This window comes from Lawsonibacter hominis (genome assembly GCF_014287895.1).
GTDB lineage: Bacteria > Bacillota > Clostridia > Oscillospirales > Oscillospiraceae > Lawsonibacter_A > Lawsonibacter_A hominis.
The window spans coordinates 286558-342578 of the sequence record NZ_JACOPP010000001.1 but is presented as its reverse complement, the minus strand read 5'-3'; the positions used below and the strand labels follow the sequence as shown (position 1 = coordinate 342578).

The window sequence follows — 56021 nt, the reverse complement described above, 5'->3', positions numbered from 1 at the left end:
CCAGACCTACGGTCAGGACGGCGACGGTCTTGTTGTCGGGGGAAAGGGCCGCGTCCATGACGAAGCGGCTGGACAGGTCAAGCCGCATGACGGGGGCATAGCTTCCGTCGTAGACCGTAACGCTGCCCTTATACCCGTGCTCCTGACTGACCAGGACCAGCCACCCGTTCGGATTGAGCGAGGCGGAGATCAGGGAGCGCTCGGTCTCCTGGGAGAGGGTAAAGGCCACCTCCCGGCCGGAGAGCACGAACAGCTCCTGTCCCCCGGCGTCGTAGACCAGGCCCCGTTTGCCGCAGGCGCTTACCACCGGGTGTTCCAGCAGTACGGTCTCGTCCACATACAGGGTGCCGCTGCCCGAATAGAGCTGAAAGCCAGTAGGGGAGCAGACCAGCAGGTCTCCGTCCAGGTTGGCGAAGGTGTCGGACGCGCTGCCGCCGTAGGAAAAGGTCTCCGCCTGTCCGCTGTCGCTGCGCTCCAGATTGCGGTAAGAGAACCAGCGCCGGATGGAATCCAGGTTGATCCTGTCGCGCCAGGCCACCAGGGCCACGGCGCCCACGACCAGAGCGGCCGTCAGCAGAAAGGCCAGCAGCCGCCGCAGCAGATTTGGTTTTTGCAGTTTGGGGGCCGGACGGCCCCCGTTGATTTCTTCCATTTTATGCTCCTGATCGGGGAATATGTGGCCGAGCCACCCTGCGTCCTGCCGGCGCCGCAATTTCGCCCCATATTATCCGCCGGTTGGCGCGGGGGGCGCAGCCGAACCGTTAGGGCACATCCTCGCCATACCACAATTGGGTCATATATAACCCGCCGGGAGGGACTGTGGGTCCGGCGGCGGTGCGGTTGCGGCCGGACAGGATGGCCGGTACGTCATCGGGGGAGAATTTGCCCTCGGCGGCGTAGACGCAGGTGCCCACCATGGCCCGCACCATGTTATAGAGAAAGCCGTCGGCACAGACCCGGCAGTCGATCTGATCGCCCCTGCGCGCAACGGTAAAGTAATGTACCGTGCGCACGGTGGAGCGCACCTCGGTGCCCACCGACTGGACGGCCTTGAAATCATGGGTACCCACGAAGTGGGCGGCTGCCCGGGCCATGACGGACTCGTCCAGATGCTTGGGATAGAACCATACCCGGTCCACCAGAAAGGCGTTGCGGATACGGGAGTTGTAGATGCGGTAAGTGTACTCCTTTTTCAGGCAGGAGCCGATGGCGTTGAACGCGCTGCTTACCTCGCCGGCCCGGACCACCACGATATCCTCGGGCAGGCGGGTATTCACCGCCAGGGGCAGCCGGTCGCAGGGGATGCGGGAGCTGGTATGGAAGTTGGCGATATAGGTTTCGGCATGGACGCCGGCGTCGGTGCGGCCTGCCCCGGTGCATTTGACCGGATGGCCCACCACCTGTGCCAGAGCTTTTTCCAGCGTCTCCTCCACAGAGACGGCGTTTTTCTGGACCTGCCAGCCGTGGTAGGCGGTGCCTACATACATCAATCGTAACGCAATATTCCTCATAGCGGTTTAAGCTCACATTAATTTTTTCTAAAATTAGAGGTCTGGGGATCGTTCGAGGCTTGGAACCGGAACCGGTTCCAAGACCGACGCCCATTCGTCCTTCCGCGGGCATTCAAACAGGCGCCCGGCGCGGCGGCGCGGGGGTGGCCGCACCGAGGAGCAAGGACTCGCCGGTTGGCGTTTGCACAAGCTCCCAAACAAGGATCTAAAGCCCGAACTGCCGCAGCACGCCTACCAGCACGCACAGAGCCGCGCTGCCGGCCAGTGCGGCCACGTCGGCGCCCCGGAAGCGGAGCACCCGCAGGCGGGTGCGTCCCTCGCCGCCGTGATAGCAGCGGCACTCCATGGCCACCGCCAGCTCGTCGGCCCGGCGGAACGCGGAGATGAACAGAGGCACCAGCAAAGGCACCAGGGCCCGGGCTTTCTGCATCAGGCTGCCCGTGTCGAAATCGGCCCCCCGGGCCTTCTGGGCGGACATGATCTTGTCGGTCTCTTCGATCAGCGTGGGGATAAAGCGCAGGGCGATGGACATCATCATGGCCAGCTCATGGACGGGGACTCGGATGGCCTTCAGGGGTCCCAGCAGCTTTTCCAGCCCGTCGGTGAGCAGGATGGGGGAAGTGGTATAGGTCAGCAGGAAGGTACAGGCGATGAGCATGGCGATGCGCAGGATCATATAAACGGCCGCCCAGATGCCCTCCGGATAGATCTTGAAGATCCAGAAGGCGGCCAGGGGCTCCCCCGCTCCGGGGGTGTAGAACAGGTTGAGCACGGCGGTGATGATGATGATGACCAGGATGGGCTTCATCCCGCGCAGGATGGTCTTCAGCCCCACCCTGGATACGGCGATGAGCGCGGCCAGAACGGCCAGCAGGACGGCGTAGCCCACGATGCCCTTGGCCAGGAACAGCGCCACGATATAGGCCACGGTGCCCAGCAGCTTGGTACGGGGGTCCAGCCGGTGCAGCAGGGTGTTTCCGGGGAAATACTGGCCCAGCGTGATATCCTTGAGCGCCATTTACACCGCCCCCTTCCGCCTGAGCGCGGCCAGCACCGCGCACTTGGCCTGCTCGATGGTGTAGACCGAAGGGTCGATGTCCACGCCGAGGGCCTTCAGCCGGTGGAACACCCGGGTCATGGCGGGCACGCCAAGCCCCATGCGCTCCAGCTCGTCCCCGTGGGCAAACACTTCCCGGGGGGAGCCGGAGAAGGGGATGCGCGCGTCGTCCACCACCACCAGACGGTCCACCGTCCGGGCCACTTCCTCCATGGAGTGGGAGACGATGAGGATGGTGGCGTTTTTGGCGGTATGGTAGTCGTGGATGTTCTGCAGGATGTTCTCCACACCCACCGGGTCCAGCCCGGCGGTGGGTTCGTCCAGAATGAGCACGGAGGGCTCCATGGCGATGACGCCCGCGATGGCCACCCGGCGCTTCTGGCCGCCGGAGAGCTCGAAGGGGGACTTCTCCAGCACCTCGTCCTTCAGGCCCACAAACTGGGCGGCCTGCCGTACCCGGCGATCGATCTCCCCCGCGTCCAGCCCCATATTCCGGGGGCCGAAGGAGATGTCCTTGTATACCGTCTCCTCAAACAGCTGGTACTCCGGGTACTGGAAGACCAGCCCCACCTGGAAGCGGGTCTGCCGGGTGCGCTCCTTGGTTTCCCAGATGTCGCGCCCTTCAAACAGGACCCGGCCGGAGGTGGGCTTCAGCAGGCCGTTGAGGTGCTGGATGAGGGTGGATTTGCCCGAGCCGGTGTGGCCGATGATGCCCAGGTACTCTCCGCGGTAGGCGGTGAAGTCCACGTCCACCAGGGCGCCCCGTTCGAACGGGGTACCGGCCGAGTAGATATGACAGAGCTTTTCCGTCTGAATGATCGGTTCCAAATGGCTTCATTCCTTTATCAATTGGTGCATCCCCCGCAGGGTAACGCCCGCGCGGGCCGTCCGGCCGGGCGGCCCGGTCCTTATTGCAGCAGCCGGTACAGCGCCTGGGCGCACTCCTCGTCGGAAAGCGCGTCCAGGGGAACGTCCACGCCCGCCTGGCGCAGCTGCCATAAAAGCTCGGTGGTCTCCGGCACCGTCAGACCAACGGACTTGAGGGCCTCCACCTGCCGGAAGACCTGACGGGGCGGGCCGTCGGAGACGATCTTGCCCTTGGCCATGACCACCAGCCGGTCGGCCATGGCGGCCTCGTCCATGTGGTGGGTAATCAGCACCACGGTGACGCCGCTGGTGCGGTTAAGTGCGCGGATGGTCTTCATGACCTCGCTGCGGCCGATGGGGTCCAGCATGGCGGTGGGCTCGTCCAGCACGATACACCGGGGGCGCATGGCGATGACGCCCGCGATGGCCACCCGCTGCTTCTGACCGCCGGAGAGCAGATGAGGGGCATGCTCCCGATATTCGTACATGCCGACCTGCCGCAGGGCTTCGTCCACCCGGCGGCGGATCTCCTCGGAGGGCACGCCCAGATTCTCCGGGGCAAAGGCCACGTCCTCCTCCACCACGTTGGCTACGATCTGGTTGTCCGGGTTCTGGAACACCATGCCCACGGTGCGGCGGATGTCCAGCAGAGCGTCCTCGTCGGCGGTATCGATGCCGCTGACGTATACCTTGCCCCCGGTAGGGAGCAGGATGGCGTTCATATGCTTGGCCAGGGTGGATTTGCCGGAGCCGTTATGCCCCAGCACGGCCACGAAGGACCCCTCCGCGATTTCCAGATCTACCCCGTCCAGCACCACCGGAGGGACGGACCCCTCGTCGGCGGCGTAGGAAAAGCGGAGCTGCTGCGTTTTGATAATGGACTGACTCATATGCATTCCCTCCGATTCAGCCGCATACCCACCGCCCCGTGGCGCCGCAGGGCAGGGAAAGGCCAGTGGCGGTAACGGGCAGGCCAAGCTCCTGGCTCTCGGTGTGGCCGCCGTACCTGCGGGACACGATGGTCTCCAGCAGATAGGTGAGCACCGAGGGGGAGAGGCCGGTGGTATAGGAGTTGATGAGAAAGAAGATGGGCGCGTCGGAGAGCACCTGGGCCGCCAGCTCCAGAAAAAGGGGCAGGTTTTCCTCCAGCTTCCAGATCTCACCGGATGGGCCGCGGCCATAAGAGGGCGGGTCCATGATGACCGCGTCATACCGGCGTCCCCGCCGGATCTCACGCTCCACGAATTTGCCGCAGTCGTCGACGATCCAGCGGATCGGCGCCTGCTCCAGGCCGGAACTTTTGGCGTTTTCCCGCGCCCAGGAGACCATGCCCTTCGCCGCGTCCACATGGCACACGCTGGCCCCCGCCGCCGCGCAGGCGATGGTGGCCGCGCCGGTGTAGGCGAACAGGTTGAGCACGCTCACCGGCCGGCCGGCGGCGCGGATGGCCTGCATGGCGAAGTCCCAGTTGGCGGCCTGTTCGGGGAACAGACCGGTATGCTTGAAATTCATGGGCTTGATGTTGAAGGTCAGCGCGCCATAATCCAGCGTCCACCGCTCCGGCAGGTCCTTCTTGACCCATGCGCCCCCGCCGGTGCTGGAGCGCTGATAGCGTCCGTCGTGCCGCTTCCAGCCGGGATGGCTGCCCTCCCGCTGCCAGATGGCCTGGGGATCAGGCCGCACCAGCAGGTATTTGCCCCAGCGCTCCAGCCGCTCGCCTGCGCCGCAGTCCAGCAGTTCATACTCGTTCCAGTGATCTGATCGCCACATACGCGCCCCTCGCCTTAATGTTGTCATAATCATCCTATTATATCATTGTGTTCCGAACCAGTCAATTGGAAGAAATGATTGTACTGTCCGGGAAATTGTGATAAAATAGACACGATTTTTGTAGAGAAAGGGTGTTCGCCATGAGCGCCGGAGAGTTGCAGTTCCGCACCGCCGCCTTTGGAGGCTTCCAGAAGCAGGACGTGTTGGACTTTATCGATAGCCGCAGCCGGGAGCAGCAGGAAAAGCTGGAGGCCCTCAAGCGGGAACTTGAGGAGGGCGCCAAAGCCCGGGCGGAGCTGGAGGAGGAACTGGCCGCCGCCAAGGACCGGGCCGAGTGCCTTGCCGCCGAGGGGGAGACGTTGTCCGCCCAGCAGAAACAGGCGCAGGAGCAGGCCGAAGCACTGCGTGCCGAGCTGGAGCAGACCCGCGCACGGGCCGAAGCGGCCGAGCGCGGCCTGGCCGACGCCCAGGCGCGGCTTGCCAAGGCGGAGCCCGCCGCCGCAGCCTATGAGAGCGTGAAGGACCGCACCGCCGGTATGGAGCTGGAGGCCCACTGCCGGGCCGAACAGGTGGAGGCTGAGGCGGCCGAGCGGGTCAAAAAGATGCGGGAGCAGGTGGAGCACTGGCTGGGCCGGGTCCAGAACGAGTACGACCGCCTGCGGACCAGCATGGACGCCACCCTGTCCCATGCGGGCGGGGAACTGGAGCAGGTACGCGGTATGCTGGACGGCCTCTCGGCGGAGCTGGAGCGGCAGGACGAGGCGCTGGAAGGCCTCGCCGAGACCTGCCGGACGGAACTGGGTCCCCGGCCGCCCCGCCCGCTGCCTCTGGACGCTCAATAAGGAGCGGCAGAGGGCTGTTGCGGGCGGCCGTCCTCCGCAACGGGAACGCAGGACAATCGGAGCGCAGGGGGACTGTTTGACAGATGGAAAAAACGGGCGGCCGCAGGCCGCCCGTTTTCTGTATGTTGCAGCGCGTAGGGTTCACAGCATCCGTTTGAGATACTGCCCCGTATAGGAGGCGGCGCATTGCGCCACCTCCTCTGGAGTTCCCGTTACCACAATGCTTCCGCCGCCGTCGCCGCCCTCGGGACCCAGGTCGATGATGTGATCGGCGGTTTTGATGACATCCAGGTTGTGTTCGATGACGACTACGGTGTTGCCTGCGTCCACCAGCTTTTGCAGCACCTCAATCAGCTTGTGGACGTCGGCGGTGTGCAGGCCGGTGGTGGGCTCGTCCAGCACGTAGATGGTGGAGCCGGTGGAGCGCTTGGAGAGCTCCGTGGCCAGCTTGACCCGCTGGGCCTCGCCGCCGGAAAGGGTGGTGGAGGGCTGGCCCAGCTTTACGTAGGAGAGCCCTACCTCATACAGCGTCTGAAGCTTGTTGTACAGTTTGGGCAGGTGCTCAAAGAAGGGGAGAGCCTCCTCCACCGTCATGTCCAGCACTTCATAGATGTTTTTGCCCTTGTAGCGGACCTCCAGAGTCTCCCGGTTGTACCGCTTGCCCTTGCACACCTCGCAGGGCACATAGATATCGGGCAGAAAGTGCATCTCGATCTTCAGCAGCCCGTCGCCCTGGCAGGCCTCGCACCGCCCGCCCCGCACGTTGAAGGAGAAGCGCCCCGGGCCGTAGCCCCGGCTCTTGGCGTCGGGAGTGGAGGCGAACAGATCCCGGATATCGTTGAACAGTCCCGTATAGGTGGCCGGGTTGGAGCGGGGCGTGCGGCCAATGGGGGATTGATCGATGGCGATGATCTTATCCAGGAATTCCTCGCCCTCGATGCGCTCGTGCTTCCCCGCCCGGCATTTGGCGTGGTTCAGGTCGCAGGCCAGCTTTTTATAGAGGATCTCGTTGACCAGGCTGGATTTGCCCGAGCCGGATACGCCGGTGACACAGGTGAAGGTGCCCAGGGGGATGGACACGTCCACCTGGTTCAGATTATTTTCCGCCGCGCCCCGGATGATCAGAGACCTGCCGCTGCCGGTCCGCCGCTGGGCGGGGACGGGGATCTTCTTCCGGCCGGACAGGTAGTCGCCGGTGAGGGAGCCGGGGGCGTTCATGATCTCCTCGGCGGTGCCGCAGGCCACCACCTCGCCGCCATGGACGCCCGCGCCGGGGCCGATATCCACGATATAGTCGGCCGCGCGCATCGTGTCCTCGTCGTGTTCCACCACCAGCAGGGTGTTGCCCAGATCCCGCAGGTGCTTCATGGTGTCCAGCAGCATGTCGTTGTCCCGCTGGTGCAGGCCGATGGAGGGCTCGTCCAGAATATAGAGCACGCCCATCAGGGAGGAACCGATCTGGGTGGCCAGACGGATGCGCTGGCTTTCGCCGCCGGAGAGGGTGGCCGCCGCCCGGCTCAGGGTGAGGTACTGCAGGCCCACCGACCGCAGAAAGCCCAGGCGGGACCTGATCTCCTTCAGGATGCGTTCCGCAATGAGCATTTTCTGGGCGGAGAGCTCCAGATGTTCTACGAAGTCCAGGGCCTCCGTGACCGGTTTCTGACAGAAATCATGGATGCTGATGCCGCCCACGGTGACCGCAAGAGCCTCTTTTTTCAGCCGTTTTCCGCCGCAGTCGGGGCAGGGACGCTGGCTCATGCACTCCTCCAGCTCCCGGCGCATACCGTCGCTCTGGGTTTCCCGGTAGCGGCGCTCCAGATTGTTCACCACGCCTTCGAACGCCTGGTACAGGGTCCCCTGCCCGTTGCCGCGCTCGTAGGTCAGCTTGAGTTTTTCCCCCTGGGTGCCGTAGAGGATCCGATCCAGGATCTCCGCGGGCAGCTCTTCCACCGGCGTGCTGAGCTTGAAGCCGTACTTTTTGGCCAGGGCGTCAAAGTACATGCGGGAGATGGAATCGCCCTTGATGTTGTTCCAGCCGGAGGCGGTGATGGCCCCCTCCAGGATGGAGAGCTTTTTGTTGGGGAGGATGAGGTCCGGGTCCACCTTCAGCTGTGCGCCCAGTCCGGTGCAGGTGGGGCAGGCGCCGTAGGGATTGTTGAAGGAAAACATGCGGGGCGTGAGTTCCTCAATGGAGATGCCGCAGTCCTCACAGGCATAATTTTGGGAAAACAGGATATCACGGTCCTCGTTCACGATGTTGAGGATGACCAGGCCGCCCGCCAGGGCGGAGGCGGTCTCCACACTGTCGGTCAGGCGGCGGGCGATGTCCTGCCGGATGACCAGCCGGTCCACGACCACTTCGATGTTGTGCTTCCTGTTCTTGTCCAGCTTGATCTCCTCGCTCAGGTCATACAGGGAAGCGTCCACCCGTACCCGGACATAGCCGGACTTGCGGGCGTCCTCAAAGAGCTTCTGGTGTTCCCCCTTCCGGGCGCGCACCACGGGGGCGAGCACCTGTACCCGGGTGGCTTCGGGCAGGGTCATCACCTGGTCGATGATCTGGTCGATGGTCTGCTGCTGAATCTCCTTGCCGCACTTGGGGCAGTGGGGCGTGCCTACCCGGGCCCACAGAAGGCGCAGATAGTCGTAGATCTCGGTGACGGTACCCACGGTGGAGCGGGGGTTTTTGGAGGTGGTCTTCTGGTCGATGGAAATGGCGGGGGACAGGCCGTCGATATAGTCCACGTCGGGCTTCTCCATCTGACCCAGGAACATGCGGGCGTAGGAGCTGAGGGACTCCACGTACCGGCGCTGGCCCTCGGCATAAATGGTCTCAAAGGCCAGGGAGGACTTGCCGCTTCCGGATACGCCGGTGAGCACCACCAGCTTGTCCCGCGGAATCTCCACGTCGATGTTTTTCAGATTGTTTTCCCGTGCGCCTTTGACGTAAATGTGGTCGAGCATAATCGTTGGGTTCTCCTTTGTGACGACAGTCGGCCCCGGCGGGCCGGGTTTCGAAGCGGGATTAAAACAGATAGTACCACAGGGCCCAAAGCAGGATGCCGGCCCCAGGCAGGCCGGCAAGGACCCGCAGCCGCCGGGGCGGCCGGGGCCGGGCGGCCACGCAGAGCAGGGCAAAAGACAGCAGGCCGGTCAGGAAGGGGCCCCAGATCGCCAACAGTATGCCCAGTTGCTCCAGGACGGGCGCAGGGCCGGCCAACCGCTCAGTAACCAAAATCCTTGGCCACCCCGCCCAGCATGTCCCGGATGGGCAGACCGTAGGGGCAGCGGCGCTCGCAGGCGCCGCACTGGACGCAGGAGCCCGCGTGGTAGCGCAGGGCCTGATAGCGCTCCCGGGCCCAGTCCGCCAGTCCGTACCGGCGCAGGTAGTTGGCCAGCAGGAAATTGGTGGGGATATCGATGCCGTTGGGACAGGGCGCGCAGTAGCCGCACCGGCGGCAGAAGGTGGAGCCCAGGGTCTTGCGGATGGCCTCGGCCTGCGCCTGCTCCGCCGCGGTAAAGGGGGCGGAGAGGTCTACGGCGGCGTTCCGGGCCACTTCCTCCGGCGCGCCCATCCCCGCCAGGATCACGTCGCATACCCCGGCGGCGGCGATGAAGCGAAGGGCCAGGGCGGCGTCCTCCAGATTGCCCCCTGCCAAGGGCTTCATGGCGATGGTGCCGATCCCCCGTTTTTGGGCCTGGGCGAGCACGTCGTGCCCCTGGGTCTCCACGATATTATAGGGAAACATGACCGTTTCAAGACGGTCGCCGTATTCCTCCACCAGGCGGCGCAGGGCGTCTGCGCTGTGGGTGGTCACGCCGATATGCCCGATCTTGCCGGCGGCCTTGGCTTCCGCCAGGGCGCGGTACGCCCCCTCGGGGCCGAATGCCCGGTCAAAGTCGCGCTCCGACAGGTTGTGGAGCTGGTAGAGCTCGATATGGCCGGTACGCAGGTCTGCAAGGCTGGCGTCGATGTCCTTCTGCATGCCGGCGTAGTCCCGGGACATGCTTTTGGTGGCCAGGATGAAATGATCCCGGCGGCCCTCCAGCGCCGCGCCCAGATAGTCCTCCGAGACGGTATAGCCCCGTGCGGTGTCGAGAAAGTTGACGCCGTGTTGTTCCAGTTGATCCACCACCGCGCGGGTGTTGGCCGCGTCGGCGCGCTGGATGGGGATGCCCCCGAAGGAGAGCCGGGAGACGTTCAGTCCGGTTTTACCTAAAATAACAGATTGCATGGCGGAACCCTCTTCTTTCTGAATGGAAGCTCACTCGCCCCGGAGCTTGACGATCTTATCGCGGAGAATGGCGGCATATTCGAATTCCAACAGTTTGGCGGCTTCCCGCATCGCCCCGCGCGGCGTCCGCCGCCCGGGGACCCCCGAATGCACCTGACGTGCTCGGGCCGAGTAAATCGGCCCTGCGCCAAGGGTTTGCCTGAGGCAAAACGCTTGTGCGGCGCAGGCGCCGCCCCGCTGTGCGGGGCCCCAAAGAGCTGCGGGAAGCTCACTCGCCCCGGAGCTTGACGATCTTATCACGGAGAATGGCGGCATATTCGAATTCCAACAGTTTGGCGGCTTCCCGCATCGCCCCGCGCGGCGTCCGCCGCCCGGGGACCCCCGAATGTACCTGACGTGCTCGGGCCGAGTAAATCGGCCCTGCGCCAAGGGTTTGCCTGAGGCAAAACGCTTGTGCGGCGCAGGCGCCGCCCCGCTGTGCGGGGCCCCAAAGAGCTGCGGGAAGCTTACTCGCCCCGGAGCTTGACGATCTTATCGCGGAGAATGGCAGCATATTCGAATTCCAACAGTTTGGCGGCTTCCCGCATCTCTTTTTCCAATTTGGCGATGGCCTCCATGCGCTGCGGTTTGGTGAGCGAAAGCGCGTCGGGGTCGTACTCCCTGGAGGAATCCTCCCCCTGAGACAGGTCGATCACGTCCCGGACGCTCTTGATGATGGTTTTGGGGACGATGCCGTGGGCCTGGTTGAAGGCATCCTGTTTGGCGCGCCTGCGCTCGGTCTCATCGATGGCCCGGCGCATGGAGGGCGTGATCTTGTCGGCATACATGACCACCATGCCCTCCGCGTTTCGGGCCGCGCGGCCGATGGTCTGGATGAGGGAGGTCTCGCTGCGGAGAAAGCCCTCCTTGTCTGCGTCCAGAATGGCCACCAGGCTCACCTCCGGCAGGTCCAGTCCCTCCCGCAGCAGGTTGATGCCCACCAGCACGTCAAATGTGCCCAGGCGCAGGTCGCGGATGATCTCCATGCGCTCGATGGTGTCGATGTCGTGGTGCATGTAGCGGACCTTGATGCCTGCGTTTTTCAGGTAATTGGTCAGGTCCTCCGCCATCTTTTTGGTGAGGGTGGTGACCAGTACCCGCTCGGCGTGCTGGGTGCGCTCGTTGATCTCCCCAATCAGGTCGTCGATCTGCCCCTCCACCGGGCGCACCTCGATCCTTGGGTCCAGCAGGCCTGTGGGCCGGATGACCTGCTCCACGATCTGCCCCGAGCGGGAGCGTTCGTACTCGCCGGGCGTGGCGGAGACGTAGACCACTTGATGGAGCCGCTTTTCAAACTCCTCAAATTTCAGAGGCCGGTTGTCGAAGGCGCAGGGCAGGCGGAAGCCGTAGTCCACCAGGGTCGTCTTGCGGGCGCGGTCGCCGTTGTACATGGCCCGCACCTGAGGCAGGGTCACGTGGGACTCGTCAATGAAAAGCACAAAATCTCTGGGGAAATAATCCAGCAGAGTGTGGGGGGGAGAGCCCACCGGGCGGCCCTCGATGACCCGGGAGTAATTCTCGATCCCGGAGCAGTAGCCCAGCTCCTGCATCATCTCCACGTCGTACATGGTGCGCTGCTTGATGCGCTGGGCCTCGATGAGCTGGTTGTTGGCCTCGAAAAAAGCCACCCGCTCCTCCAGCTCCCGGTAGATCTCCTGAACGGCGGCGTCCATTTTTTCCTTGGGCGTGACGTAGTGCGTGGCGGGCCAGACGGGGATGTTCTCCAGACGGCGGATGGGCGCGCCGGTGACCACGTTGATCTCGCTGATGCGGTCGATCTCGTCCCCGAAGAACTCCACCCGGATGGCGGAGTCCTGCCAGTAGGCGGGAAAGATCTCCACCGTGTCCCCCCGGACCCGGAACATGTTGCGCTCAAAGGCGATGTCGTTGCGTTCGTAGCGGATGGCGATGAGCTTTTTCAGCAGTTCATCCCGCTCCATTGAGGCCCCCACCCGGAGGGAGACCATCATTTTAGCAAAGTCCTCCGGCTCGCCCAGGCCATAGATACAGGAGACCGAGGACACCACGATCACGTCCCGCCGCTCCATCAGAGAAGCGGTGGCGGACAGGCGCAGCCGGTCGATCTCCTCGTTGATGGCGGAGTCCTTCTCGATAAAGGTATCCGTATGGGGAATATAGGCCTCGGGCTGGTAGTAATCGTAGTAGGACACAAAATACTCCACCGCGTTGTGGGGGAAGAATTCCTTGAATTCGGCGCACAGCTGGGCGGCCAGGGTCTTGTTGTGGGCCAGCACCAGGGTGGGACGCTGGACGGCCTCGATCACCTTGGCCATGGTGAACGTCTTGCCCGAGCCGGTGACGCCCAGAAGCGTCTGCTCGTTCAGCCCGTTTTCCAGTCCTGCGGCCAGCGCTTCGATGGCCTCCGGCTGGTCGCCCGCCGGAGTATATTCGCTGACCACTTCGAATTTCGGCATGCCGCCCCCTCCTCCCGTCCGTATTCGTACATCCATTCTAGCAAAACAAATGTTCTATTGCAAGCCTTATTTTCAGGCTTCCTCGGTTTTGTAGAAGCCGCTGTCCCGGAGGGAGACCATGTCGTCATCCACAAAGACCAGATGATCGCACAGCGTCACCCCGACCTGTCCCAGTATGCCCTGCAGGCTGTAGGTGGTGGCGATGTCGTCCTCCGAGGGAAACGCCAGCCCGGAGACGTGATTGTGGGAGAGCACCACCCGAACGGCGTTCAGGGAGAGCGCCGCCTCCACGATCAGGCGGGTGGTCACCGCCACGGCGTTCACGTTGCCTTCGCCGATCTTGCGTACCCCCAGCACCTTCTGCTTGCCGTCCATGCACAGCAGATAGACCTGCTCGTTCCGCGCCCCGAAGAAATAGGGGCGCAGGATGGGATAATAGTCCCGGCTGCCCTGGGCGACCACGTCCATACGGGTGCGCCCCGCCAGATAGCGGCCGGAGAGCTCCTTTGCCGCCTTGAAGAGCACGGCGGCGTGCGTCCCCACGCCGGGGACCTTTTGCAGCTGCTCCGGCGTTGCGTCCAGTACGCCCGCCAGGGAGCCGAATTGCTCCAACAGGGTATGGGCCAGCGGGTTAGTGTCGCTTCGGGGGTTGGCGTAGAACAGCAGCAGCTCCAGCAGCTTGTGGTCGGGAAAGGAGTCCGGGCGGGCCAGAAACTCCGTTTTCAACCGGCTGCGGTGACCGTCGTGAGCGCCCATACCGGACCTCCTCTCCATAGGATACCCCAAAATCAGCCTCTGGCGCCGTACTGCTCCAGATAGGCTTCCATGCGGGCCTTCACGGCGTCGTCAATAACAATTTTGCCGTCCACGGGGCGGTTGTGGAGGAAGGAGAGGATCTCCCGTACGGTGACGATGGGGTACACGGCGATGCCGTAGTCCTCCCGCAGCTCGTCCAGGGTGGAGCAGTCCCGGGTGCCGCGCTCCATCCGGTCCACGGAGACGATGAGGGCGCGCATCTTCACGTCGGCCACATGTTTGAACAGCTCGATGGACTCCCGCACGGCGGTACCCGCGGTGACCACGTCCTCTACGATGACGAGCTTGTCCCCGTCCTGAGGCTTGTAGCCCACCATGCAGCCGCCCTCGCCGTGGTCCTTGGCCTCCTTGCGGTTGAAGCAGTAGGGCAGATCGCGGCCGTAATTGCGGTACAGCGATGCGGCGGCGGACACCGCCAGGGGGATGCCCTTATAGGCGGGGCCGAACAGGCAGTCCGCCCCGTCGGGCAGGTTCTGCTGGATACAGGCGGCGTAGTAATCCCCCAGCTTGGCGGCCTGGGCGCCGGTCCTGTAGTTGCCAGTGTTGATAAAGTAGGGGGTCCTGCGCCCGGATTTGGTAGTGAAGTCCCCAAAGGTGAGAACGCCGGAGCGCACCATAAAGGTGATGAATTCTTCTTGATAGGTCATAGCGGCCAGCCCCTTTTCTCAAATGAAGTCGGAATATTATATCACTGGGCGCAGGCGGGGACAAGAGGAAGTTGGACGTTCGGCAAAGCGGCTTTTGCCGCCCCGCAGCGTCCCGCCGTTTCTGCAGGAGGAAGGTTGAGCGGGGTTTTTCACAAAAACTTAATGTTATCCGCGCCGGACTTATGATACAATAAGCTCTGCTGAGCAAACCGCGGTGCGGCTTATCCGCGCGGCGGCCGCGCCATAGCCTTACGGGTATGGTGCGCAAGCCGGTGCCAGCACGTCTGAGAGGTGTTCTGCGTGAATCTGCTGCAATGGCTGACGGACAGCCGGCTGGGGGAGATGGTCTTTACCCTGCTGGTCTCCATGATCCCGGTGATCGAACTGCGGGGCGGCGTCCCCTTCGGCACGGCGCTGGGCCTGCCCCCCTGGGCGGCCCTGTGCGCCGCGGTGGTGGGCAATCTGATCCCCGTGCCGTTCATCATCGTCTATATCCGCCGGATCTTTCTGTGGCTGCGCCGCCGTTTCCCCAAGCTCAACCGCCTGGTGGACAAACTGGAGCGCAAAGCCCATTTGAAGGGCCGCAAGGTGAGCAAATACAAATATCTGGGGCTGTTTGTCTTCGTGGCCATCCCCCTGCCGGGCACCGGGGCCTGGACGGGCGCGCTGGCGGCGGCCTTCCTGGACATGCCCCTGCGCCGTGCGCTGCCCTCCATCTTTTTGGGCGTGGTCACCGCCGGGCTCATCATGACGCTGGCCACGGGGATGGTGGTGGCCACCATCCACTGAGCGCCCGGCGGCTGTCATTGCCGCGCCCTCCGGCATAGAATGGCCTGGAGGTGAGGGCGTTGAATCCCATTTTGGAGGTAGTGCTGATCCTGCTGGCGGCGGCGGGGCTGCTGGGACTGGGCTGGGTCCTGTTCGGCCGGCTGGTGTGCCCTGTGGGGAGCGGCGGCGTGTACGCCGTGATCCCCGCCAGCGGCGACGGGGCCAACCTGGAGCAGGATGTGAAGGGGCTTTTGTGGCTGCGGGGCGGCGAGCTGGCGCGGTTCACCATTGTGATCGCCGACGGCGGGCTCAACGCCGCGGGCCGGGCGGCGGCCAGCGCTCTGCTGGCCCGGGATCGGGGACTGGTGGTCTGCCCCATGGAGCGTTTGTCCGAGTACATAGGGAACCGGTGAATCGCGCTGTCCGGCACGGCGCGGAGCCTGCGCTCCCGTCCGGAGCGCGCGGAACGATCTGCGGCCGCTCCGGCCTGCTGCGTTTTTTTGCCCTGCCGGCTGCAGCCGCTCCCGCCGGCCCGCGCAGGCGGGTGGGGACGGCGCTTTTCCGGGGTTCGACAAATCGGCCTTCCGGTGTTACAATCTTCTGAGTGGGGGCTGTCTTCGTTTTGCACAGTCCCTGGAAAGGAGAGGGCGGCCCATGCAGGAGGCGGAATGGAATCTCATCGAGGGGACCGTGGAAGCCGTGATCTACCAGAACCGGGAGAACGGCTACACGGTGCTCAGGCTGGACGCGGGGGAGTCCGGGGGCGTGACGGTGGTGGGCTGTCTGCCCGGCGTGGCCCCCGGCGAGCGTATCACGGTCCGGGGGACCTGGATGCGCCATGCCTCCTATGGAGAGCAGTTCAAGGCGGAGACGGTGGAGCGGCGCATGCCCGCCGGAGAGAAGGCCATTTTTGAGTATCTCGCCTCCGGCGCGGTCCGGGGGATCGGCGCGGCCACCGCCCGGCGGATGGTGGAGGAATTTGGGGCCGAGGCCCTCACCGTTCTGGAGGAGCATCCGGAGCGGCTCACCGCCATCCATGGCGTCACCCGCAAGCGGGCGTTGGCGATGGGGGAGAACTTCCGGCTTCAGATGGGCATGCGCCGCCTGCTGGAATTTCTGGGCGCGCACGACGTGCCGCTCCAGCTGGCCATGCCCCTGTACCGCCGCTATGGCGACCAGGCGCTCGAGGCGGTGCGGGCCAATCCCTACTTGCTGGTGGACGGGGAGTTGGGGGTGGCGTTCGCCACGGCCGACAGCCTGGCGCTGGACCTTGGCATGGAGGGGGACGACCCCCAGCGCATTGAGGCGGGGCTCCTGTTCGAGCTGACCCACAATCTGGACAACGGGCACACCTTTCTGCCCCGGCGCAAACTTCTGTGGGCCACCGCGCAGCTCATCGGCGTGGAGGAGGAGGCCCTGGAGGACGGCCTGGAGGCCCTTCTGGAGCGGGGCGAGGCGATCCAGGAGCCGGTGGCGGGAGAGCAGGCCGTCTACCTCCGCGACCTGTACGAGGCCGAGCAGTACGTCGCCTGGCGCATCCGCGGCCTGGCGGAGGGCGAGCTGGTCCCTCCCCCCGGGCTGGATCGGCTCATTGGGAAGATCCAGAGCGAGCAGGGCATTGTTTACGCCCCTCAGCAGCGTCAGGCCGTGGAGCTGGCGGCGCAGCGGCAGGTAATGCTGCTCACCGGCGGCCCCGGGACCGGAAAGACCACCTCCCTGCGGGGCGTGCTGGCGCTCTTTGAGGCGCTGGGCCTGGAAACGGCACTGGCCGCTCCCACCGGCCGCGCGGCCAAGCGGCTGGGAGAGCTGTGCGGCATGGAGGCGGCCACCATCCACCGCCTGCTGGAGACCCAGTATGACCCCCATTCCGGCCGTCTGGTCTTCGCCCACGACGAACAGGACCCCCTGAAAGCGGACGCGGTCATTGTGGACGAGACCTCTATGGTGGATATCACCCTGATGCGGGCGCTGCTGTGCGCCCTGCGGGACGACTGCCGGCTGATCCTGGTGGGGGACGCGGACCAGCTGCCCAGCGTGGGACCGGGCAATCTGTTTTCCGACCTCATCCGCAGCCGGGCGGTGCCCATGGTGCGCCTGACCGAGATCTTCCGTCAGGCCGCCGAGAGCGCCATCATCCGCAGCGCCCACGGGGTCAACCGGGGCGAGCTGCCCGATCTGCGGGACAATAAGGGGGACTTTTTCTTCCTGCGCCGGAAAGAGCCTCAGCGGGCGGCCGAGACCATCGTGGAGCTGGTGCGCACCCGCCTGCCCAAGAACATGGGCATCCCGCCGGAGCAGATCCAGGTGCTCTCGCCTACCCGCAGGCGCCAGGCGGGCACCGCGGCTCTCAACCGTGCCATCCAGGCGGCGGTCAACCCGCCGGGCGAAGGAAAACCGGAGCGCCGTTTCGGGGAGTCGATCTTCCGGGAGGGCGACCGGGTCATGCAGGTGCGCAACAATTACGACGTGATGTGGCGGGAGAAAAACGGCCTGAGCTCGGGCATGGGCGTGTTCAATGGGGATATCGGACGGGTGGAGGCGGTGGATAACCGCAGCGAGACCATCACCGTGGACTTTGAGGGCCGGGTGGTGGAGTATACCCCCGACATGCTGGGAGAGCTGGAGAGCGCTTACGCCATCACCGTCCACAAGGCCCAGGGCAGCGAGTATCGGGCGGTGATCCTGGCCGCCTGCGACGGCGCGCCCATGCTGCTCACCCGCGGGGTGCTCTACACCGCCATCACCCGGGCCCGGGAGCTGCTCATCATCGTGGGCGACGAGGAGGTGGTGGCGCGCATGACCGCCAACGACCGCCAGCAGCGGCGCTACTCCGGACTGCGCTGGCGTCTGGCCGGGGGGACGGCGTGAGCGGCTGGAACCATGGCCTTGCCGCTGTTCGGGACAGGCCGCGGCCTATGGCGGACAGGAAGCGTCCGCCCGGTACGGCGCTGTCTTGGAAACGAGGGAAATCTACAAATTTTGCGCCGTAAAAATGCGCTAAGAATAAACTAAAAGCTTATGCAGACGGTATGCTTTGCTTACCTGAGGATGAGGAGAGGCAGAACATATGGAAAAGACCAATCACCTGAGTATCCGCACGGACAAGGCCCTTCACGACAAGATCCAATACGTGGCGGCCTACGAGGGCCGTTCGATGAGCGGACAGATCCTCTACCTGATCCAGAGCTGTATCCGGGAATTTGAAAAGGAGCACGGGCCCATCCCGCCGGAGGATGGGAAATGAACGGCCCGGCGCGGCTGCTGCTGGACCTCCTCTTCCCGCCCCGCTGCGTGTTCTGCGGCAGGGTGCTGGCCGCGCGTGAGCGGGACCTGTGCGCCCAATGCCGGCGGACGCTGCCCTGGCTGGAGGGGGCGGATGCGGAGCAGGACGGGGAATGGTTTGCCCTGTGTGTCTCGCCCCTGCGGTATCAGGGGGCGGTGCGGGATTCCCTGCACCGGTACAAATTCAAGGGGCGGCAGGCTTACCACCGGGCTTACGGCAGGCTGCTGGCCCAGTGTGTCCGCGACCATCTGGCGGACCGGTATGACCTGATCTCCTGGGTGCCGTTGTCCCGGGAGCGCCGGCGCGAGCGGGGCTACGACCAGGCCTTCCTGCTCTGCGCCGCCGCGGCGCTGGAGCTGGGGGATGTGGCGGTGGAGACGCTGCGCAAGGGCCGGGATACCGCCGTGCAGTCCCGGCTGGAGGGGGAGGCGCGGCGCCGGGCCAATGTGCTGGGCGCCTATGCCGCGGTGGAGCCGGAGCTGGTGCGGGACAAACGGGTGCTGCTCGTGGACGACATCATCACCACCGGTTCCACCTTCTCCGAATGCGCCAGAGTGCTGCGCTCAGCGGGGGCGAAGGAGGTGCTCTGCGCGGCGCTGGCGCGGGCCCGGTAAGGTTTTTCGGGATTTTCGGTAAAATGGCGTTGAAAAACCCCGCGTACAACTGTATAATATAAGGGATTAGCTATGAGATTATGGGATAAAATAAAACAAAAGCTTTCAAGACTTCGAGGTGCAGGTATGTTCAGTAAGGATATTGGCATCGACCTGGGTACGGCGTCCATCCTGGTCTATGTGAAGGGCAGGGGCGTGGTCCTGCGGGAGCCCTCCGTGGTCGCCATCGACAAAAATACGGGCAAGCTGCTCAAGGTGGGCGCCGAGGCCCAGCAGATGCTGGGGCGTACCCCCGGCAATATCGTCGCCATCCGGCCCCTGCGGGAGGGCGTCATCTCCGATTACGACATGACCGAGCGGATGCTCAAGGAGTTTATCCGCAAGGTGACCTCCTTCCGCCTGTTCAAGCCCCGGGTGGTCATCTGCGTGCCCTCCGGCATCACCGAGGTGGAGGAGCGCGCCGTCATTGACGCGGGCATCCAGGCCGGCGCGCGGCGGGTGTACCTCATCGAGGAGCCTGTGGCGGCCGCCATCGGCGCGGGCATCGACATCGCCAAGCCCGATGGTCATATGATCGTGGACATCGGCGGCGGCACCACCGACATCGCCGTCATCTCCCTGTCCGGCATCGTGGAGTCCACCTCCATCAAGATCGCCGGCGACCAGTTTGACGAGGCCATCGTGAAGTACATACGGCGCAAGCACAATGTACTGATCGGTGAGCGCACCGCCGAGGAGCTGAAGATGCAGATCGGCTGCGTGTTCCCCCGGCCGGAGGAGCAGACCCTGGAGATCAAGGGGCGCTGCCTGATGACCGGGCTGCCCCGGGTGTTTACCGTATCCTCCAGCGAGATGATCGAGGCCTTCGAGGAGGTCTCCACCCGCATTCTGGAGGCCATCCACGGCGTGCTGGAGCGCACGCCCCCCGAGCTGGTGGCGGATATCTCCACCAACGGCATCGTCATGACCGGCGGCGGCAGCCTGGTCTGGGGCTTTGACAAGCTGATCGAGTCCCACACCGGCATCGAGACCCATGTGGCCGACGACGCGATCTCCTGCGTGGCCTACGGTACCGGAAAAAGCCTGGAAAACGTCAGCGACATGCAGGACGGCACCATCAATCTCTCCCGGCGCAAACAGATGAACTAGGCGGCCGGCGCCGCCTTCCAGAGGGGGCGCAGTCCTCCTGGTTAGGAAAAGAGGGACCAGCCCGCGGGCTGGTCCCTCCGTTTTACAGCGTTTGTTTCAGATCTCCGGGCCTGTGAGCTCTTCGCCCACGGTGTAGATGTCCCCGGCCCCCACGGTGAGGATCAGATCGCCCGGCCGGGCGAGGGCCTTCAAGTGTTCGGCCAGCTCCGGCAGCGTGGCGAAGTACCGGCTGCCCGGGATCCTGGCCGCCAGATCTTTGGAGGAGATGCCGATCTCGTTGGTCTCCCGGGCGGCAAAGATCTCCGCCAGCAGCGTCAGGTCGGGCTGCTTGAGCACCTCCACGAAGTCGTCGAACAGGGCCTTGGTGCGGGAGTAGGTGTGGGGCTGGAAGGCGCAGATGATCCGCTCATAGCCCAGACGCCCGGCGGTGTCCAGCAGGGCGCGCAGCTCTCCGGGGTGGTGGGCGTAGTCGTCATAGACCTCCGCGCCGTGGTAGGAACCCTTGTGTTCGAAGCGCCGGCCTGCGCCCCGGAAAGCGTTCAGCCCGTCGGCCACGGCCTGAGGCGGCACGGCCAGCGCGATGGCGGCGGCGGCGGCGGCCAGGGCGTTTTTTACGTTGTGCAGTCCCGGCACCCGCAGGGAGACATGGGTAAAGATCTGTTCCCGCCACATCACGTCGAAGCAGGGCAGGCCCTGGTCCCAGACCAGGTTGGCGGCATGTACGTCTCCGTGCTCCAGACCGAAGGTGCGCACGGCGCGCGTTTCTCCTTCCAGCGTGTGCATGGTGTTGGCGTCGTCGGCGTTGGCCACGATCACGCCGCCCTGGGGGACCCGGTCGGCGAAGGCGCGGAAGGAGTGCTCCACATCCTCCAGATCGCGGAAAAAGTCCAGATGGTCGGCCTCAATGTTCAGAATGACCGCCACGGTGGGGTAAAAGGAGAGGAAGGAGTTGCAGTATTCGCAGCTCTCCAGGATGATGGTGTCCCCGCGGCCCACCCGATGGCCCGCGCCCAGCAGGGGCAGGGTGCCGCCGATCATGACGGTGGGGTCCAGCCCGGCGGCCATGATGATGTGGGTGCACATGGAAGTGGTGGTGGTCTTGCCGTGGGTGCCCGAGATGCACAGCGCGTTTTTGTAGCTGCGCATGATGGAGCCCCAGGCCTGGGCGCGTTCAAAGATCGGGATACCCAGGGCGCGGGCCCCGGCGATCTCGGGATTGTCGTCATGTACGGCGGCGGTGCGGACGACCAGGTCCGCACCCTCCACGCTCTTGGCCCAATGGCCGATGGTCACGGGAATGCCCAGAGAGCGCAGATGGGCCACCGCGGCGCTCTCATGCAGGTCGGAGCCGGTAATGATCATCCCCATGCCCTTGAGCACCTCGGCCAGAGGGGACATGGATACCCCGCCGATGCCGACCAGATGGGCCCGGCGGCCGGGAACGATGAAATCATGAATGCTGGTTGCTGCCATAGGGTTTACACGCCCTCTTTTCAAGTTTATAATGGTTACGAATCATATATTATAAACCATTATAGGCGAATAGCAAGAAAAAGATACCAAAAGGCGGTGAAAAAATGAGGAGCTGGCCCATTCCGGCCGGGGTGGCCGCCCTGCTGGATACCCTGCGGGGCGCGGGCTGCGAGGCCCATCCGGTGGGGGGATGCGTGCGCGACCTGCTGTTGGGGAGGACGCCGGGGGATTACGATGTGTGCACCTCCGCCCGGCCGGAGCAGGTCATGGCGCTGTTTCCCCGTACCCTCCCCACGGGCCTGCGCCACGGAACCGTCACCGTCCTGACGGAGAGCGGGGCGGTGGAGGTGACCACCTTCCGGCGGGAGGGCGGCTACGCCGACGGGCGGCGGCCGGACGGGGTGCGCTTTGACGTTGGACTGGCGGAGGATCTCTCCCGCCGGGATTTCACCGTCAACGCCATGGCGCTCTCGCCGGAGGGGGCGGTGATCGATCCCTCCGGCGGGCAGGCGGACCTGGCCCGCCGCCAGATCCGCTGCGTCGGGGACCCCGACCGGCGCTTTGCCGAGGATGCGCTGCGGATGCTGCGGGCGGTGCGCTTTGCCGCCCAGCTGGATTTTACGATCGAGGACGCCACCCTGGCGGCCATGCGCCGGAACGCCGGCCGGACAGCCCGGGTGTCCGGGGAGCGGGTCAAGGCGGAGGTGGAAAAGATTTTGCTCTCCGGCCGCCCGGAGCGGGTGGGGCTGCTGCTGGAGCTGGGGCTGCTGGAGCACCTGTATCCGGTCCGGACGGCCCCGGACCTGTCCGGACTGGGGGCGGCGCAGGCGGCTCCCGGCCCCCGCTGGCGGGCCTTCTGCGCAGCGACCGGATTTCCCATCACCGCTCTGCCCGTATCGCGCGCCCTGCGCCGCTGCGTGCTCCACCCCGAGGCGGAACAGGTGAAACAGCTGGCGCTCTCCGGCGGAGAGCTGGAGAGGCTGGGGCTGGAGGGACCTCAGATCGGCCGCATGCAGCGGCGGCTGGCCCGGTATCTTCTGGAGCATCCGGGGGAAAATGAACGGGAACGGCTGTTGCAGGTGGTCAGGGAGTGGCGGTATGGACGAAACGGTCTATGAATTTGACGCGGTGCTGCAAAAGGTGCCGGAGATCGACGGGGCCTATGTGGAGTTTCCATACGATGTCCGGGCCGTGTTTGGGAAAGGACGGGTCAAGGTGCACGTCACCTTTGACGGGATCCCCTACGACGGGAGCCTGGTGCGCATGGGCACGCCGGCGCACATCGTGGGAGTGCGGAAGGAGATCCGGGCCAAGCTGGGCAAGAAGCCGGGCGACACGGTCCGTGTGACGCTCCGGGAGCGGGCATAGCATGGCTGCGCCCGGCGGCTGAAGCGCGATATCCCGGCCCAGCGTGTCGAACAAGCCTCGCAGCGTTTCGCGCCCGTGCCCAAGCCTGCAGAGCAGGCACGGAAATATCCTTGGGGTGCAGGCGCGAAAGAGGCATCCTTCTCGAAAAAGCGGCGCAGCCACTTTTTTGAGAGCCAGAGGGCGGGACATGGGTCCCGCCCTCGCCGTTGCCGCCGATTTGCCGGGGACAGGCAAGATGGACCGTCCGCCCGCATAGAGATTAGGGACGGGGAGGGCGATGGGATGGAACGGGGCAAGAAGCGGGAAGGGCTGCTGGAGAAGACCGCGGAGGTCTTCGACCTGCCCGGCGACGTAGTGGCGGGGCTGCCCCGCATTGAGATCACCGGAAGCCGGGAGCTGCGCATGGAGAACCACAAGGGCATCCTGGCCTATGGCGCCGACGAGATCCATGTCTCCGGCGGCAAGCTGGTGGTGAAGGTGCATGGAACGGGGCTGGAGCTGCGCTCCATGAACGCCAGCCAGCTGCTCATTACCGGCGACATCCATGGCGTGGATCTGACCTGAGGGGAGGGGACGGCTTGCTGCGCAAGATGATCAACGGCCTGCGGGGGAGCGTCCGCCTGGAGGTCTCCGGCGCGTTTCCGGAGCGGTTTTTGAATCTGTGCGCCCAGAACGGCATGGCCTTCTGGGACGTGGAGTGGCTGGAAGCCACCCGGCTGCGCCTTACCCTGACCCGCGCGGGCGGCCGCGCCGCCCCGGAGCTGGCCGGACGGGTCCTGTGTGAGCTCAGCCGGGTAAAGACCGGAGGCGTGCCTTTTTTTCTGGCGCGGTTCCGGAAGCGGTACGCCCTGCTGGTGGGGCTTTGCCTGTCCCTGACCGCAGTGCTGGTGCTCTCCCGGTTCATCCTGATCATCGATGTGGAGGGAAACGAGACGGTGCCCACCGCCCAGATCCTCTCCGAACTGCGGCGGCAGGGGCTGCGGGTGGGCGTATACGGTCCCGGGCTGGATGAGCGGGATCTGGCCCACGAGGCCCTGCTCCAGCTGCCCGACCTGTCCTGGATGGCCATTAACCTCCACGGTACCAGGGCCCAGGTGCTGGTGCGGGAGGCAGTCAAAAAACCGCCCGCGGAGGACGGGAGCGTCGTGGGGGACGTGGTGGCCGAGTCGGGGGGCATCGTCTCCCACATGGAGGTGCTCTCTGGGGAGGCGGTCTGTCAGGAAGGGGACACCGTGGCGGCGGGAGACGTGCTCATCAGCGGCAGCGTCAAGCTTCCGGGGCCGAAATACGGCGGCGGCGTGGACCTGGGCTGGAGCCAGGTGCGGGCCGCCGGGCGGATATATGCCCGCACCTGGCGCACGCTGACGGCCCAGGTCCCTCTGGAGGCCCAGGTGAAGCAGTATACCGGCTCGGAGGAGACCTGCTGGAGCCTGACATTTTTGGGCGTGCGGACGGTTTTTTCGCGAAACAGTGGAATTTCCTTCCCGGAGTATGATAAAATAAGTCGAGCGTGGACGGCGGCTCTGCCCAGCGGCCGGGAGCTGCCCCTGACGCTGAAGTGTGAGACGGTGCGGGAATATGTGACCGTCCCGGCTCCCATTGACCGCGCGGCGGCGCAGGCCCTGCTGGAGGAGCGGCTGGAACTGGCCCTCCGGGCGGCGCTGGGGGACGGCGAGGCGGTGAGCACGGCGTTTTCCGCCGCCGAACGGGACGGGATGCTGCGGGTGACCCTCCAGGCGGAATGCCGGGAGGAGATCGGGCGGTTCGTCCCGGCGCAGGGGCTGCCGGAGACGGCTGCCCAGGAGCCCCAGCCGGAAGTATAACAGGAAAATGAGGCGTACCAATGATAGAACAGACCATCAGTGTGGAGCGCATGGAGCAGGCGGTGGACCTGTTCGGGTCCTTTGACGAGAACATCAAGATCATCGAGCACGAGCTGGGCGTCAGCGTAGTCAGCCGGGATTCGGAGCTGAAGATCTCCGGAGAGGCGGAAAACGTCCTCTACGGGGTAAAGGCCATCCAGGGGCTGCTGTCCCTGGCGGCCCGGAAGGAGACCATCACCGAACAGAACGTGCGCTATATCATCAACCTGGTCCGGGCGGGAAATGAGGAGCATATCAACGACATCGCCAAGGACGTGCTCTGCGTCACCGCCAAGGGCAAGCCCATCAAGGCCAAGACCCTGGGCCAGAAACGATATGTGGACGCCATCCGAAAGAATACCGTTACCCTGGGGGTGGGGCCGGCGGGGACCGGCAAGACCTATCTGGCGGTGGCCGCCGCGGTGGCCGCCTTTCGGGAAAAGCAGGTCAACCGCATCATTCTCACCCGCCCGGCGGTGGAGGCGGGGGAGCGGCTGGGCTTTCTGCCCGGCGACCTGCAAAGCAAGGTGGACCCTTACCTGCGGCCCTTGTACGACGCGCTCTTCGACATGCTGGGGGCGGAGACCTACAACAAGTATCTGGAGCGCGGCAACATCGAGGTGGCCCCGCTGGCCTATATGCGGGGGCGCACTCTGGACGACTCCTTCATCATCCTGGACGAGGCGCAGAACACCAGCCGGGAGCAGATGAAGATGTTCCTCACCCGTCTGGGCTTCGGCTCCAAGATCGTCATCACCGGCGATATCACCCAGATCGACCTGCCGGCCGATAAGGTCTCGGGCCTCAAAGAGGCCATGCGGGTGCTCCAGAACGTGGAGGACATCGCCATCTGCCGCCTGGGCGAGGCCGACGTGGTGCGCCACGTGATCGTGCAGCGCATCATCAAGGCCTACGAGCAGGACGAGGAGCGGAGGACGAAATGAACCATCAGATCATCATCGAATCGGAGACGGAGGGCGCGGAGGAGTACGCCGCGCTGCTCCAACGGGTCATCCCCGCCGTCCTGGAGGCGGAAGGGGTGGCGTTTGACTGCGAGGTGGACGTGCTGCTTACCGACGACGCCGGCATCCATGCCATCAATTTGCAGCAGCGTGGGGTAGACCGTCCGACCGACGTGCTCTCCTTCCCCATGTTCGAGCTTGCCCCGGGGACGCCGCCCGCGTTGGAAGATGTGGAGGCCGACCCCGGCAGCGGCCTGGTCCCCCTGGGGGACATGGTCCTCTCCCTGGAGCGGGCAAAGGCCCAGGGGGAGGAGTACGGCCACGGCGCCCGGCGGGAGACGGCCTATCTGGCGGTGCACTCGGTGCTGCACCTGCTGGGATATGACCACCTGGATGAGGGGGAGCAGAAGCGCCGGATGCGCGCCCGGGAGGAGACTATCCTGGGCGCACTGGGGATCCCCCGGGAGACGGCGGAGGGGTAAGAAGGCTTGGCCAGGCAGTACAAAATTGCTCAAGAAAGCTGAGGATCACCTATGGACAAGACAAAATCCGGCATGATCGCCATTGTGGGCCGGCCCAATGTGGGCAAGTCCACCCTGACCAACGCCCTGGTGGGCGAGAAGATCGCCATCGTCACCAATAAGCCCCAGACCACCCGCAACCGGATCTGCGCGATCCTGAATCGGGGGGAGAGCCAGTTCGTGTTCCTGGATACGCCGGGGCTGCACCGGGCCCGCACCCGGCTGGGAGAGTATATGGTGGGCGTGGTGCGCCAAAGCGTGGCCGACGTGGACGCGGTGCTGCTGCTGGTGGAGCCCATCGCCAACGTCGGCGCGCCGGAGGAGGAGCTCATCCAGCGCATCAAGGCCCTGGACATGCCCGCCGTACTGGCGGTCAACAAAATTGATACCGTGAAGAAGGACGAGCTGCTGGCCGTGATCCAGACCTATGCCCAGGCGCATGCGTTTGCCGCCATCGTGCCCATTTCCGCCAAGGACGGCGAAGGGGTGGACGAGCTCCTGGAGGTGTTGGAGCGCTTCCTGCCGGAAGGGCCCCGGCTTTTTCCCGAGGATATGATCACCGACCAGCCCGAGCGGCAGGTGTGCGCCGAGATCGTGCGGGAGAAGCTGCTGCTCTGCCTGGACAAGGAGATCCCCCATGGCACCGCTGTGGAGGTGACGAAATTTTCCCAGAGAGAAGACGGCATGATCGACCTGGACGCCACCATTTACTGTGAAAAAAACAGCCACAAGGGGATCATCATCGGCAAGGGCGGCGCCATGCTGAAAAAGATCTCCACCCTGGCGCGGGAGGATATCGAGCGCTTCATGGGCGAGAAGGTCTTCCTTCAGACCTGGGTGAAGGTCAAAGAAAACTGGAGAGACCAGGTGAATTTGCTCAAGAACTTCGGCTACCGGGACGAGTGACGCGCTCCGGCGGACCCAAGCCGGTTTTCTTGCCCGCGGGAGCGGGCCGCGCCCCGGCGCGCCAAGCGTTTGCAGAGCAAACCTTGCCGCAGGGCGGATTCATTCCGCCCGAGGAAGAGAGAATCGGGGCCCCGCGGGACGGGACGTCCCGTGGGCAAACGGGAGAGACCAGGTGAATTTGCTCAAGAACTTCGGCTACCGGGACGAGTAAACGGCAGGAAACCGCCGGGGCCGACGTTCCGGTAAGCGGATGGGACGGGCGGGCCATCAAATTTTACCGCTCATAAAGCCCGCCGCCGGGGCCAACCTAACAGATGGAAAAGGGGGGCTGCGGTATGGACAGTCAAGCGTTTTGGCGGTTTTTCCTGGAGACCGGCCTGCCTGAGGCGTACAGCCTCTACTGCCGGCTGAAGGCGGAGGAGGCCGCGGCGCGGACGGTGAAAACGGCCTGATCCGGGCGGGCGTTCGGGCCCGCCTACATAGGGCCGGCCCAGACGACGGCCGGATACGCGCTTCGGCAAACGGGGGAAGGGTTATGCACATCAATACCCAGGGCCTGGTGCTCCGGGAGGTCAACTACAAGGAGGCGGACAAGATCTTGACGGTGCTTACCGCCGAGGGCGGCAAACGCACCGTCAAGGCCCGGGGCTGCCGAAGGAAGGGGAGCCGCCTGGCGGCCTGTGCCCAGCTGCTGGTGTACTCCGAAATGACCTTGTTCGAGTATCGGGACTACTATACCCTCAACGAGGCGGAATCCCTCCAACAGTTCTGGGGCGTGAAAGCCGACGTGGAAAAGCTGGCCCTGGGGTCCTACTGTGCGCAGGTGCTGGAAGCGGTGGCGGAGGAGGGGCGGAGCGATCCGGAGCTGTTGTCCCTGATCCTGAACACCCTCTACGCGCTGGACAAGCTGAACAAGCCGCAGGCGCTGGTGAAGGCCGCCTTTGAGCTCAGGCTGATGTGTCTGGCGGGATATGAACCGCTGCTGGACGCCTGCGCCGTCTGCGGCGTGCCTGCGCCGGAGCAGCCCCAGCTGAGCCTGTCCGAAGGGGTGCTCTGCTGCGGGCGCTGCCGGGCCGGGGCGGGGGACGGGCCCTTTCTGCCGCTGGAGGGCGGCACGCTGGAGGCGATGCGGCACATCGTCTACGGCGACCCAAAGCGGCTGTTTTCCGTTCCGGCGGACGGGGCGGCTCTCGCCTGTCTGGCGGAGGTGTGCGAGCGTTTTTTGACCGGCCAGCTGGACCGGGGCTTCCAGACGCTGGACTTTTATAAACAACTGAAAGCGGGGATGTAATGTGGAACTGTACATAGCCGACGCCTTTACCGCCACGCGCTTTTGCGGCAATCAGGCCGGGGTGGCCCTGCTGGGGCGGGAGCCCTTCCCGGAGGAAGGCTTCCTGCGGGCTCTGGCGGGGGAACTCAAGCACTCGGAGACCGCCTTCGTGCGGCAGACCGGGGAGCGCTCCTTCCACATCCGCTACTTTACCCCGGCGGAGGAGGTGGACCTGTGCGGCCACGCCACCATCGCGGCGTTCACCGTCCTGCGGGAAACCGGGGGCGTCCGCCCCGGCGCGTGCACGCTGACCACCCGCTCCGGCGTGCTGGAGATCGGGGTGGAGCAAAACGCCGTGTGGATGGACATGGCGCCGCCGGCGCAGGGGAGGACCTTCTCCGCGGAAGAACAGGCCGAACTGTATGCCGCGTACGGCCTGACGCTGGCCGACCGTCCGGCGCAGCTGGAGGCACAGGCGGTCAGCACCGGGCTTATGGATATCCTGCTGCCGGTGAAGGACGGGGCGGCCCTGGGGCGGGCCGTGCAGGACGAACGGACCGTCACGGCGCTGTCCCGGCGCTACGGCGTGGTGGGCGTGCACATGTTCTGCCTGGGGGACGCGCCGGGCGTGACCGCCCGCTGCCGCAACTTTGCCCCCCTTTATGCCATCCCGGAGGAGGCGGCCACCGGCACCTCCAACGGCGCGCTGACCGATTACCTGTACCGCCGGGGGCTGGTGTGTCCCGGCGGCGAGAACCGGTTCCTCCAGGGCGAGGCGATGGGCAAGCCCTCGGAGATCTTGAGCCGCCTGACGGACACGGACGGGAAGGTCCGCGTCCGTGTAGGCGGCCGGGCGGTCCTCTCCCTGCGGTGTGCGCTGTTGGGGGAGTGAGCCCGCCGATCCTGTCAGTTTGGAGAATCACCTATGACCGATTTGTTTGAAAAATCCATTCATACCCTGGAGCTGCCCCGGGTGCTGGAGCTGCTGGCGGACCAGGCGGTGACCGAGGAGGGCAAGCAGCGCTGTCTGGCGCTGCGGCCCATGACCGACGCCGGCGACGTGCGCCGCGCCCAGGCCGAGACCACGGCCGCCGTGACGATGATGACGGTGCGGGGCACCCCTTCTTTTTCCGGCGTCAAGCCGGTGCGCGCCTCCCTTCAGCGCGCCGACATGGGGGGGAGCCTGAATACCCGGGAGCTGTTGGAGATCGCGGCGGTGCTGCGCGCGGCGCGCTCCGCAAAGGACTACGGCGAGGGCGGCGAGGGTGCGAAAAGCTGTATCGACCACCTGTTCCGCTCCCTGACGGCAAACCGTTTCCTGGAGGAGAAGATCACCGGCTCCATCCTGGGGGAGGAGGAGATCGCCGACGCGGCCAGCCCGGAGCTGGCCGCCATCCGGCGGCATATCCGTTCCACCGCCTCCAAGGTGCGGGACATCCTGAACCGGCTGCTCTCCTCCAATCAGGCCAAATACCTTCAGGAGGCCATCATCACCCAGCGCAACGACCGCTTTGTGGTACCGGTGAAATCGGAGCACAAAAACGATGTGCCCGGCCTGGTCCACGACGTATCCTCCTCCGGTTCCACCTTTTTCATCGAGCCCATGGGCGTGGTGAAGGCCAATAACGAGCTGAAGGAGCTCCAGGCGCGGGAGGAAAAGGAGATCGAGCGCATCCTGGCGGAGCTCTCCGCGGAGTGCGCCGCTCACAAGGAGGATCTTGCCCAGGACTATGACCTGCTGCTGCTCCTGGACGGCATTTTTGCCCGCGCCAAACTGTCCTACCGGATGCGGGCCTGCGAGCCGAAGATCACGGAACGGGGCGTCTATCTGCACCGCGCCCGCCACCCGCTGCTGGACGCGGACAAGGCGGTGGCAAACGACCTGATGCTGGGGGAGACGTTCGACACTCTGGTGATCACCGGCCCGAATACCGGCGGCAAGACGGTGACCCTCAAGACCATCGGGCTTTTGGTCCTGATGGCCCAGTGCGGGCTGCACATCCCGGTCTCCGGCGACAGCCGGGTGCGGGTGTTTCAGCGGGTGCTGGCCGACGTGGGGGACGAGCAGTCCATCGCCCAGAGCCTGTCCACCTTCTCTTCCCATATGGTCAATATCGTGGGCATCCTGCAGCAGGCGGACGACGAGACCCTGATCCTCTTCGACGAGCTGGGAGCGGGCACCGATCCGGTCGAAGGCGCGGCGCTGGCTGCCGCCATCATCGAGAGCGCCCGGGCGCTGGGCGCCCTGGTGGCCGCCACCACCCACTATGCCGAACTGAAGGTATACGCCATGACCACGCCCGGCGTGGAAAACGCCTCCTGCGAATTCAATGTGGAGACGCTGGAGCCCACCTACCGGCTGCTGATCGGGATCCCCGGCAAATCCAACGCGTTTGCCATCTCGGAGCGGCTGGGCCTGCCGCGTGAGGTCATCCAGAAGGCCGCCCAGCGGGTCGATGCGGAGAACGTGCGCTTTGAAGATGTGCTCACACAGCTGGACGAACAGCGCCAGCAGATGGAGCGCGAGAAGGACGAGGCCCGGCGGCTGCGGCGGGAGATGGAGGAATCCTCCAGGACCATCCGGGAGTACCGGGCCAAGCTGGAGGCCGAGCGGGCCAGGGCCGTGGAAAAGGCCCAGGCGGAGGCCCGCGCCATCCTGGACGAGGCCCGCGGCACGGCCGACCAGGTGTTTCAGCAGCTCAACGAAATGCGCCGCCGCCAGCGGAAAGAGGAAGACTGGCAGGCTGTCAACGACGAGCGCTCCGCCCTGCGCCGCCGACTCAACGAGGCGGAGGGAAAGCTGGGCCGGCGGCCCGAGGAGCCCGCGCCGCCCCCCACCCGTCCGGCCCGGGCTGGAGATACGGTGGAGCTGGTGAAGATGGGGACCCAGGCCGCGGTGCTCGCCGTGAATAAGGACGGCTCCCTGCAGCTGCAGGCGGGGATCTTGAACATCACGGCCAAGCAGGATGAGGTGCGGGTCGTGGAGGGCGAGACCCGGAAGCAGGCCCAAAAGCTGATCCAGCGGGCGGAGCACAAGCTGCGCACCCTGGGGGCCTCTCCGGAGGTGGATCTGCGGGGCATGATGACCGACGAGGCCGTCGGCGCGCTGGATCTGTTCCTGGACAACGCGGTGCTGGGCAAACTGAATGAGGTGCGCATCATCCACGGCAAGGGCACCGGCGCGGTGCGAAAGGCCGTGCGGGAGCACCTCAAGCGCAGCCGCTACGTCAAATCCTTCCGTCCCGGCCGCTACGGAGAGGGCGAGGACGGCGTGACGATTGCGGAGCTGAAGTAAAGAGCCTGTATTGGTTCCCCGTCAATAAAAACAGTTTCGACTGCGTAATTTGTGCATTTTGTCATTGACGGTTTGGGACAAATTTGCTATTCTATACGTGAAGTATGCTTAACGCATCTTGGGGGGAAACGCTATGTATATGAAAGAGGCAGTCGTGAACAACCAGGTCGGCCTGCATGCAAGACCGGCTACGTTCTTCATCCAGAAGGCCAACGAGTTTAAGAGCTCTATTTGGGTGGAGAAGGACGAGCGCAGAGTCAACGCAAAGAGCCTGCTGGGCGTCCTTTCCCTGGGCATTGTGAAGGGCACGTCCATCAACCTCATTGCCGACGGCCCCGACGAGAAAGAGGCGGTGGAAGCGCTCATCGAGCTGATCTCCTCCAACTTCTCGGAGTAAGCACCGAGCGAGAGAAAAAAGCGCCGCAATGCGGCGCTTTTTTTGATAATAAGGGGGGGCTTTTCATGCGTGCCGTCATCGTACAGGAGCCGCGCCGCCGCAGCGCCCTGCGTATGCGGCTGGGGACGGCCTTCTTCTGCCTGCGCCGCCGCCTGCGATGGCACACGGGCGGGTTGCGCTTCGCCAGGCTCCGGCCGGAGGCGGAGTGCCCCTGTCTCTGGGCGGAGCACAGCACCCCGCTGCTGCGGCAGCTGCGGGGGGAGGAGATGGCCCTCCAGCGCAATAAGGTGACCAATCTGCGCCTGGCCCTGTCCCGGCTGGACGGACTCACCCTGGCGCCAGGGGAGACCCTGTCCTTCTGGCGGGCGGTGGGCAAGCCCACCCGGCGGAAGGGCTATGTGGAGGGGATGCTCCTGCGCAACGGCCGGGTGGCCGCCGGGATCGGTGGCGGATTGTGCCAGATGACCAATCTGCTCTACTGGATGACCCTCCATACCCCGCTGACGGTGACCGAGCGGTGGCGGCACGGCTACGACGTGTTCCCCGACTCCGGCCGCACCCAGCCCTTTGGCAGCGGGGCCACCTGCTTTTATAACTACATGGACCTGATGGTGCGCAACGACACCGAGCACACCTGGCGGCTCACCCTCCGCCTCACTGAAACCCACCTGGAGGGGGAGTGGCGGGCCGGCGCCCCCTGCGACCGCCGGTATGAGGTGTACGAAAAGGAGCACTATATCCAGGGGGAGTACTGGGGCGGCTTTACCCGGCACAATACCCTATACCGCCGGACCTTCGACCTGGAGGGGACGCTGCTGGGGGACGACTTCCTCATCGAGAACCACGCCATCATGATGTACGACCCCATGCTGCCCGGGAACAGCCCGGAGTCCCTGCCCGCCTCATAGGGGCGGCAGGGCATACGGAGTCCAGCAGAAAGGAGGGCCGGGCCGATGCAGGCATCGGCCCCTGCCATCATATGACCTTCGACGAGTTGAAAGAAAAAGCCCATGCCCTGCCGCTGAAGCCGGGCGTATATATCATGCAGGACGCCAAGAACGAGGTCATCTATGTGGGCAAGGCCAAGGCGCTGAAGAACCGGGTGAGCCAATATTTTGCCAACCTGGCCTCTCACACGGAGAAGACCCGGGCCATGGTCGGCCAGATCGACCACTTCGACGTGATCGTGGCCGATTCGGAATTTGAGGCGCTGATACTGGAAAATTCCCTGATCAAGCGCCACCAGCCCCGCTACAACATCCTGCTGAAGGACGACAAGGGCTATCCGTATATCCGCCTGACGGTGAAAGAGGATTACCCCAAATTCTCGCTGGCCAACCGCCCGGCGGAGGACGGGGCGCGCTATTTTGGGCCGTATGGCAGCCGGGGCGCCACCCAGGGCATCATCGACGCGCTGCGGCTGGCCCTGCGGCTGCCCTCCTGCCATAAGAAGTTCCCGCGGGACATCGGCAGGGAGCGCCCCTGCCTGAACTACCATATGGGCCAGTGCGACGGTTACTGCCGCCCCGGCGTGGACCAGGGACGTTACCGGGAGGCGATGGATCAGGCCGTGCGCCTGCTGGAGGGGAAATTTCAGGAGGTGGGCGAGGAGCTCCAGACGGAGATGGCCCGCGCGGCGGAGGAGCTGCGCTTTGAGAAGGCCGCCGAGCTGCGGGACCGCTACCGTGCCATCGAACTTTTGAGCAAGCGGCAGAAGGTGGTGGCCGCGTCCCTGGCGGATACCGACGTAGTGGGATTCCACCGGGGGGAGGCTACCCGCAGCTGCTTCGTGGTGCTCCACTACGTCGACGGGGAGCTGGCCGCCAAGGACTGGGACCTGATCGACACCCCGATGGAGGAGGACACCTCGGACGTCGTCTCCGCCCTGGTACGGCAGTATTACGGCTCCAGGGGGCGGCTGCCCGGGCAGATCCTGCTGCCCTGTGAGCTGGAGGACGAGGCGCCGCTGACCCGGATGCTCTCCGAACAGGCGGGCTGCCGGGTGAGCCTGGTCACCCCGCAGCGGGGGGCAAAGATGGACCTGATCCGCCTGGCCAACAAAAACGCCGCGGAAGAGGTGGAGCGCTGGACCAGCCGGGAGGAGCGGCAGAATAAGCTTCTGGAGCTGCTGGGGCGCATGCTGGATCTGGAGGGCGCGCCCCGCCGCATGGAGTCCTACGACATCTCCAACCAGGGCGCGGACGATATCGTGGCCTCCATGGTGGTATACGTCGACGGCAAGCCCCTTAAGCGGGACTACCGGCAGTTCAAGCTCAAGGATATGGCCGGACCCGACGACTATGCCGCGATGGAGCAGGTGCTGACGCGGCGCTTCCAGCGCTATTTGGACGGGGATGAAAAATTTGCCGGCCGGCCCGACCTGCTGCTGATCGACGGCGGGGAAAACCATGCGCGCGTGGCGGTGCGGGTGCTGGAGACGCTGGGGCTTTCCATCCCGGTCTTCGGCATGGTGAAGGACGACCGGCACCGTACCCGGGCGCTGGTGACGCCGGACGGACGGGAGATCGGCATCCAGGGCAATCAGGCCGTCTTTTCCCTCATTGGTCAGATCCAGGAGGAGACGCACCGCTTCGCCATCGAATTCCACCGCCAGCAGCAGGCCCGGCGGGTGCGCTCCTCCGTGCTGGATCAGATCCCCGGCGTGGGGGAAAAGCGCCGGGCCCAGCTGCTGAAGCACTTCAAGAGCGTCAAAAACATCCGGGCGGCCTCCCGCGAACAGCTGGAGGGCGTGGTGCCGAAGAATACCGCGAAGGCGGTATACGACTATTTTCAGACAGACGGAAAGGCGCGGCCATGAGAGCAAAAATCTTATTGACGATCGCGCTGCTGGCGCTGCTGTGTGCCTGCGGCGGCGGGACGGACGCGGCGCCCGCGAGCGGTGTGGACGCCGCCCAGGTGGCCCGGAGCGTGCTGGACAGCCAGACGGACGCCGGAGGGCTGTCGGAGCAGAGCGGGGAGGACCTGGCGTTTTACCTGACCGGGCTGTACGGGCTGGAGGAGGGGAGCTGGAGCGACGCGGCGGTCTATGCCGCCTCCGGCGTGGACGCCCGGGAGATCGCGGTGCTTTGCCCGGCGGCGGAGGACGGGCTGGAGGGGCTGTGCGCCGCGCTGGAGGCATACCGCCGGACGCGGGCGGGAGATTTTTTCGGCTATGCGCCCGCCCAGTCCGCCCTGCTGGAAAACGCCGCGGTGGTCACCGGCGGAGGCTATGCGGCCCTGCTGGTCTGTCAGGATCTGCAGGCGGCCAAGGACGCCTTTGCCGCCTGCATCGAGGAAGCGGCGGTCCCCGTGATCGCCCCGGCGGACGTGCCGCAGGAGCCTGCGCAGAGCGCCTCGGAGCCGGAAACGCCCCGGGAAGCGGAGAACGCCCCCGCGCCGTCCGCGGCAGCTTCGGATGCGCCGCAGCACGCCGCGGGTGGTACCGCCCCGCCCTCCGCCCCGGCGTCACCCGCGCAGACCGCAGCGCCTACGGCCACACCGGTCCCGGTCCTCAACCCGGACCTGGATATCAGCGGCTTTGTCCCCTTTGACCCGCCCAATGAGCACGATATGAGCCTTTACGACACCGCGGCCATCCAAGCGGCCTGGACCGGCGGGGACGCGAGCGGCCTGAGCGAAAAGGACGCGGCGGTCCTGGAGCGCTGCCGGGAGATCTTCGCATCATGCATCACCGACGGCATGACCGCGTTTGAGCGGGAGCTGGCCCTCCACGATTATCTGGTGGCGTGGGGGGAATATGACCAGACCGTCTACGATGCCCGGACCCCTCAGGGGCGGGCGGATAACACCAATCCCTACGGTATGCTGACGGGGGGATACGGCATCTGTCTGGGCTACGCCACCACCTTTCAGCTGCTGATGGACCTGGCGGAGGTAGAGTGCATCACCGTGGTGGGCGCGTCCTCCGATTCCACCGGGGATCATGCCTGGAATATGGTGCGCCTGGAAGGGGAATGGTATTGTGTGGACCCCACCTGGGACGATCCTTCGGGGGACTACACCGGGGTGGATCCGAGCTGGATGACCCGGATGAACCACCGCTATTTCAACGTGACCAGCGACCACATGCGCCGTACCAACCACCAGTGGGATTACCGGAACGTGCCGGAAGCCGTTTCCATCCGCTTTTTCTGGGATGGGACGGGCGAACTGCCCCATTAGGCCCAGGGAAACGGGAAGGGGCTGCGCCGGCAGACACCAAAATCGAAAGGAAGATCGCCATGCGCGTCATTACCGGCACGGCCAGAGGCCGGAGGCTGAAAGAGCTGCCCGGTCTGGAGACCCGGCCGACCACCGATAAGGTAAAGGAATCCATGTTCAATATCATCCAGTTCGACATCGAGGGACGGACCGTGCTGGATCTGTTCAGCGGCACCGGACAGCTGGGCATCGAGGCGCTGTCCCGGGGCGCGGAGCGCTGTACCTTTGTGGACCTGCGGAAGGATGCGGTGGCGGTGATCCGGGAGAATCTGGCCCATTGCAGGATGGAGGAGCGGGCAACGGTGATCCAGGGGGATTCCCTGGCCTTTCTCAGCGGCTGCCGGGAGCGCTTCGACCTGGTCTTTCTGGACCCGCCCTACCGGACCGGACTGCTGGAAAAGGCGCTGGAGACCATCGCCAAGATTGACATCGTCACCGGAAATGGTATAATAGTCTGCGAAAGTCCAGCGGAAAGCGTCCTGCCGGAGGGGACCGCCCCCTATGAGAAGGGCAGGGAGTACCGCTACGGCAAGATCAAAATCACCCTGTACCGCCGCACCGTGTAAGAGACGCGGCGCGCTACACGAGGATGTGGATGTGTGAAGACCGCCATTTATCCAGGCAGCTTTGACCCCATCACCCTGGGGCACCTGAATATCATCAAACGGGCCGCCGTATGCTTTGACAAGCTCATTGTCTGCGTGCTCATCAATTCGGATAAGCACGGCGGCCTGTTCACCCCGGAGGAGCGGGCCGACCTGATCCGGCGGGTGGTGGCCAAGCTGCCCAACGTGGAGGTGGACTGCTCGGCTACGCTGCTGGCCGAGTACGCCCGGCAGAAAAAGGCCTGTACGCTGGTGAAGGGCCTGCGGGCCGTGTCGGACTATGAAAACGAGCTCCAGATGGCCCTCATCAACCGCAAGCTCAACCCCCGCCTGGAGACCATGTTTCTGCCCTCCAGTGCGAAATATACTTATGTAAGCTCCAGCGTGGTCAAGGAGATGGCCCGCTATGGGGCGGACCTGAGCGATTTTGTGCCCAGGGAGATCATTGACGACGTAAACGCAAAAATGAAAAGCAGGAGGGATGGCTGATGGCTACCGGAGTAGACGAATTGCTGGATATGCTCTTTGAGATGATCGACGAGGCCAAGAGCCTGCCCCTCTCCAGCGACAAATGCATCGTGGAGCGGGACAAGGCTCTGGACCTGCTGGATGAGATCCGGGCCCAGTTCCCCATGGAACTGGCCGAGGCGAAAAAGCTCATTGCCGCCCGGACGGAGTACATCGCCTCCGCCAAGCGGGAAGCGGAGCTCATCCGCAAGCAGGCGGAGGACCAGGCCAAGCAGATGCTCGCACAGGACGAGCTGATGGCCCAGGCCAAGCAGAAGGGCAATGAGATGATCCGCACGGCGGAGGAGCGCAGCCGGGAGCTGCGCCGTGCAGCCAACGAGTATTGCGAGGACGTGATGCGCCGGGTGGAGGAGGCGCTCTCTGAGGCCCACGGCGAGGTGCAGCGCTCCCGCACCAAGTTCCGCGCCCTGGCCAGCGGCGCCGCCGCGCAGGGCGGGAGCCGCCAGCCCTATGACGCGGAAGCGGAAGGACACTGAATAGAGTCACAAAAAGAAACATCCCTTGCGCACAAGCGCAAGGGATGTTTCTTTTTGAATTGGATTACAAGATATAGTATAAGTCAAAACGATACATACCAGATTTGGAAACGGAAGAAGCGCTGAGCGGCAAAACCAAAATCGAACAGATGTTTTTGGTGCGGAAAAGAAAGAAATTCCATTGAAAAAAGCAGGGTTTTGACGCAAAAAAAGAAGCAAAAAACTATTGCAATTCCGCGGACAAGCCTTTATACTGAAGATGATAGTGGGGCAAAGTGGAGTGAAAAACCGGAATTGAGAAGTAAAGTGGGGGGAGTGGGCACGTGACCGGCACCTATGAGCACAGCATCGACGCCAAGGGCCGTCTGTTCATTCCCGCCAAGCTTCGGGAAGAACTGGGGGCGGTGTTCTACCTGGCCATGGGCGTGGACGCGTGCCTGGCCATCTATCCCCAGGCGACCTGGGACCGCTTTACGGAAAAGTTTGCCTCACTGCCCATGAGCCAATCCAAGGCCATGCGCCCCCTCTTTGCCAACGCCGCCCGGTGCGAGCTGGACAACCAGGGGCGTATCGTCATCCCACAGAAGCTGCGCAGGTATGCCGGTCTGGAAAAGGATGCCGTGATCATCGGCGTCCATGACCGGGCGGAAATCTGGAGCGCGGATGCCTGGCAGGCCCAGGAGGAGGAAGAGATGACGCCGGAAAAGATGTCGGCCTGTATGGAGGCGCTTGGATTCTGATATGAACGAGCAGGAATTTGTCCACCGTCCGGTGCTGCTGGACGAGTGCATCGACGCGCTGGCCATCCGGCCGGACGGGATCTATCTGGACGGTACGCTGGGGCGGGCGGGCCACTCCCGTGAGATCGCCCGGCGGCTCACCACCGGGCGGCTCATCTGTGTGGACCGGGACCAGGCGGCCTTGGATGCCGCGGCGGACAAGCTGGGGGAGCAGATGGAGCGCGTGACCCTGGTCCACAGCAATTTCGACCGCCTGGATGAGATCCTGGATACGCTGGGGATCGGCGGCGTGAACGGCATGCTGTTTGACCTGGGGGTGTCCTCTCCTCAGTTGGACGACCCGGCCCGGGGCTTTTCTTACATGCAGGACGCGCCGCTGGACATGCGCATGGATCGGACCGATACCCTGACGGCCCGGACGGTAGTGAATGAGTGGCCCCAGGAGGAGCTGCGGCGCATCCTCTACCAGTACGGAGAGGAGCGGTATGCCCCCGCCATCGCGGCGGCTATCGTCCGGGCCAGGGACCAAAAGACGATCGAGACCACGCTGGAGTTGGTGGATGTGATCCGCTGCGCCATGCCGCCCGCCGCCCTGCGGGAAAAGCAGCACCCCGCCAAGCGGACGTTCCAGGCCGTCCGGATCGCCGTCAACGACGAGCTGGCCGCCGTGGACCGGATGGTCGGCGCGGCGGTGCCGCGGCTTGTTTCCGGAGGGCGCCTGGCGGTGATCTCCTTCCACTCGCTGGAGGACCGTATCGTTAAAAACGCGCTGGCGGCTTTTGCAAAAGGCTGTACCTGCCCGCCGGATTTTCCCGTCTGCGTGTGCGGAAAGAAGCCCAGCGTCCGGCTGGTGCACAAAAAGCCCATCGTCTCCGGAGCACGTGAGCTGGAGGAAAACCCGAGAGCCCGCAGCGCCAAGCTGCGGGTGGCAGAGAAATTGTGAGATCCCCTTTTGGGATGAGAGATTGGAGTGGACCTGGCTATGGCAACTGCGGCCAAACGGCGCAACCGATATCGGACTTATGAGGGCGTCTCCTACACGTCTTACGACGGCTCAGCCGCCCGTCAGCTGGAGCAGGGCGCCGAGATCCTCCAGCCCCGCCCGCTGGTGCGGCCCCGGGAGCGGGCCGTGGCCCGGCCCCGGGTGCAGGTGCGGCAGGCCGGCAGCGTCTCCCTGTTTGCGGTGGCGGGCTTTCTGGCGGTCGGCGTGTTCGCGGTGCTGCTGCTGATGAGCTACGTACAGCTCAACACCATCGCCGAGCAGGTCGTCTCCCTGCGCAGTGAAATGAGCGCCCTCCAGTCGGAGGAGGCCAAGCTGCGGGCCCAGTATGAGCTGTCTTACGACCTGTCTGAGATCGAGCAGTCGCTCACCGCGGACGGCAGTATGGTCAAGCCTCAGAATGGCCAGGTCATCTACGTGGATCTGTCCGAGCCGGACGCCGTGACCTTCTATGACCGGGAGGAGCCGCTCTCCGGCCTGCGGGGCGCGTTTGAGAGCGTAAAATCCATCTGCGGAGAGATCGTGGAATATTTCCAGTAAAACCAGCCATATACTGATTTGCAGACCCCCATACAATACAGAACGGGCTGCCGGCGGCGGCCTTCCAGAGAAGAGGGCGTAAGAAAAGGAATTTTCTTACGCCCTCCTGCGGTATCCAAAGACGTCCGACCAAGACAGGAGGCAGGCACGATGGCGCCCAGAAGAAGAAAAAGCAGAATGGTACCTCAGCAGCCTGACCGGCGGGCCAACCGGACGATCCTGCTGCGCACCCTGTTTCTGATGCTGGTCTGCGGCGTATGCGCTTTTGTTCCGTTGTTCGTCAAGCTTTATCAGATCCAGATCGTGGAGCACGAGAAGTATGAGCAGCTTGCCATCGACCAGCAGACCCGGGATTCCACCGTCTCCGCCAGCCGGGGCACCATCTATGACAGCAAGGGCACGCCGCTTGCCATGAGCTATACGGTGTATAATATCCAGCTCTCTCCGCGGGATATCGTCAAGCTGCAGGACGCCTATCAGGAGGCGGTGGAGACGGCCCGGGAAAAAGGGAAGGAGGCTCCGGACTACCCGGAGCCGACCAATCAATTCATCGCGGAGGGCCTGTCGGAGATCCTGGATCTGGACGTGGCGGATATCATCAAGCGGCTGGAAAAAGTCAATTCCGCTTATGAGATCGTCAAATGGCGTGTGGAGGAGGAGGAGAGCGACGCGGTACGGGAGTTCATCACCCAAAATCACCTGTCCGGCGGCATTTTCGTTATGCCTACCACGAAGCGGTACTATCCCAAAGGTTCCCTGGCGGCCCAGGTCATCGGCTGGGTCAACTACAACAGCGACGGCAAAGGCGCTTACGGCATGGAGGCCGTCTATGAGGAGCAGCTGGCCGGGCAGACCGGCCGGGTGGTCACCGCCAAAAACGGGAAGGGCACCGAGATGCTCTACCGTTTTGAGGAATACTACGATGCCACCAACGGCAACGACCTGAAGCTGACCATCGACGCCACCATCCAGTCCTACTGCGAACGCATCCTGGCCAAGGGCGTGGAGACCTTTGAAGTGCGGGACGGCGGCTTCGCCATCGCCATGGATCCCAACACCGGCGCCATTCTGGCCTGGGCCAACTCCCCAACCTATGATCTGAACAGCCCCTGGACGGTGACCGATCCGGTGTTGGCGGAGTATCTGGAGAAGGTGGAAAACGATCCCGGCTCCAGCGACCAGGCCTATCTGGAGGCCCTGGGGCAGGTGCAGAACCAGCAGTGGCGCAACAAGGCCATCGTGGACACCTATGAGCCGGGCTCCACATTCAAAGCCATGGTGCTGGCCGCCGCGCTGGAGGAGGGGGTGGTCACCGAGAGCGACCATTTCTACTGTTCCGGCGTGGCGACGGTCGCGGACCGTAAAATCCGCTGCTCCAAGCGGGAGGGGCACGGGGACCAGGACCTGGCCACCGCGGTGGGCAACTCCTGCAACCCCGCCTTCATCGCCATCGGCCAGCGGCTGGGCGCGGAGAAGTTCTACGACTATCTGGAGAACTTCGGCATGATCGGCAAGACCGGCATCGACATGCAGGGCGAGGCCGACAACTCCAAGGGCGGCCTGGTATGGGACCGGGACTTTTTTACCGGCGTCTACGGCGAGACCTCTCTGGCCACCGCCTCGTTTGGCCAGCGCTTTAAGGTCACCCCCATCCAGCTGATCACCGCCGCCTCCGCCGTGGTCAACGGCGGGCACCTGATGCAGCCCTATGTGGTTTCGGACGTGACCGACTCGGATGGGAACATCATCAGCCATACCGACCCCACGGAGGTCCGGCAGGTGGTCAGCGCGCAGACCAGCGAGCGCTGCCGCACCATCCTGGAAAAGGTGGTGGACGGCGGCACCGGCAAGAACGCCCGGGTAGAGGGCTACCGCATCGGCGGCAAGACCGGCTCCTCCGAGACCGGCGAGGACGACCACACCATCGTCTCCTTCCTGGGCTTCGCCCCGGCCGACGACCCGCAGGTCATTATCCTTTTGGCCTACGACAACCCCAAACCGGTCTCCGCCGGCAGCAACTATACCGCCGGCGGCTGGTACATCAGCGGCGGCAACATGGCGGCCATTATGGCGGGAGAGCTGCTGGAGGATATTCTGGATTATCTGGGCGTGGAGAAGACGTATTCCGCTCAGGCGGACACGCTGGTGCCCAATCTGACCGGCCTGAACCTGGCCGACGCCACCAGCCGTCTGAAAAACGCCAACCTGACCGTACGCACCGTGGGCGGCGGGGATACCGTCACCGGACAGATCCCGGCCTCCGGCGCGTCCATCCCCGGCGGCAGCCAGGTGGTGGTCTATCTGGGCGAGAGCGTCCCCACCGATCCCGTGGAGGTGCCCAATGTGACGGGCAAGACCGCGGAGGCCGCCCGGCAGGCGCTGGAGAATGCGGGGCTCTATATGAAGGCCACCGGCGCCACGGACTACGGCTCCAGCACCGTGGCCCTCAGCCAGTCCATCGAGGCGGGCACCCTGGTAGATCGGGGTACCGCCGTGGAGGTACAGTTTATCGACAATTCCGGCGGCGGCGCCGGGTGGGGATTCTAAGGCGCGTCGACTTTCTGCGGAAAATCTCTGCCGCTGCGCGGCAGGGTACGCGCCTTCCCGGGGGGACCGGGTCCCACCGGATACGCGCCCGAGGGGCGCGATGCCCTCTCCGCGCTCCGAGGGGATGGGCGGACGGGGGGAAATGGTCTACTTTGCGACAACGAGAGGTGAGCGTATGCAGCTTGAAAAGCTATTGGACGGTGTGGAATATACGGAAAAGACCGTCCGGGAAGTGGAAATTTCAGGAATTTGCTACGACACCAGAGAACTGATGCCCGGCTGTCTGTTTGCGGCGCTGCCGGGCTACAAGACCGACGGACACAGATTTATTTCCCAGGCGCTGGCGCTGGGGGCCTCCGCGGTGCTCTGCGAGCATGCGCCGGAAGAAGCGGGACCATGGATCGTGGTCCCGGATGCGCGGGCGGCGTTGGCGGCGGTCTCCGCCAACTGGTTCGGCCGCCCGGCCGATCGCCTGACGGCGCTGGCCGTCACCGGGACCAACGGCAAGACGACCACCACCTATCTGCTCAAGGCGATGCTGGAGGGCGTGCTGGGGGCCAAGGTGGGGCTCATCGGCACCAACCAGAACATGATCGGCGGGGCGGTCCTGCCTGCCCACCGCACCACCCCGGAATCCTGGGAGGTGCAGAAGCTGCTGCGGGAGATGGCGGACGCCGGATGCACCCACGTGGTCATGGAGGCGTCCTCCCATGCCATGGTGCTCCACCGGGTGGACGGGATCCGGTTTGCAGCCGGCATCTTTACCAATCTGACCCGGGATCATCTGGACTTTCACGGCACGATGGAGGCCTACCGGGACGCCAAGGGGCGGCTCTTCCGCCAGACGGACACAGCGGTGCTGAATCTGGACGACGAGGCCGGACGCTATTTCGCCTCCACGGTGGCCTGTCCCAAGCTGACCTACTCCGAGAACAAGGATGACGCCGATCTGACCGCCAAGAATCTGAGGCTCTTTCCCGACCGGGTGGAATTCGAGGCGGTGGCGGTGGGGAGCATCCAGCGTATCCGCCTGCCCATACCCGGCGGCTTTACCATTTATAACGCCCTGGGCGTCATTGCCTGCGGCCTGGCCCTGGGTCTGCCGCTGGCGGGCGTCGCCGCCGCCCTGGAGCGGGCGGATGGGGTCAAGGGGCGCATCGAAGTGGTGCCGGTTCCCGCTGAGTTTACCGTCATCATTGACTACGCTCACACACCGGACGCACTGGAAAATATCCTGACCACGGTCCGTGATTTTACCCGGGAGCGGGTCATCTGCCTGTTCGGCTGCGGCGGCGACCGGGACCGCACCAAACGGCCCATGATGGGGGCGATCGCCGCCGCGCTCTCCGATTTCGTGGTGGTCACCTCCGACAATCCCCGGACCGAGGAGCCGGAGGCGATCATCGACGACATCCTGGAGGGCATGCAGGAGGGCGGCGCGCCCTACGCCGTAGAGCCGGACCGCCGGGCCGCCATTCGCTACGCGCTGCGTCTGGCCCGGCCGGGGGATACGGTGGTGCTGGCCGGAAAGGGGCACGAGACCTATCAGGAGATCGACGGCGTGCAGCGGCATCTGGACGAGCGGGAGGAAGTTGCCTCGTTCTATCGGGGATAACGCCGCATTTTTGTTACTATTTCGAGTGGAAACGGCTTGCGTGTTGTGGTACAATGCTCCATTGTGAAAAAAGAGTCCGAACGGTACTTTGGAGGGTGCAAAAGATATGTTGAGGATCGTCATCAGCTTTGTGGTGGCCTTTGTGGTGGCCGCCCTGACGGGGAAAGCGCTGATCCCGGCGCTGCGGAGGATGAAGGCGGGCCAGTCCATCAAGGACATCGGGCCCACCTGGCACAGGTCCAAACAGGGGACCCCCACCATGGGAGGGCTGATGTTCATCATCGGCGTCGCCGCGGCGGTCTTTCTGCTGGGGTGGAAGGATTTTGCCCAAGGCCGCTTCGGCGGGGCCTTTGTGTTCCTGTTCGCCCTGGTGTTCGGCGTCATCGGCTATATCGACGACTACTTTAAGGTGAAAAAGCATGAGAACACCGGCCTGACCGCCCCCCAGAAGTTCCTGCTCCAGCTGGCGGCGGCCATATTGTTTACCGTGCTCATGCGCAACCACGGCTACCTGTCCAATGCGCTCTACGTCCCCTTTTTCCACGTGACCTTTTTGATCCCCTGGCCGCTGTACATGGTGTTTGCGGCGTTTGTGATGGTGGGGACGGTAAACGCGGTGAATATCACCGACGGAATCGACGGTTTGGCCGCCGGGGTGACCATGCCTGTGGCGCTGTTCTTCACGGCGGCGGCTTGCTTCTGGGCCCGGTATGAACTGGGCGTCTTTGCCGCCGCCCTGTTTGGAGGGCTGTGCGCCTTCCTGATCTATAATTTTTATCCGGCCAAGGTCTTTATGGGGGACACCGGCTCTCTGTTTCTGGGGGGAGCGGTGTGCGGGCTGGCGTTCGCCCTGGATATCCCCCTGATCCTGATCACGGTGGGCGTCATCTACATTGCGGAGACCCTGTCCGATATCCTGCAGGTGGGATATTTCAAGCTCTCCCACGGCAAGCGGATCTTCCGCATGGCTCCGCTGCACCATCACCTGGAGATGGGCGGATGGAGCGAGGTAAAGCTGTTCTGCGTCTTCACAGGGATCACCGCCGTGACCTGCGTGCTGTCCTTCTGGGGCGTCATGAACCGCTGAAAACGCGCCGTATCGGAAGGACCGCCTTGAGGCGGAAGGAGGTGGAGCAATGCCAAAGCTGAAACGAGACCTGACGATGGAGGAGCAGCTGGCCCGGGGACCCATGGACCTGCCGTTCCTGATGCTGGTGGTCCTGCTGACCGGCATCGGCGTCATCATGGTCTTTTCCGCCTCCTACGCCACCGCCTATTACGATTCCAGCGTAGCCCAAAATAACCCCACCTATTATTTCGTGCGCCAGGGGCTGTTTGCCGTGGCGGGGCTGGCGGTCCTGTATGTGACCTCCAAGATCAATTACCAGACCTTCCGCTGGATGTCCGTCTTTCTTCTGGTCATCTCCGTGGTCCTGCTGGTGCTGGTTTTGCCCTTCGGCTACGGGCGAAGCACCGTGGGCGCGCAGCGTTGGATCCGCATCCCGGTGGCGGGCAGCTTCCAGCCTTCGGAGATCGCAAAGCTGGGCGTCATCATGTACTTTGCCGCCCGCCTGTCCAAACGGAATACGGAAAAGGAGCGGCGGCTCTCCCCCCGGCATCCCCTCAGCGGCGTGTTTGCCCTCCTGGACAAGATCGGCCTGCTGGAGCTGGTGCCCTACATCCTGATTTTGGTGGTGGTGGCGGCCCTCATGCTGGCGGAGCCCCATATGTCGGGCACCATCCTCATCCTGGCCGGCGGCGCGGCGGTGCTCTTTGCCGCGGGCGTCAAGCTCTACTGGTTCATCGCCGGGGGCGGCCTGGCGGTGGTGGGGCTGTGGTTCATCATTACAAACACCAGCTACATGGCCAGCCGCATCGAGCTGTGGCAGGACCCCTGGAGCGACCCGCTGGGCAAGGGATATCAGACCATCCAATCCCTCTACGCCATCGGTTCCGGCGGGCTGCTGGGCCTGGGCCTGGGCAAGAGCCGCCAGAAATTCCTCTACATCCCCGAGCCGGAAAACGACTACATCTTTGCCATCGTCTGCGAGGAACTGGGTCTCGTGGGGGCCTGCATTGTGCTCTTCCTGTTCGCGCTGCTCATCCTTCGGGGGTTCTGGATCGCCGTCCACGCCCGGGACCGGTTCGGCGCCCTGCTGGTGGTGGGCATCACGACCCTGACGGCGGTACAGGTCTTCCTGAACATTGCCGTGGTCACCAATCTGATCCCCGTGACCGGCATCTCCCTGCCCTTTTTCAGCTACGGGGGTACGGCGCTGATGATCCAACTGCTGGAGATGGGCATCGTCTTAAGCGTTTCACGCCAGATCCCGGCCCCCAAACAGGGCTAGGGATCTGGGACATATGACCGTTGGAGGGAATGGTATGAAGATCCTCTTTACCTGCGGCGGGACGGCCGGACACGTGAATCCCGCGGTGGCGCTGGCGCAGATGTTCCAGGCCCGCAACCCCGGCTGCAGGGTGCTTTTCGTGGGCGCGGACGGGGGCATGGAGACGCGCCTGGTGCCCAAGGAGGGCTATGAGATCGAGACGGTGACCATCACCAATTTCCGCCGCTCCCTTCATCCGGCCGCCATCGTCCACAATGGGAAGACCCTGCTGAACATGAACCGCTCCAAGCGCCAGGCCGACGCCATCCTGGACCGCTTTCAGCCCGACCTGGTGGTGGGCACCGGCGGCTATGCCTCCTTCCCAGTGGTAAAGGCCGCGGCGAAGCGGGGCATCCCCACCGCCGTTCACGAGTCCAACGCCGTCCCCGGCCTGACCACCAAAGCCCTGTCCAAGGTAGTGGATCAAGTGATGGTGGGCTTTGAGGAGAGCCGGAGCCACTATGACGACCCGGACAAGGTAACGGTCACCGGCACGCCGGTGCGGGAAGACTTTTTCCGCTATACACGGAAGCAGGCCCGGCAGCAGCTGGGCTTGACCGACCAAGCTCCTCTGGTGCTCTCGGTTTGGGGCAGTCTGGGCGCGGAGGTGATGAACCGCCAGATGGCGGAGTGCATCGCCCGGGAATGCGCCGGCGGCGCGCCCTTCCACCACATCCACGGCGCGGGCCGCAATTACTCGGACCTGCTGGCGGATCTGAAGGCCCGGGGGATCGACCGGAAGCGATATCCGCAGATCGATGTGCGGGAGTACATCTATGATATGCCGCTGGTCATGGCGGCGGCCGACCTGGTGCTCTGCCGGGCGGGCGCCTCCACCATCGCGGAGATCACGGCCATTGCCCGGCCGGCGGTGCTGGTGCCCTCCCCCAACGTGGTGGCCGACCACCAGACGAAAAACGCCAGGGTGCTGGAGCGCGCCGGCGGCGCGGTGCTCCTGCCGGAGAGCGCCTGCTCCGGCGCGGCGCTCTACGGGCAGATCCGCACCCTTCTGGACGCCCCCGGGCGCCGGGAGAGGATGAGCCGGTCCCTGCGGGATATGGCCGTACCCGACGCGGCGGAGCGGATCTATGAGACCTTACGCGCACTGATGGAGAAAACGGGGGAATGAACCCCACTTCTGTCCTGCGCATAGTATGGCTTGATGAAAACCCAAACTGTGCGGAGGATGGAACCTATGAGTGCTTATCTGGTGGAGGGCGGACGCCCCCTGGACGGCTCCGTGAGGATACATGGGGCAAAAAACAGCGTGCTTCCCATCCTGGCGGCCTGCCTGCTGGTGCCGGGGGAGTGCGTGGTGCGCAACTGCCCGGACCTGTCGGACGTGACCGCATCCCTGGACATCCTGCGCCATCTGGGCTGCGCGGTCCGGCGGGAGGGGGATGCGGTGATCGTAGACGCCTCGGCCCCTACGGGCTGGGACGTGCCTGACGACCTGATGCGGGAAATGCGCTCCTCCGTGATCTTCCTGGGAGCCGTTCTGGGCCGTATGGGCCAGGCCGATCTGTGCGCCCCCGGCGGGTGCGAGCTGGGGCCGCGGCCCATCGATCTGCATCTGGCGGCCATGCGGTCCCTGGGGGCCGTGATCGCCGAGGCGGGCGGCGGCCTCCACTGTACCGGGGGACTGCGGGGGGCGGATATCGTCTTCTCCCTGCCCAGCGTGGGGGCCACGGAAAACGCCATGCTGGCGGCGGTGGCGGCCGAAGGGGATACCACCATCACCAACGCCGCCCGGGAGCCTGAGATCGTGGACCTGCAGCAGTTTCTCTGCGCCATGGGCGCCGACGTGCACGGCGCGGGCAGCTCGGTCATCACCATACGGGGCGGAAAGCGCCTGCACGGCGGCGCATACGCCGTCATGGGCGACCGGATCGTGGCCGCCACCTACTTGGCCGCGGCTGCCTCCGCCGGGGGCACGGTGGAGGTGACGGGGGTGGACTGGCGGCACCTGTCCACCGTGACCGCCGTGCTGGCCGAGGCGGGCTGTACCCTGACCAGCACGCCGGAGCGTATCCTGCTGCGGTGTCAGGCCCCCCTGCGGGGGGTGCGGCCGGTGCGCACGGCCCCCTATCCCGGCTTTCCCACCGACGCGCAGGCGCCTCTGATGGCGGCTTTGTGCAAGGGCACGGGCTGCAGCGTGTTTGTGGAGAATATTTTCGAAAGCCGCTACCGCCACGTGGATGAGCTCTGCCGCATGGGGGCGGAGATCCAGGTGGAGGGACGGGTGGCGGTGGTCTACGGCGTACCCCGCCTCCACGCCGCACAAGTACGCTCCACCGATCTGCGGGGCGGCGCCGCCCTGGTCGTGGCCGCGCTGGGCGCGGAGGGAGAGAGCATCGTCACCGGGATCCACCACGTGGAACGGGGCTATCAGGACCTGCCCGGCGACCTGCGCCTGCTGGGCGCCTCGGTCCGCAGGACTTGACCGATTTGTAAGGAATCCTTAACGATTTCTTGACCTTCCTATGATATACTGACACACAAAAGAGAAACAGAACAGGAGACCGGGAGCATGGCGGCGAGACGGAACAGGCATGGACGGCGGCGGAACAGGGGACGCTTCGGCTTCCTCTATAAGCTGCTGTCCGCCCTGCTCATCTTCGCCGCTCTTTTGGTGGGCTGCGTGGTGTTTTTCCGGGTCAATACGGTAGTGGTCTCCGGCAACAGCCGGTATGCCGAGGCGGAGGTGATCCAGTCCTCCGGGGTGGAACAGGGGGATAACCTGTTCGCCCTGAACAAATACCAGATTTCCCGGCAGATCTATACGCAGCTGCCCTATGTGGACGAGGTGTCCATCCATCGCAAGCTGCCCGATACCCTGCTCATCCAGGTGACCGAGAGCTACCCGGTGGCGGCGCTCTGCGCCGGCGGCGAGTATTGGCTGCTGGACGCGCGGTGCAAGCTGCTGGAGCGGGGCGACGCTTCCCTGGCCCAGGGGAAGGCGGAGGTGCTGGGCCTGACGCCATTGGCGCCCGCGGTGGGCACGCCCCTGGCGGTGGATCAGTCCCAACAGGACAAGCTGGCCAGCCTCAAGAGCCTGCTCTCCGCCATCCAGGCCCGGGGCATGACGGGCAGCGTCACCGCGTTCATCGACCTGCGTTCCGACAACGAGATCCGCTTCGGTTACGGAGCGGATCTGACGGTGGTCATGCCCATGAACGACGATTTTACCGACCGTACCTACGCCCTGAAGCGGGCGCTGGAGACCATGGACGAGCGGGGCGTGGCCCGCACCGGTACGCTGGATCTGACCTATGGGGAGGGGGAGGCCCGCCTGCTGCCCGAGCGGTGGCTCCCCGCTTCCGAAACGGCTGCGGAAACGCCGGAGCCATCCTCCACGCCGGAGACAGGCCTGGATACGCAAGGAGATACGCCAACATGAAGAAGCTGAAAAACAAGGGCGAGCTGGCTGTGGTGGTAGTATGCGCGGTGGTGGGCTTCCTGCTGGCCGCCCAGCTGCGCTCGGTAAAACTCAATTCCGCCGCCGACGCTACCAACGCCAGCCGTCTGGAGACCCTGCAAAACCTCTATAACGAGGCCCTGGACAAGCAGGACGGTCTGGAACAACAGCTGGCCCAGGCCCAGCATGAACTGGGCGTTTACCGGGAGGAGGCCGCCGCCGGCGGCGGCAGCGCGGCGCTGGTCCACGAGCTGGAGCAGCTGTCCATCACCGCGGGGCTCACCGACCTGGAGGGGCCGGGGGTGGCGGTGGTCCTGGAGGATTCCTCCTCCGCCAACGTCACCGGGGACGAGGCCGACTACCTCATCCATGACAGCGACCTGCTGTCGGTCATCAACGAGCTGCGCTCCGCCGGGGCGGAGGCCATTTCCCTCAACGGGGAGCGTATCCTGGCCACCAGCGAGATCCGCTGTACCGGCGCGGTGGTGACGGTCAACGGCAGGCGCTACGCCGCGCCCTATGTCATCATGGCCATCGGGGATGCAAACACCCTTTACAATGCACTGACCATGCGCAACGGCGTTGTGGACATCCTGAGCCAGTGGGGGATCACCGTGAAGGTGACCGCCGGCGAGTTGCTGCTGATCCCCAAGTATAACGGAACCGTCGAATATCAATACGCCCGGACCGCGCAGGAGCCGGAGGAGAGGGGGGAATGACATGCCCGAGCTGATCGGACTGCTGGTGGGGCTGGTGGCCGGGGTGCTGTTTCCCTGGGCCATCCCCAGCCAATATTCCCTGTACGTGGCCGCCGGACTGCTGGCGGCGCTGGATTCCGCCCTGGGCGGCTTCCGCGCCCGCATTAAAGGCGAATTCAAGCTGGACGTGTTTTTGTCCGGCACGGTGGGCAACACGGCCATCGCCGCCTTCCTGACCTGGCTGGGCCAGAAATTGGGAATTCCCCTGTACCTGGCGGCAGTGGTGGTGTTCGGCACCCGTATGTTCCAAAACTTTGCGGAAATACGCCGGGAACTATTGACCTCCAGGCAAAAGAGAGATAAAATAGGACAAGATATAGTTTTGGAGCCGGAGGACGGCACAAAATAGGTCGTTTTTTGCAGAGAGAGACAACGAATTCGTTTTACATAGGAGGAGCAGTTATGGCGTTTGGACTGGACACCGGTCCCGACAATGTGGTCACGATCAAGGTGATCGGTGTCGGCGGCGGCGGCAACAACGTAGTCAACCGGATGGTGAAATCCGGCACCAAGGGCGTGGACTTCATCGCTGTGAACACGGACAAGCAGGCGCTTGCCGTTTCCAGCGCGACCTTTAAGATCCAGATCGGAGAAAAGCTCACCGGCGGCCAGGGTGCGGGCAGCGATCCGGAGGTGGGCCGCAAGTCCGCCGAGGAAAGCCGCTCCGCCGTCTCCAAGGCTCTGGAGGACGCGGATATGGTGTTTATCACCGCCGGTATGGGCGGCGGCACCGGCACCGGCGCGGCTCCCATCGTGGCGGACATCGCCAAGGAGATGGGTATCCTTACCGTGGGCGTGGTGACCAAGCCCTTCAACTTTGAGGGCCGCCGCCGCATGCTCCAGGCCGAGAAGGGTATTGAAGATCTGCGTACCCGGGTGGACAGTTTGGTCATCATCCCCAACGAGCGGCTGAAGTTTGCTACCGACCAGAAGATCACCTTTGCCAACGCCTTTGAGATTGCCGACGACGTGCTCCGCCAAGCGGTGCAGTCGATCTCCGACCTGATCAAGAACACCGGCTTTATCAATCTGGACTTTGCCGACGTGACCGCCGTGATGCAGAACGCGGGTATGGCCCACATGGGCGTGGGCCGGGCCGCCGGAAAGAACAAGGCGGAGGAGGCCGCCAAGATGGCCATCTCCAGCCCCCTGCTGGAGACCTCCATCAACGGCGCCAAGGGTGTGCTGGTCAATGTCACCGGCTCCATGGATATCGGCCTGGAGGAGGTGGAGACCGCCGCCAACCTGGTGCAGCAGGCCGCCCACCCCGACGCGCTCATCATCTTCGGCGCCGCCTTTGACGAGACGCTGGAGGACGAGATCCGGGTCACCGTCATCGCGACCGGCTTTGAAGAGGCAGCCGGTTCCATGCCGGACGCCCCTTTTACCGCCGCCCGGGACAAAAAGACGGAGGGCGCCGGAGAAAAGCGGGCCGAGGGCGCGCCTGTCAAGCCCCCTGAGCCGCTGGACGAGGATCCCTTCGACGATATCTTCAAGATTTTCAATCGCAACAAATAGAGAGACAAGCTCAGCGGCCCGTCCAAAAGGACGGGCCGCTGTTCGGTATTCGGGATCAGCCAGCCTGAGTCCCGCAGGAGGGACAAAAGCGTACCCTGGCGGGGAGCATTTCCCCACAGCTGGCACAGCAGCGTGGGACAGCGGTGTTCAGGCGTTCTCCGCAGTTGGGGCAAAATTTGGCGTCGGCGTCCGCGGATTCTCCGCACGCGGGGCAGCGGGAGGACTCCGCAGGGCCCGGCTCCGGCAGTTTGGCGCCGCACCCGGCGCAGAACTTGGTGCCCACATCATTTTGCAGTCCGCAGGCGGGGCAGCGCGCGCGTTCGGCTGCCGTCTGCTCAGGCAGGAGCGCCCCGCAGGAAGGACAGAAGGTCTTGTCCGCTCCGGCGGGTTCTCCGCAGGCGGGGCAGAGCTTCCAGTTTTTGGCCGCCTCATTGGCGGCGCTCTGGACCGCCCCCTGCAGGTTGGCGAACAGACTGCCCAGGGAACTGCCCGGCGGGGCTGCGGGGGCGGACGTCTCCCGCCCGGCGGCAGGCGGGTCCTGGACCTGCTGCGCCCGGGCTGCAGCCAGGTCCAGCTCCTGGACCGTCTGGTTGATGCTCTGGGCGGCTTGATTCGCCGCCGGAGCCACCGTCTGCCGGGCCACCTGGTTGGCAGCGGGGGCGACGGCTTGCTCCACGGCGTTTCCAAGGGCCTGGCCGATGCCGCGGCCGATCCCGCGGCTGATGCCGCGCTGGATCTCGCGTCCCAAAAAACTCATGACGTGACGCTCCTTTCTAACGCAGCTTTGCTCCGCAGGAGCCGCAGAAGCGGGTGCCAGGGGCGTTGACGGCGCCGCAGCTCGTACAGGCCGGGCCGGCGGCGGAGCGTGGGGGAGCCGCCACAGCGGAAGAGGCCGCTCGGGCCGCGTCGTTCTCCGCGCGGATGCGGTCGATCTCCGCCTGTGCCTTTTCGGCGGCGGCATAGTGGGCGGCGGCGGCCTGACAGAATTCCAGCGCCTCAGGGGATACTTGCTCCCCGGCGGCGAATTTGGCATAGTAAAACTCGCCTACCTTTTGCAGCTGTGCCGCGGCGGCGGCCGTTTCGCTGCCGATTTTGCTGTTGAGCTTACCGGTCTCGATAGCGTCGGTGGTCTTGTCCCCAATGTTTTTGGCAAGATCGCCCAGTTTGTCGAAGAATGCCATATTAGGTTCCCCTCCTGTTCAGAATTGAAGTGCCTGCCGCCGGGCGTCCGCCTCTGGCGGTCCCAGCCAATGCGTTACCCCAGCTGCTCCACCATGCGCACCGCGATGAGCAGCGCCTGCTCCCGTGTGGCCTGGGCGTAGCCCACCGCCGCCTCGGCGCTGGTGACGGCCCGCGGCATGAATTTGCCGGAGCTTCCCTGGAGGATGCCGTGGGCCGCCATAAAATAGACCGAGTCATAGGCCCAGCTCGAGATCTGCGCGTCGTCGGAGAAGCGCTCCGGCATGGAATAGGCCGGCGCTTCGCTGCCGGAGAAGACGCGGTATACCCGGGTCAGCATGGCGGCCGCCTGTTCCCGGTTGAGCAGCACGCGGGGGGAGAAGGTGGTGCCGTCCCCGGTACCGGTGGTGATGCCCAGCTGGTAGGCTTTCAGCACTTCCGGATCGCTGCAGTCGCTGAAGGGGCTGACGGCGGGGAGGCTGGCGGCCTCGCCGGAGAGGGCCTCGTAGGTCTTTACCGCCACGGCGGCAAATTCCGCCCGGGTGATGGGAGCGGTCAGATCCGCGCCCCGCAGCACGTCGGGGATGAGGCCCAGCGCGTCGGCCTGCGCCAGCTCCGCCAGCGCCCACTGGGAGGCGTCCAGGTTCAGAAATTCGAAGTTGGTCCGCAGGTAGAGGTTGGAGCCGGTCTGGTGGCGCTCCATGTAAAACATATCGAAGTCCACCACATCGCCGGGCCGGATGCCCAGCGTTCCCGCCAGTTCGTCCAGCGCGATCTCGGCGCTCTCGGCGCTGTGGACGCCGCCCAGGTCGATCACCAGCTGGTCGTTAAAGAACACCCACACATCATCGTCGCCATGGAACGTAAAGCGCGCGCCGGAGACATATTTGAAGCGGGTGTGGATCTCTACGGAGAAGTGATAGTTGTGTTCGTTGCCCTGGTTGCCGAAGAGCGCGCCGTCAATGGGGAAAAACCCGTCGGATGGAGCGCCGTCGGCGGTCAGGGAGGAGTCGATGACCCAATAGCCTTCCCCGTCCGGCTTCATGGTAAGGGTTTTGGGGGTGGACTGGTTTACGCCGGGGGTATCGTTGAAAAACGCGTTGAGGGCGCTTTGGGTGACGCTTTCGCCGTAGAGCGACTGCCACAGAGACAGCTCGTACACAGGCTTTTTGTCCGCGCCCAGGGTCGTCTGGACCAGACCGGAGCTGGAGTCGATCGTCCCTTCAAAAAGTACGCCGTCCTCGTTGAAGTCGCGTACCGTGACGTTCAGGGCGACCGGCTCGGACGCCAGCGCCGTACAGGGCAGCAGGGAAAGGAAGAGCGCAAGTGCCGGCAGCAGAGAGATCATTCGCTTTTTCATGAGGGTGCTCCTTTCACAGATCCGCTTGAGTGGGGTCAGCCGTGCGGTTTGGGCCGCTGTGGTGCTGCGGTTCAAATTGAGGTGCGCCGCATACAGTACAAAATTGACTGCCTGGGAGGACGGGACGGCCGCAGTGGCGGCAGATACGCGGGGCGCAGCGCACACACAGGCCCCGGTTCTCGTTGAAGTGGGCGTCGCACACCCAGGCGCCGCAGCGGGAGCAGCGGTTGAAGCGCAGACGGGCTTCCGCCGGAGACAGGTCCGGACAGCTCCAGCCGCAGATGGAGCAGGCGCGCGGGGGGGCGCTAGTAGCCGTCATCCTCCGCCTCCTTCCGCCGGGCCGCCTCCAGCCCGGCCACAAAATCCCGCAGCCGGCGCAGCTCCTCCGGGTCCAGCTGCCGGATCGCCCGGGTGAGCTCCTCCAGCCGTTCGCGCCGCACACGGTCCGGTTCCATTCGTTTCACCTCCTGAAGTTCGGTAAAAAAACGGTAAAACATTTGACTTAGTTAGATGTAGATAGTACAATAGGACCGACACGAAGAGCGGAGTGTCCGGGATCCCTGTATTTGATTGTACAGGATGGGAGACGGTTTGTAATCATCCCTAGGGTGATTTTGCCGCCCGGCGGGACGATTTTCCGGGTGATTTTTAGGGGAGGTCGGGTATGAAGCGAATTTGGGCGATCTTCTGTGCGGCGCTGCTGGCCGCAGGACTCTCCGGCTGCACAGCGGAGACGGGGCTGAACCCCAGGCATCCTGTGACGTTGACCCTGTGGCACAATTTTGGCGGTCAGATGCAGGCCACGATGGACACCCTGGTAGACGAATTCAACGGTACCATGGGGAAGGAGAAGGGCATCATTCTCAGCGTCACCTCCATCTCCGGCTCATCGGCGGTGCAGGAGAAGCTGACCATGATCGCCGACGGAGACCCGGGTGCGCCCGAGATGCCCGATATCGCCACCTGCTATCCCGCCACCGCCGCCCTGCTTCAGGAGCGGGAGCTGCTGGCGCCGCTGGACGGGCAATTCACCCAGTCG

The 56021-nt window shown here is 64.6% G+C and carries 56 protein-coding genes (2 of these 56 only partly in view); 38 read left to right on the top strand and 18 right to left on the bottom strand.

The features are described from left to right. From H8S57_RS01665 to H8S57_RS01640, 6 genes are all read right to left on the bottom strand, one after another. Nucleotides 1-652, bottom strand: partial view of a DUF5711 family protein gene (locus tag H8S57_RS01665; RefSeq protein WP_186906330.1) — the 5' portion only. Its footprint begins 536 nt before the window's first position; 652 of the gene's 1188 nt are visible here — the first part of the coding sequence; it begins with the start codon at nucleotides 650-652; its stop codon lies beyond the left edge, outside the window. 109 nt (nucleotides 653-761) lie between these two features. Continuing rightward, on the bottom strand, nucleotides 762-1511 hold the full coding sequence (gene truA, locus H8S57_RS01660; RefSeq protein WP_186906329.1) for a tRNA pseudouridine(38-40) synthase TruA: 750 nt from the start codon (nucleotides 1509-1511) through the stop codon (nucleotides 762-764). A gap of 205 nt (nucleotides 1512-1716) precedes the next feature. Then, complete coding sequence (locus H8S57_RS01655; protein WP_186906328.1) at nucleotides 1717-2529, bottom strand: energy-coupling factor transporter transmembrane component T family protein; 813 nt, start codon at nucleotides 2527-2529, stop codon at nucleotides 1717-1719. After that, nucleotides 2530-3396, bottom strand: coding sequence for an energy-coupling factor transporter ATPase (locus tag H8S57_RS01650; protein WP_186906327.1), 867 nt, complete (start codon nucleotides 3394-3396; stop codon nucleotides 2530-2532). It lies immediately after the preceding gene. Between the two features lie 80 nt (nucleotides 3397-3476). Beyond that, nucleotides 3477-4325, bottom strand: a complete 849-nt coding sequence (locus H8S57_RS01645) for an energy-coupling factor transporter ATPase (protein ID WP_186906326.1) — start codon at nucleotides 4323-4325, stop codon at nucleotides 3477-3479. Nucleotides 4326-4341: 16 nt separating this feature from the next. Beyond that, entirely contained in the window at nucleotides 4342-5205 is an 864-nt protein-coding gene (locus H8S57_RS01640) for a class I SAM-dependent methyltransferase (RefSeq protein WP_186906325.1), read from the bottom strand. Between the two features lie 140 nt (nucleotides 5206-5345). Here H8S57_RS01640 and H8S57_RS01635 point away from each other — a divergent pair, with 140 nt between their 5' ends. Then, the gene (locus tag H8S57_RS01635) at nucleotides 5346-6047 is read left to right on the top strand and encodes a hypothetical protein (RefSeq protein ID WP_186906324.1); all 702 of its coding nucleotides are present in this window, start codon (nucleotides 5346-5348) and stop codon (nucleotides 6045-6047) included. 141 nt (nucleotides 6048-6188) lie between these two features. Here H8S57_RS01635 and uvrA read toward each other — a convergent pair whose 3' ends face one another. From uvrA to pyrE, 6 genes are all read right to left on the bottom strand, one after another. Continuing rightward, on the bottom strand, nucleotides 6189-9011 hold the full coding sequence (gene uvrA, locus H8S57_RS01630) for an excinuclease ABC subunit UvrA (RefSeq protein ID WP_186906323.1): 2823 nt from the start codon (nucleotides 9009-9011) through the stop codon (nucleotides 6189-6191). Between the two features lie 61 nt (nucleotides 9012-9072). Then, complete coding sequence (locus H8S57_RS01625) at nucleotides 9073-9282, bottom strand: hypothetical protein (protein ID WP_186906362.1); 210 nt, start codon at nucleotides 9280-9282, stop codon at nucleotides 9073-9075. Beyond that, on the bottom strand, nucleotides 9272-10282 hold the full coding sequence (locus tag H8S57_RS01620) for an aldo/keto reductase (protein WP_186906322.1): 1011 nt from the start codon (nucleotides 10280-10282) through the stop codon (nucleotides 9272-9274). Before H8S57_RS01620 ends, H8S57_RS01625 begins: the two co-directional genes overlap by 11 nt. Before the next feature lie 506 nt (nucleotides 10283-10788). Beyond that, nucleotides 10789-12756, bottom strand: a complete 1968-nt coding sequence (gene uvrB / locus H8S57_RS01615) for an excinuclease ABC subunit UvrB (RefSeq protein ID WP_186906321.1) — start codon at nucleotides 12754-12756, stop codon at nucleotides 10789-10791. Between the two features lie 72 nt (nucleotides 12757-12828). After that, nucleotides 12829-13512 (bottom strand): JAB domain-containing protein, encoded by a 684-nt coding sequence (locus H8S57_RS01610; protein ID WP_186906320.1) that lies wholly within the window; start codon nucleotides 13510-13512, stop codon nucleotides 12829-12831. Between the two features lie 32 nt (nucleotides 13513-13544). Then, nucleotides 13545-14219, bottom strand: coding sequence for an orotate phosphoribosyltransferase (gene pyrE / locus H8S57_RS01605; protein WP_186906319.1), 675 nt, complete (start codon nucleotides 14217-14219; stop codon nucleotides 13545-13547). Between the two features lie 300 nt (nucleotides 14220-14519). On the opposite strand from pyrE, the gene H8S57_RS01600 reads away from it, so the two are divergent. The 6 genes from H8S57_RS01600 (at nucleotide 14520) to H8S57_RS01575 (ending at nucleotide 20033) form a co-directional block, all read left to right on the top strand. Next, nucleotides 14520-15008 carry a COG2426 family protein gene (locus H8S57_RS01600; RefSeq protein WP_369807580.1) on the top strand — a complete coding sequence of 163 codons (489 nt, stop codon included), beginning with the start codon at nucleotides 14520-14522 and terminating at the stop codon, nucleotides 15006-15008. Nucleotides 15009-15067: 59 nt separating this feature from the next. Next, on the top strand, nucleotides 15068-15400 hold the full coding sequence (locus H8S57_RS01595) for a hypothetical protein (protein ID WP_186906318.1): 333 nt from the start codon (nucleotides 15068-15070) through the stop codon (nucleotides 15398-15400). A gap of 241 nt (nucleotides 15401-15641) precedes the next feature. After that, the gene (recD2, locus tag H8S57_RS01590; RefSeq protein ID WP_186906317.1) at nucleotides 15642-17855 is read left to right on the top strand and encodes an SF1B family DNA helicase RecD2; all 2214 of its coding nucleotides are present in this window, start codon (nucleotides 15642-15644) and stop codon (nucleotides 17853-17855) included. A 199-nt stretch (nucleotides 17856-18054) separates the two neighbouring features. Further along, nucleotides 18055-18231, top strand: coding sequence for a type II toxin-antitoxin system antitoxin (locus H8S57_RS01585; protein ID WP_186906316.1), 177 nt, complete (start codon nucleotides 18055-18057; stop codon nucleotides 18229-18231). Beyond that, entirely contained in the window at nucleotides 18228-18884 is a 657-nt protein-coding gene (locus H8S57_RS01580) for a ComF family protein (RefSeq protein ID WP_186906315.1), read from the top strand. The genes H8S57_RS01585 and H8S57_RS01580 overlap by 4 nt, the downstream gene beginning before the upstream one ends. A 126-nt stretch (nucleotides 18885-19010) precedes the next feature. Then, on the top strand, nucleotides 19011-20033 hold the full coding sequence (locus tag H8S57_RS01575) for a rod shape-determining protein (protein WP_186906314.1): 1023 nt from the start codon (nucleotides 19011-19013) through the stop codon (nucleotides 20031-20033). A 96-nt stretch (nucleotides 20034-20129) separates the two neighbouring features. Here the strand turns inward: H8S57_RS01575 and murC are convergent, their stop codons facing one another. Further along, nucleotides 20130-21506, bottom strand: coding sequence for a UDP-N-acetylmuramate--L-alanine ligase (gene murC, locus H8S57_RS01570; protein WP_186906313.1), 1377 nt, complete (start codon nucleotides 21504-21506; stop codon nucleotides 20130-20132). A gap of 104 nt (nucleotides 21507-21610) precedes the next feature. On the opposite strand from murC, the gene H8S57_RS01565 reads away from it, so the two are divergent. The 30 genes from H8S57_RS01565 to ftsZ all read left to right on the top strand — a co-directional run bounded on the left by H8S57_RS01565 (nucleotide 21611) and on the right by ftsZ (nucleotide 52443). Beyond that, nucleotides 21611-22624 carry a CCA tRNA nucleotidyltransferase gene (locus H8S57_RS01565; protein ID WP_186906312.1) on the top strand — a complete coding sequence of 338 codons (1014 nt, stop codon included), beginning with the start codon at nucleotides 21611-21613 and terminating at the stop codon, nucleotides 22622-22624. Beyond that, nucleotides 22605-22874, top strand: coding sequence for a DUF1905 domain-containing protein (locus tag H8S57_RS01560; RefSeq protein ID WP_186906311.1), 270 nt, complete (start codon nucleotides 22605-22607; stop codon nucleotides 22872-22874). The genes H8S57_RS01565 and H8S57_RS01560 overlap by 20 nt, the downstream gene beginning before the upstream one ends. A gap of 282 nt (nucleotides 22875-23156) precedes the next feature. Beyond that, nucleotides 23157-23438, top strand: a complete 282-nt coding sequence (locus H8S57_RS01555; RefSeq protein ID WP_186906310.1) for a YabP/YqfC family sporulation protein — start codon at nucleotides 23157-23159, stop codon at nucleotides 23436-23438. Between the two features lie 14 nt (nucleotides 23439-23452). Beyond that, on the top strand, nucleotides 23453-24697 hold the full coding sequence (locus H8S57_RS01550; protein WP_186906309.1) for a sporulation protein YqfD: 1245 nt from the start codon (nucleotides 23453-23455) through the stop codon (nucleotides 24695-24697). 20 nt (nucleotides 24698-24717) lie between these two features. Beyond that, nucleotides 24718-25680 (top strand): PhoH family protein, encoded by a 963-nt coding sequence (locus H8S57_RS01545; RefSeq protein WP_186906308.1) that lies wholly within the window; start codon nucleotides 24718-24720, stop codon nucleotides 25678-25680. Further along, nucleotides 25677-26180, top strand: coding sequence for an rRNA maturation RNase YbeY (ybeY, locus tag H8S57_RS01540; RefSeq protein ID WP_186906307.1), 504 nt, complete (start codon nucleotides 25677-25679; stop codon nucleotides 26178-26180). Before H8S57_RS01545 ends, ybeY begins: the two co-directional genes overlap by 4 nt. Nucleotides 26181-26231: 51 nt before the next feature. Then, nucleotides 26232-27125, top strand: a complete 894-nt coding sequence (era, locus tag H8S57_RS01535; RefSeq protein WP_186906306.1) for a GTPase Era — start codon at nucleotides 26232-26234, stop codon at nucleotides 27123-27125. Nucleotides 27126-27660: 535 nt separating this feature from the next. Then, nucleotides 27661-28416 carry a DNA repair protein RecO gene (recO, locus tag H8S57_RS01530; RefSeq protein ID WP_186906305.1) on the top strand — a complete coding sequence of 252 codons (756 nt, stop codon included), beginning with the start codon at nucleotides 27661-27663 and terminating at the stop codon, nucleotides 28414-28416. A gap of 1 nt (nucleotide 28417) precedes the next feature. Further along, entirely contained in the window at nucleotides 28418-29287 is an 870-nt protein-coding gene (locus H8S57_RS01525) for a PhzF family phenazine biosynthesis protein (RefSeq protein WP_186906304.1), read from the top strand. Between the two features lie 33 nt (nucleotides 29288-29320). Further along, a complete protein-coding gene (locus tag H8S57_RS01520; protein ID WP_186906303.1) occupies nucleotides 29321-31690 on the top strand; it encodes an endonuclease MutS2 in 2370 nt (789 codons plus the stop codon). Nucleotides 31691-31823: 133 nt separating this feature from the next. Then, nucleotides 31824-32087 (top strand): HPr family phosphocarrier protein, encoded by a 264-nt coding sequence (locus H8S57_RS01515; protein WP_007495691.1) that lies wholly within the window; start codon nucleotides 31824-31826, stop codon nucleotides 32085-32087. Nucleotides 32088-32152: 65 nt separating this feature from the next. Beyond that, the gene (locus H8S57_RS01510) at nucleotides 32153-32995 is read left to right on the top strand and encodes a VanW family protein (protein ID WP_186906302.1); all 843 of its coding nucleotides are present in this window, start codon (nucleotides 32153-32155) and stop codon (nucleotides 32993-32995) included. A gap of 71 nt (nucleotides 32996-33066) precedes the next feature. Next, a complete protein-coding gene (gene uvrC / locus H8S57_RS01505; RefSeq protein ID WP_186906301.1) occupies nucleotides 33067-34905 on the top strand; it encodes an excinuclease ABC subunit UvrC in 1839 nt (612 codons plus the stop codon). A 14-nt stretch (nucleotides 34906-34919) separates the two neighbouring features. Then, on the top strand, nucleotides 34920-36269 hold the full coding sequence (locus H8S57_RS01500; protein ID WP_207723646.1) for a DUF4358 domain-containing protein: 1350 nt from the start codon (nucleotides 34920-34922) through the stop codon (nucleotides 36267-36269). Nucleotides 36270-36328: 59 nt separating this feature from the next. Continuing rightward, nucleotides 36329-36874 (top strand): 16S rRNA (guanine(966)-N(2))-methyltransferase RsmD, encoded by a 546-nt coding sequence (gene rsmD, locus H8S57_RS01495; protein ID WP_186906299.1) that lies wholly within the window; start codon nucleotides 36329-36331, stop codon nucleotides 36872-36874. Nucleotides 36875-36907: 33 nt separating this feature from the next. Continuing rightward, on the top strand, nucleotides 36908-37402 hold the full coding sequence (gene coaD / locus H8S57_RS01490) for a pantetheine-phosphate adenylyltransferase (RefSeq protein ID WP_186906298.1): 495 nt from the start codon (nucleotides 36908-36910) through the stop codon (nucleotides 37400-37402). After that, nucleotides 37402-37917 carry an ATP synthase subunit B family protein gene (locus H8S57_RS01485; protein ID WP_186906297.1) on the top strand — a complete coding sequence of 172 codons (516 nt, stop codon included), beginning with the start codon at nucleotides 37402-37404 and terminating at the stop codon, nucleotides 37915-37917. The genes coaD and H8S57_RS01485 overlap by 1 nt, the downstream gene beginning before the upstream one ends. A 323-nt stretch (nucleotides 37918-38240) precedes the next feature. Continuing rightward, entirely contained in the window at nucleotides 38241-38657 is a 417-nt protein-coding gene (mraZ, locus tag H8S57_RS01480; RefSeq protein ID WP_186906296.1) for a division/cell wall cluster transcriptional repressor MraZ, read from the top strand. Nucleotide 38658: 1 nt separating this feature from the next. Continuing rightward, the gene (gene rsmH / locus H8S57_RS01475; RefSeq protein WP_186906295.1) at nucleotides 38659-39600 is read left to right on the top strand and encodes a 16S rRNA (cytosine(1402)-N(4))-methyltransferase RsmH; all 942 of its coding nucleotides are present in this window, start codon (nucleotides 38659-38661) and stop codon (nucleotides 39598-39600) included. A 39-nt stretch (nucleotides 39601-39639) separates the two neighbouring features. Continuing rightward, nucleotides 39640-40197 (top strand): hypothetical protein, encoded by a 558-nt coding sequence (locus H8S57_RS01470; RefSeq protein ID WP_186906294.1) that lies wholly within the window; start codon nucleotides 39640-39642, stop codon nucleotides 40195-40197. A 150-nt stretch (nucleotides 40198-40347) separates the two neighbouring features. Next, nucleotides 40348-42744, top strand: coding sequence for a penicillin-binding transpeptidase domain-containing protein (locus tag H8S57_RS01465; protein WP_186906293.1), 2397 nt, complete (start codon nucleotides 40348-40350; stop codon nucleotides 42742-42744). Nucleotides 42745-42919: 175 nt separating this feature from the next. After that, nucleotides 42920-44359, top strand: a complete 1440-nt coding sequence (locus H8S57_RS01460; protein ID WP_186906292.1) for a UDP-N-acetylmuramoyl-L-alanyl-D-glutamate--2,6-diaminopimelate ligase — start codon at nucleotides 42920-42922, stop codon at nucleotides 44357-44359. A gap of 106 nt (nucleotides 44360-44465) precedes the next feature. Further along, nucleotides 44466-45446, top strand: a complete 981-nt coding sequence (gene mraY, locus H8S57_RS01455; protein WP_186906291.1) for a phospho-N-acetylmuramoyl-pentapeptide-transferase — start codon at nucleotides 44466-44468, stop codon at nucleotides 45444-45446. Nucleotides 45447-45549: 103 nt separating this feature from the next. Further along, nucleotides 45550-46710, top strand: coding sequence for a putative lipid II flippase FtsW (gene ftsW, locus H8S57_RS01450; protein WP_186906359.1), 1161 nt, complete (start codon nucleotides 45550-45552; stop codon nucleotides 46708-46710). Nucleotides 46711-46744: 34 nt separating this feature from the next. Beyond that, the gene (gene murG / locus H8S57_RS01445; protein WP_186906290.1) at nucleotides 46745-47878 is read left to right on the top strand and encodes an undecaprenyldiphospho-muramoylpentapeptide beta-N-acetylglucosaminyltransferase; all 1134 of its coding nucleotides are present in this window, start codon (nucleotides 46745-46747) and stop codon (nucleotides 47876-47878) included. Between the two features lie 66 nt (nucleotides 47879-47944). After that, nucleotides 47945-49192 carry a UDP-N-acetylglucosamine 1-carboxyvinyltransferase gene (gene murA, locus H8S57_RS01440; protein ID WP_186906289.1) on the top strand — a complete coding sequence of 416 codons (1248 nt, stop codon included), beginning with the start codon at nucleotides 47945-47947 and terminating at the stop codon, nucleotides 49190-49192. An 87-nt stretch (nucleotides 49193-49279) separates the two neighbouring features. Beyond that, complete coding sequence (locus H8S57_RS01435) at nucleotides 49280-50149, top strand: cell division protein FtsQ/DivIB (protein WP_186906288.1); 870 nt, start codon at nucleotides 49280-49282, stop codon at nucleotides 50147-50149. Further along, nucleotides 50146-50886 carry a DUF881 domain-containing protein gene (locus tag H8S57_RS01430; protein ID WP_186906287.1) on the top strand — a complete coding sequence of 247 codons (741 nt, stop codon included), beginning with the start codon at nucleotides 50146-50148 and terminating at the stop codon, nucleotides 50884-50886. Before H8S57_RS01435 ends, H8S57_RS01430 begins: the two co-directional genes overlap by 4 nt. Before the next feature lies 1 nt (nucleotide 50887). Next, complete coding sequence (locus H8S57_RS01425; protein WP_186906286.1) at nucleotides 50888-51274, top strand: small basic family protein; 387 nt, start codon at nucleotides 50888-50890, stop codon at nucleotides 51272-51274. Between the two features lie 53 nt (nucleotides 51275-51327). Further along, nucleotides 51328-52443, top strand: a complete 1116-nt coding sequence (gene ftsZ, locus H8S57_RS01420; RefSeq protein WP_186906285.1) for a cell division protein FtsZ — start codon at nucleotides 51328-51330, stop codon at nucleotides 52441-52443. A 55-nt stretch (nucleotides 52444-52498) separates the two neighbouring features. Here the strand turns inward: ftsZ and H8S57_RS01415 are convergent, their stop codons facing one another. The 5 genes from H8S57_RS01415 to H8S57_RS01395 form a co-directional block, all read right to left on the bottom strand. Next, a complete protein-coding gene (locus H8S57_RS01415; RefSeq protein WP_186906284.1) occupies nucleotides 52499-53200 on the bottom strand; it encodes a zinc ribbon domain-containing protein in 702 nt (233 codons plus the stop codon). A 16-nt stretch (nucleotides 53201-53216) separates the two neighbouring features. Beyond that, a complete protein-coding gene (locus H8S57_RS01410; protein WP_186906283.1) occupies nucleotides 53217-53624 on the bottom strand; it encodes a zinc-ribbon domain-containing protein in 408 nt (135 codons plus the stop codon). A gap of 74 nt (nucleotides 53625-53698) precedes the next feature. Next, nucleotides 53699-54982, bottom strand: a complete 1284-nt coding sequence (locus tag H8S57_RS01405) for a fibro-slime domain-containing protein (protein WP_186906282.1) — start codon at nucleotides 54980-54982, stop codon at nucleotides 53699-53701. Nucleotides 54983-54995: 13 nt separating this feature from the next. Then, the gene (locus H8S57_RS01400) at nucleotides 54996-55301 is read right to left on the bottom strand and encodes a zinc-ribbon domain-containing protein (RefSeq protein WP_186906281.1); all 306 of its coding nucleotides are present in this window, start codon (nucleotides 55299-55301) and stop codon (nucleotides 54996-54998) included. Beyond that, complete coding sequence (locus H8S57_RS01395; protein ID WP_186906280.1) at nucleotides 55288-55437, bottom strand: hypothetical protein; 150 nt, start codon at nucleotides 55435-55437, stop codon at nucleotides 55288-55290. Before H8S57_RS01395 ends, H8S57_RS01400 begins: the two co-directional genes overlap by 14 nt. Nucleotides 55438-55646: 209 nt before the next feature. Between H8S57_RS01395 and H8S57_RS01390 the strand changes: the two genes are divergently transcribed. Next, nucleotides 55647-56021, top strand: partial view of an extracellular solute-binding protein gene (locus H8S57_RS01390; protein WP_186906279.1) — the beginning only. 1011 nt of this gene lie beyond the right edge of the window; only the first 375 of its 1386 coding nucleotides appear in the window; the start codon lies at nucleotides 55647-55649; the stop codon falls past the right edge of the window.

Excerpts from the sequence above, each read along its gene's own strand:
- rsmH (WP_186906295.1), top strand. The coding sequence starts at position 38,659 with ATGAACGAGCAGGAATTTGTCCACCGTCCGGTGCTGCTGGACGAGTGC.
- mraY (WP_186906291.1), top strand. The coding sequence starts at position 44,466 with ATGTTGAGGATCGTCATCAGCTTTGTGGTGGCCTTTGTGGTGGCCGCC.
- H8S57_RS01405 (WP_186906282.1), bottom strand. The coding sequence starts at position 54,982 with ATGAAAAAGCGAATGATCTCTCTGCTGCCGGCACTTGCGCTCTTCCTT.
- H8S57_RS01645 (WP_186906326.1), bottom strand. The coding sequence starts at position 4,325 with ATGAGTCAGTCCATTATCAAAACGCAGCAGCTCCGCTTTTCCTACGCC.
- H8S57_RS01460 (WP_186906292.1), top strand. The coding sequence starts at position 42,920 with ATGCAGCTTGAAAAGCTATTGGACGGTGTGGAATATACGGAAAAGACC.
- H8S57_RS01610 (WP_186906320.1), bottom strand. The coding sequence starts at position 13,512 with ATGGGCGCTCACGACGGTCACCGCAGCCGGTTGAAAACGGAGTTTCTG.
- recO (WP_186906305.1), top strand. The coding sequence starts at position 27,661 with ATGCACATCAATACCCAGGGCCTGGTGCTCCGGGAGGTCAACTACAAG.
- truA (WP_186906329.1), bottom strand. The coding sequence starts at position 1,511 with ATGAGGAATATTGCGTTACGATTGATGTATGTAGGCACCGCCTACCAC.
- H8S57_RS01470 (WP_186906294.1), top strand. The coding sequence starts at position 39,640 with ATGGCAACTGCGGCCAAACGGCGCAACCGATATCGGACTTATGAGGGC.
- murC (WP_186906313.1), bottom strand. The coding sequence starts at position 21,506 with ATGGCAGCAACCAGCATTCATGATTTCATCGTTCCCGGCCGCCGGGCC.
- ftsW (WP_186906359.1), top strand. The coding sequence starts at position 45,550 with ATGGACCTGCCGTTCCTGATGCTGGTGGTCCTGCTGACCGGCATCGGC.
- uvrC (WP_186906301.1), top strand. The coding sequence starts at position 33,067 with ATGACCTTCGACGAGTTGAAAGAAAAAGCCCATGCCCTGCCGCTGAAG.
- H8S57_RS01560 (WP_186906311.1), top strand. The coding sequence starts at position 22,605 with ATGGACGAAACGGTCTATGAATTTGACGCGGTGCTGCAAAAGGTGCCG.
- H8S57_RS01635 (WP_186906324.1), top strand. The coding sequence starts at position 5,346 with ATGAGCGCCGGAGAGTTGCAGTTCCGCACCGCCGCCTTTGGAGGCTTC.
- H8S57_RS01655 (WP_186906328.1), bottom strand. The coding sequence starts at position 2,529 with ATGGCGCTCAAGGATATCACGCTGGGCCAGTATTTCCCCGGAAACACC.
- H8S57_RS01565 (WP_186906312.1), top strand. The coding sequence starts at position 21,611 with ATGAGGAGCTGGCCCATTCCGGCCGGGGTGGCCGCCCTGCTGGATACC.
- H8S57_RS01425 (WP_186906286.1), top strand. The coding sequence starts at position 50,888 with ATGCCCGAGCTGATCGGACTGCTGGTGGGGCTGGTGGCCGGGGTGCTG.
- H8S57_RS01395 (WP_186906280.1), bottom strand. The coding sequence starts at position 55,437 with ATGGAACCGGACCGTGTGCGGCGCGAACGGCTGGAGGAGCTCACCCGG.
- H8S57_RS01485 (WP_186906297.1), top strand. The coding sequence starts at position 37,402 with ATGGCTACCGGAGTAGACGAATTGCTGGATATGCTCTTTGAGATGATC.
- H8S57_RS01410 (WP_186906283.1), bottom strand. The coding sequence starts at position 53,624 with ATGGCATTCTTCGACAAACTGGGCGATCTTGCCAAAAACATTGGGGAC.
- H8S57_RS01465 (WP_186906293.1), top strand. The coding sequence starts at position 40,348 with ATGGCGCCCAGAAGAAGAAAAAGCAGAATGGTACCTCAGCAGCCTGAC.
- H8S57_RS01575 (WP_186906314.1), top strand. The coding sequence starts at position 19,011 with ATGTTCAGTAAGGATATTGGCATCGACCTGGGTACGGCGTCCATCCTG.
- murG (WP_186906290.1), top strand. The coding sequence starts at position 46,745 with ATGAAGATCCTCTTTACCTGCGGCGGGACGGCCGGACACGTGAATCCC.
- H8S57_RS01555 (WP_186906310.1), top strand. The coding sequence starts at position 23,157 with ATGGAACGGGGCAAGAAGCGGGAAGGGCTGCTGGAGAAGACCGCGGAG.
- H8S57_RS01580 (WP_186906315.1), top strand. The coding sequence starts at position 18,228 with ATGAACGGCCCGGCGCGGCTGCTGCTGGACCTCCTCTTCCCGCCCCGC.
- era (WP_186906306.1), top strand. The coding sequence starts at position 26,232 with ATGGACAAGACAAAATCCGGCATGATCGCCATTGTGGGCCGGCCCAAT.
- H8S57_RS01400 (WP_186906281.1), bottom strand. The coding sequence starts at position 55,301 with ATGACGGCTACTAGCGCCCCCCCGCGCGCCTGCTCCATCTGCGGCTGG.
- H8S57_RS01585 (WP_186906316.1), top strand. The coding sequence starts at position 18,055 with ATGGAAAAGACCAATCACCTGAGTATCCGCACGGACAAGGCCCTTCAC.
- pyrE (WP_186906319.1), bottom strand. The coding sequence starts at position 14,219 with ATGACCTATCAAGAAGAATTCATCACCTTTATGGTGCGCTCCGGCGTT.
- H8S57_RS01545 (WP_186906308.1), top strand. The coding sequence starts at position 24,718 with ATGATAGAACAGACCATCAGTGTGGAGCGCATGGAGCAGGCGGTGGAC.
- rsmD (WP_186906299.1), top strand. The coding sequence starts at position 36,329 with ATGCGCGTCATTACCGGCACGGCCAGAGGCCGGAGGCTGAAAGAGCTG.
- ftsZ (WP_186906285.1), top strand. The coding sequence starts at position 51,328 with ATGGCGTTTGGACTGGACACCGGTCCCGACAATGTGGTCACGATCAAG.
- uvrB (WP_186906321.1), bottom strand. The coding sequence starts at position 12,756 with ATGCCGAAATTCGAAGTGGTCAGCGAATATACTCCGGCGGGCGACCAG.
- H8S57_RS01430 (WP_186906287.1), top strand. The coding sequence starts at position 50,146 with ATGAAGAAGCTGAAAAACAAGGGCGAGCTGGCTGTGGTGGTAGTATGC.
- H8S57_RS01515 (WP_007495691.1), top strand. The coding sequence starts at position 31,824 with ATGTATATGAAAGAGGCAGTCGTGAACAACCAGGTCGGCCTGCATGCA.
- H8S57_RS01640 (WP_186906325.1), bottom strand. The coding sequence starts at position 5,205 with ATGTGGCGATCAGATCACTGGAACGAGTATGAACTGCTGGACTGCGGC.
- ybeY (WP_186906307.1), top strand. The coding sequence starts at position 25,677 with ATGAACCATCAGATCATCATCGAATCGGAGACGGAGGGCGCGGAGGAG.
- H8S57_RS01415 (WP_186906284.1), bottom strand. The coding sequence starts at position 53,200 with ATGAGTTTTTTGGGACGCGAGATCCAGCGCGGCATCAGCCGCGGGATC.
- recD2 (WP_186906317.1), top strand. The coding sequence starts at position 15,642 with ATGCAGGAGGCGGAATGGAATCTCATCGAGGGGACCGTGGAAGCCGTG.
- H8S57_RS01520 (WP_186906303.1), top strand. The coding sequence starts at position 29,321 with ATGACCGATTTGTTTGAAAAATCCATTCATACCCTGGAGCTGCCCCGG.
- H8S57_RS01435 (WP_186906288.1), top strand. The coding sequence starts at position 49,280 with ATGGCGGCGAGACGGAACAGGCATGGACGGCGGCGGAACAGGGGACGC.
- H8S57_RS01510 (WP_186906302.1), top strand. The coding sequence starts at position 32,153 with ATGCGTGCCGTCATCGTACAGGAGCCGCGCCGCCGCAGCGCCCTGCGT.
- murA (WP_186906289.1), top strand. The coding sequence starts at position 47,945 with ATGAGTGCTTATCTGGTGGAGGGCGGACGCCCCCTGGACGGCTCCGTG.
- H8S57_RS01620 (WP_186906322.1), bottom strand. The coding sequence starts at position 10,282 with ATGCAATCTGTTATTTTAGGTAAAACCGGACTGAACGTCTCCCGGCTC.
- uvrA (WP_186906323.1), bottom strand. The coding sequence starts at position 9,011 with ATGCTCGACCACATTTACGTCAAAGGCGCACGGGAAAACAATCTGAAA.